General features: G+C 67.2%; 52 protein-coding genes and 1 pseudogene (1 of these 53 running past the window's edge). 26 read left to right on the top strand and 27 right to left on the bottom strand.

The features are described 5' to 3' along the window. Together ACWKWX_RS29650 and ACWKWX_RS29645 are read left to right on the top strand one after the other, a co-directional pair. Positions 1-813, top strand: partial view of a DUF3182 family protein gene (locus tag ACWKWX_RS29650; RefSeq protein ID WP_473006204.1) — the 3' portion only. 300 nt of this gene lie to the left of the window's left edge; only the last 813 of its 1,113 coding nucleotides appear in the window; the start codon falls outside the window, past its left edge; it ends in the stop codon at positions 811-813. Then, the gene (locus tag ACWKWX_RS29645) at positions 800-1,570 is read left to right on the top strand and encodes an alpha/beta hydrolase family protein (protein ID WP_483829606.1); all 771 of its coding nucleotides are present in this window, start codon (positions 800-802) and stop codon (positions 1,568-1,570) included. The genes ACWKWX_RS29650 and ACWKWX_RS29645 overlap by 14 nt, the downstream gene beginning before the upstream one ends. Here ACWKWX_RS29645 and ACWKWX_RS29640 read toward each other — a convergent pair whose 3' ends face one another. Further along, complete coding sequence (locus tag ACWKWX_RS29640; RefSeq protein ID WP_416423647.1) at positions 1,571-1,816, bottom strand: hypothetical protein; 246 nt, start codon at positions 1,814-1,816, stop codon at positions 1,571-1,573. Positions 1,817-2,246: 430 nt separating this feature from the next. Between ACWKWX_RS29640 and msuE the strand changes: the two genes are divergently transcribed. Genes msuE through ACWKWX_RS29620 form a run of 4 tightly spaced genes read left to right on the top strand, consistent with a single transcriptional unit; the run spans position 2,247 to position 6,245 of the window. Further along, positions 2,247-2,810, top strand: coding sequence for an FMN reductase (msuE, locus tag ACWKWX_RS29635; RefSeq protein WP_483829605.1), 564 nt, complete (start codon positions 2,247-2,249; stop codon positions 2,808-2,810). A gap of 8 nt (positions 2,811-2,818) precedes the next feature. Next, positions 2,819-3,967 (top strand): FMNH2-dependent alkanesulfonate monooxygenase, encoded by a 1,149-nt coding sequence (ssuD, locus tag ACWKWX_RS29630; protein ID WP_483829604.1) that lies wholly within the window; start codon positions 2,819-2,821, stop codon positions 3,965-3,967. Further along, positions 3,964-5,136 carry an acyl-CoA dehydrogenase family protein gene (locus ACWKWX_RS29625; protein ID WP_483829603.1) on the top strand — a complete coding sequence of 391 codons (1,173 nt, stop codon included), beginning with the start codon at positions 3,964-3,966 and terminating at the stop codon, positions 5,134-5,136. Before ssuD ends, ACWKWX_RS29625 begins: the two co-directional genes overlap by 4 nt. An 8-nt stretch (positions 5,137-5,144) precedes the next feature. Further along, positions 5,145-6,245 (top strand): sigma-54 interaction domain-containing protein, encoded by a 1,101-nt coding sequence (locus ACWKWX_RS29620; RefSeq protein ID WP_416423643.1) that lies wholly within the window; start codon positions 5,145-5,147, stop codon positions 6,243-6,245. Positions 6,246-6,325: 80 nt separating this feature from the next. On the opposite strand, the gene sfnG is transcribed toward ACWKWX_RS29620, so the two are convergent. Continuing rightward, complete coding sequence (gene sfnG / locus ACWKWX_RS29615; protein ID WP_483829602.1) at positions 6,326-7,414, bottom strand: dimethylsulfone monooxygenase SfnG; 1,089 nt, start codon at positions 7,412-7,414, stop codon at positions 6,326-6,328. A gap of 154 nt (positions 7,415-7,568) precedes the next feature. Then, complete coding sequence (locus tag ACWKWX_RS29610) at positions 7,569-9,128, bottom strand: glucosyltransferase domain-containing protein (protein WP_483829601.1); 1,560 nt, start codon at positions 9,126-9,128, stop codon at positions 7,569-7,571. Positions 9,129-9,339: 211 nt separating this feature from the next. Between ACWKWX_RS29610 and ACWKWX_RS29605 the strand changes: the two genes are divergently transcribed. Beyond that, positions 9,340-10,578: an acyl-CoA dehydrogenase family protein gene (locus tag ACWKWX_RS29605; RefSeq protein ID WP_483829600.1), complete on the top strand. Its 1,239-nt coding sequence runs from the start codon at positions 9,340-9,342 to the stop codon at positions 10,576-10,578. A gap of 290 nt (positions 10,579-10,868) precedes the next feature. On the opposite strand, the gene ACWKWX_RS29600 is transcribed toward ACWKWX_RS29605, so the two are convergent. Together ACWKWX_RS29600 and ACWKWX_RS29595 are read right to left on the bottom strand one after the other, a co-directional pair. After that, positions 10,869-12,263, bottom strand: a complete 1,395-nt coding sequence (locus ACWKWX_RS29600) for an FAD/NAD(P)-binding protein (protein ID WP_483829599.1) — start codon at positions 12,261-12,263, stop codon at positions 10,869-10,871. A 49-nt stretch (positions 12,264-12,312) separates the two neighbouring features. Then, complete coding sequence (locus tag ACWKWX_RS29595; RefSeq protein WP_483829598.1) at positions 12,313-13,677, bottom strand: LLM class flavin-dependent oxidoreductase; 1,365 nt, start codon at positions 13,675-13,677, stop codon at positions 12,313-12,315. Positions 13,678-14,005: 328 nt separating this feature from the next. On the opposite strand from ACWKWX_RS29595, the gene hflK (ACWKWX_RS29590) reads away from it, so the two are divergent. From hflK (ACWKWX_RS29590) to ACWKWX_RS29575, 4 genes are all read left to right on the top strand, one after another. Further along, a complete protein-coding gene (gene hflK / locus ACWKWX_RS29590; protein WP_473006195.1) occupies positions 14,006-15,937 on the top strand; it encodes a protease modulator HflK in 1,932 nt (643 codons plus the stop codon). Between the two features lie 15 nt (positions 15,938-15,952). After that, on the top strand, positions 15,953-17,005 hold the full coding sequence (gene hflC, locus ACWKWX_RS29585; RefSeq protein ID WP_483829597.1) for a protease modulator HflC: 1,053 nt from the start codon (positions 15,953-15,955) through the stop codon (positions 17,003-17,005). Beyond that, positions 17,002-18,048: a protease modulator HflK gene (gene hflK / locus ACWKWX_RS29580; protein ID WP_416423632.1), complete on the top strand. Its 1,047-nt coding sequence runs from the start codon at positions 17,002-17,004 to the stop codon at positions 18,046-18,048. Before hflC ends, hflK (ACWKWX_RS29580) begins: the two co-directional genes overlap by 4 nt. A gap of 68 nt (positions 18,049-18,116) precedes the next feature. Next, entirely contained in the window at positions 18,117-19,988 is a 1,872-nt protein-coding gene (locus tag ACWKWX_RS29575) for a cation-translocating P-type ATPase (protein WP_476301684.1), read from the top strand. 378 nt (positions 19,989-20,366) lie between these two features. On the opposite strand, the gene ACWKWX_RS29570 is transcribed toward ACWKWX_RS29575, so the two are convergent. Beyond that, the gene (locus ACWKWX_RS29570; protein WP_483829596.1) at positions 20,367-21,344 is read right to left on the bottom strand and encodes a GlxA family transcriptional regulator; all 978 of its coding nucleotides are present in this window, start codon (positions 21,342-21,344) and stop codon (positions 20,367-20,369) included. 64 nt (positions 21,345-21,408) lie between these two features. Further along, the gene (locus ACWKWX_RS29565; RefSeq protein ID WP_483829595.1) at positions 21,409-21,972 is read right to left on the bottom strand and encodes a helix-turn-helix domain-containing protein; all 564 of its coding nucleotides are present in this window, start codon (positions 21,970-21,972) and stop codon (positions 21,409-21,411) included. A gap of 275 nt (positions 21,973-22,247) precedes the next feature. Here ACWKWX_RS29565 and ACWKWX_RS29560 point away from each other — a divergent pair, with 275 nt between their 5' ends. From ACWKWX_RS29560 to ACWKWX_RS29535, 6 genes are read left to right on the top strand one after another with little or no spacing between them, the layout of a single operon-like run. After that, positions 22,248-25,169: a monovalent cation/H+ antiporter subunit A gene (locus ACWKWX_RS29560; protein WP_473006189.1), complete on the top strand. Its 2,922-nt coding sequence runs from the start codon at positions 22,248-22,250 to the stop codon at positions 25,167-25,169. Continuing rightward, positions 25,169-25,513 carry a Na+/H+ antiporter subunit C gene (locus tag ACWKWX_RS29555; RefSeq protein ID WP_416423628.1) on the top strand — a complete coding sequence of 115 codons (345 nt, stop codon included), beginning with the start codon at positions 25,169-25,171 and terminating at the stop codon, positions 25,511-25,513. Before ACWKWX_RS29560 ends, ACWKWX_RS29555 begins: the two co-directional genes overlap by 1 nt. Then, a complete protein-coding gene (locus ACWKWX_RS29550) occupies positions 25,510-27,126 on the top strand; it encodes a monovalent cation/H+ antiporter subunit D (protein WP_416423627.1) in 1,617 nt (538 codons plus the stop codon). Before ACWKWX_RS29555 ends, ACWKWX_RS29550 begins: the two co-directional genes overlap by 4 nt. Next, a complete protein-coding gene (locus tag ACWKWX_RS29545; RefSeq protein ID WP_483829594.1) occupies positions 27,123-27,611 on the top strand; it encodes a Na+/H+ antiporter subunit E in 489 nt (162 codons plus the stop codon). The genes ACWKWX_RS29550 and ACWKWX_RS29545 overlap by 4 nt, the downstream gene beginning before the upstream one ends. Beyond that, a complete protein-coding gene (locus ACWKWX_RS29540; protein WP_483829593.1) occupies positions 27,608-27,886 on the top strand; it encodes a K+/H+ antiporter subunit F in 279 nt (92 codons plus the stop codon). The genes ACWKWX_RS29545 and ACWKWX_RS29540 overlap by 4 nt, the downstream gene beginning before the upstream one ends. Then, positions 27,883-28,227 (top strand): Na+/H+ antiporter subunit G, encoded by a 345-nt coding sequence (locus ACWKWX_RS29535; protein ID WP_416423624.1) that lies wholly within the window; start codon positions 27,883-27,885, stop codon positions 28,225-28,227. Before ACWKWX_RS29540 ends, ACWKWX_RS29535 begins: the two co-directional genes overlap by 4 nt. Before the next feature lie 425 nt (positions 28,228-28,652). Here the strand turns inward: ACWKWX_RS29535 and ACWKWX_RS29530 are convergent, their stop codons facing one another. After that, the gene (locus ACWKWX_RS29530; RefSeq protein WP_483829592.1) at positions 28,653-29,651 is read right to left on the bottom strand and encodes an ABC transporter substrate-binding protein; all 999 of its coding nucleotides are present in this window, start codon (positions 29,649-29,651) and stop codon (positions 28,653-28,655) included. Positions 29,652-29,704: 53 nt separating this feature from the next. Beyond that, entirely contained in the window at positions 29,705-30,172 is a 468-nt protein-coding gene (locus ACWKWX_RS29525; protein WP_473006184.1) for a hypothetical protein, read from the bottom strand. A gap of 354 nt (positions 30,173-30,526) precedes the next feature. Between ACWKWX_RS29525 and ACWKWX_RS29520 the strand changes: the two genes are divergently transcribed. From ACWKWX_RS29520 to ACWKWX_RS29510, 3 genes are all read left to right on the top strand, one after another. Further along, positions 30,527-30,790, top strand: a complete 264-nt coding sequence (locus ACWKWX_RS29520; RefSeq protein WP_483829591.1) for a hypothetical protein — start codon at positions 30,527-30,529, stop codon at positions 30,788-30,790. 43 nt (positions 30,791-30,833) lie between these two features. Next, positions 30,834-31,253, top strand: a complete 420-nt coding sequence (locus tag ACWKWX_RS29515) for a hypothetical protein (protein WP_483829590.1) — start codon at positions 30,834-30,836, stop codon at positions 31,251-31,253. Between the two features lie 76 nt (positions 31,254-31,329). After that, positions 31,330-31,569, top strand: a complete 240-nt coding sequence (locus ACWKWX_RS29510) for a DUF2789 domain-containing protein (RefSeq protein ID WP_483829589.1) — start codon at positions 31,330-31,332, stop codon at positions 31,567-31,569. Here the strand turns inward: ACWKWX_RS29510 and ACWKWX_RS29505 are convergent. The 12 genes from ACWKWX_RS29505 to ACWKWX_RS29450 form a co-directional block, all read right to left on the bottom strand. Beyond that, positions 31,557-31,772 carry a hypothetical protein gene (locus ACWKWX_RS29505; RefSeq protein WP_416423618.1) on the bottom strand — a complete coding sequence of 72 codons (216 nt, stop codon included), beginning with the start codon at positions 31,770-31,772 and terminating at the stop codon, positions 31,557-31,559. The two genes, ACWKWX_RS29510 and ACWKWX_RS29505, sit on opposite strands and share 13 nt — an antisense overlap. A gap of 118 nt (positions 31,773-31,890) precedes the next feature. Beyond that, on the bottom strand, positions 31,891-33,117 hold the full coding sequence (locus ACWKWX_RS29500; protein ID WP_416427580.1) for a methyl-accepting chemotaxis protein: 1,227 nt from the start codon (positions 33,115-33,117) through the stop codon (positions 31,891-31,893). 438 nt (positions 33,118-33,555) lie between these two features. Further along, positions 33,556-33,960 carry a TraR/DksA family transcriptional regulator gene (locus tag ACWKWX_RS29495; RefSeq protein WP_027979546.1) on the bottom strand — a complete coding sequence of 135 codons (405 nt, stop codon included), beginning with the start codon at positions 33,958-33,960 and terminating at the stop codon, positions 33,556-33,558. Between the two features lie 349 nt (positions 33,961-34,309). Beyond that, a complete protein-coding gene (locus ACWKWX_RS29490; protein ID WP_483829588.1) occupies positions 34,310-35,335 on the bottom strand; it encodes an ABC transporter permease in 1,026 nt (341 codons plus the stop codon). Positions 35,336-35,345: 10 nt separating this feature from the next. Then, positions 35,346-36,902, bottom strand: coding sequence for a sugar ABC transporter ATP-binding protein (locus ACWKWX_RS29485; RefSeq protein WP_483829587.1), 1,557 nt, complete (start codon positions 36,900-36,902; stop codon positions 35,346-35,348). A gap of 30 nt (positions 36,903-36,932) precedes the next feature. Then, positions 36,933-37,817: a sugar ABC transporter substrate-binding protein gene (locus ACWKWX_RS29480; RefSeq protein WP_416427578.1), complete on the bottom strand. Its 885-nt coding sequence runs from the start codon at positions 37,815-37,817 to the stop codon at positions 36,933-36,935. A 227-nt stretch (positions 37,818-38,044) separates the two neighbouring features. Next, positions 38,045-39,061 (bottom strand): Gfo/Idh/MocA family protein, encoded by a 1,017-nt coding sequence (locus tag ACWKWX_RS29475; protein ID WP_483829586.1) that lies wholly within the window; start codon positions 39,059-39,061, stop codon positions 38,045-38,047. 146 nt (positions 39,062-39,207) lie between these two features. Further along, positions 39,208-41,145: a 3D-(3,5/4)-trihydroxycyclohexane-1,2-dione acylhydrolase (decyclizing) gene (iolD, locus tag ACWKWX_RS29470; RefSeq protein WP_483829585.1), complete on the bottom strand. Its 1,938-nt coding sequence runs from the start codon at positions 41,143-41,145 to the stop codon at positions 39,208-39,210. A gap of 109 nt (positions 41,146-41,254) precedes the next feature. Further along, on the bottom strand, positions 41,255-42,100 hold the full coding sequence (locus ACWKWX_RS29465; RefSeq protein ID WP_483829584.1) for a TIM barrel protein: 846 nt from the start codon (positions 42,098-42,100) through the stop codon (positions 41,255-41,257). 51 nt (positions 42,101-42,151) lie between these two features. Then, positions 42,152-42,961: a 5-deoxy-glucuronate isomerase gene (gene iolB, locus ACWKWX_RS29460; RefSeq protein ID WP_473006173.1), complete on the bottom strand. Its 810-nt coding sequence runs from the start codon at positions 42,959-42,961 to the stop codon at positions 42,152-42,154. Next, a complete protein-coding gene (gene iolE, locus ACWKWX_RS29455; protein WP_483829583.1) occupies positions 42,958-43,866 on the bottom strand; it encodes a myo-inosose-2 dehydratase in 909 nt (302 codons plus the stop codon). The genes iolB and iolE overlap by 4 nt, the downstream gene beginning before the upstream one ends. Before the next feature lie 35 nt (positions 43,867-43,901). After that, positions 43,902-45,845: a bifunctional 5-dehydro-2-deoxygluconokinase/5-dehydro-2-deoxyphosphogluconate aldolase gene (locus ACWKWX_RS29450; protein WP_483829582.1), complete on the bottom strand. Its 1,944-nt coding sequence runs from the start codon at positions 45,843-45,845 to the stop codon at positions 43,902-43,904. A 274-nt stretch (positions 45,846-46,119) separates the two neighbouring features. Here ACWKWX_RS29450 and ACWKWX_RS29445 point away from each other — a divergent pair, with 274 nt between their 5' ends. The 3 genes from ACWKWX_RS29445 (at position 46,120) to ACWKWX_RS29435 (ending at position 47,946) form a co-directional block, all read left to right on the top strand. Further along, complete coding sequence (locus ACWKWX_RS29445; RefSeq protein ID WP_416423610.1) at positions 46,120-47,028, top strand: MurR/RpiR family transcriptional regulator; 909 nt, start codon at positions 46,120-46,122, stop codon at positions 47,026-47,028. Positions 47,029-47,191: 163 nt separating this feature from the next. Beyond that, the gene (locus ACWKWX_RS29440) at positions 47,192-47,611 is read left to right on the top strand and encodes a hypothetical protein (RefSeq protein ID WP_473006171.1); all 420 of its coding nucleotides are present in this window, start codon (positions 47,192-47,194) and stop codon (positions 47,609-47,611) included. Beyond that, a complete protein-coding gene (locus ACWKWX_RS29435) occupies positions 47,608-47,946 on the top strand; it encodes a hypothetical protein (RefSeq protein WP_483829581.1) in 339 nt (112 codons plus the stop codon). The genes ACWKWX_RS29440 and ACWKWX_RS29435 overlap by 4 nt, the downstream gene beginning before the upstream one ends. On the opposite strand, the gene ACWKWX_RS29430 is transcribed toward ACWKWX_RS29435, so the two are convergent. Both ACWKWX_RS29430 and ercA read right to left on the bottom strand, forming a co-directional pair. Further along, on the bottom strand, positions 47,931-49,253 hold the full coding sequence (locus ACWKWX_RS29430) for a hybrid sensor histidine kinase/response regulator (RefSeq protein WP_473006168.1): 1,323 nt from the start codon (positions 49,251-49,253) through the stop codon (positions 47,931-47,933). The genes ACWKWX_RS29435 and ACWKWX_RS29430 overlap by 16 nt on opposite strands. Continuing rightward, the gene (ercA, locus tag ACWKWX_RS29425) at positions 49,237-50,400 is read right to left on the bottom strand and encodes an alcohol dehydrogenase-like regulatory protein ErcA (protein ID WP_416423607.1); all 1,164 of its coding nucleotides are present in this window, start codon (positions 50,398-50,400) and stop codon (positions 49,237-49,239) included. Before ercA ends, ACWKWX_RS29430 begins: the two co-directional genes overlap by 17 nt. Before the next feature lie 178 nt (positions 50,401-50,578). Here ercA and ACWKWX_RS29420 point away from each other — a divergent pair, with 178 nt between their 5' ends. Continuing rightward, entirely contained in the window at positions 50,579-50,710 is a 132-nt protein-coding gene (locus ACWKWX_RS29420) for a hypothetical protein (RefSeq protein ID WP_483829580.1), read from the top strand. Positions 50,711-50,756: 46 nt separating this feature from the next. Next, positions 50,757-51,422 (top strand): response regulator, encoded by a 666-nt coding sequence (locus tag ACWKWX_RS29415; RefSeq protein WP_416423605.1) that lies wholly within the window; start codon positions 50,757-50,759, stop codon positions 51,420-51,422. 107 nt (positions 51,423-51,529) lie between these two features. On the opposite strand, the gene ACWKWX_RS29410 is transcribed toward ACWKWX_RS29415, so the two are convergent. Continuing rightward, the gene (locus ACWKWX_RS29410) at positions 51,530-52,852 is read right to left on the bottom strand and encodes a putative bifunctional diguanylate cyclase/phosphodiesterase (protein ID WP_483829579.1); all 1,323 of its coding nucleotides are present in this window, start codon (positions 52,850-52,852) and stop codon (positions 51,530-51,532) included. A gap of 176 nt (positions 52,853-53,028) precedes the next feature. On the opposite strand from ACWKWX_RS29410, the gene ACWKWX_RS29405 reads away from it, so the two are divergent. Beyond that, complete coding sequence (locus ACWKWX_RS29405; RefSeq protein WP_473006163.1) at positions 53,029-53,691, top strand: HAD family hydrolase; 663 nt, start codon at positions 53,029-53,031, stop codon at positions 53,689-53,691. 3 nt (positions 53,692-53,694) lie between these two features. Here the strand turns inward: ACWKWX_RS29405 and ACWKWX_RS29400 are convergent, their stop codons facing one another. The 3 genes and pseudogenes from ACWKWX_RS29400 to ACWKWX_RS29390 all read right to left on the bottom strand — a co-directional run. Then, on the bottom strand, positions 53,695-54,399 hold the full coding sequence (locus ACWKWX_RS29400) for a methyl-accepting chemotaxis protein (protein WP_473006843.1): 705 nt from the start codon (positions 54,397-54,399) through the stop codon (positions 53,695-53,697). 228 nt (positions 54,400-54,627) lie between these two features. Next, positions 54,628-54,837, bottom strand: a pseudogene (locus ACWKWX_RS29395) (methyl-accepting chemotaxis protein); the annotation flags it as partial. 493 nt (positions 54,838-55,330) lie between these two features. Then, positions 55,331-55,709: hypothetical protein (locus ACWKWX_RS29390; RefSeq protein ID WP_483829578.1), on the bottom strand; the 379-nt coding region annotated here is incomplete at its 5' end.

Below are 55,709 nucleotides of genomic sequence, written 5' to 3'. Positions count from 1 at the left end.
CGCGTCGAGGGCGGTGCAGCGCCCACCGGCTGGGCCGATGCCTTTGCCGCGCACGCTGGCGACGCCCTGCTGGACGGCCACACCGTGTTCGACCTGGAGGACGCCCGCAAAGCCGCGGCGCACCTGCTCAAGGAGGCGCCGCTGCGGCTCAAGCCGGTGCGCGCCACCGCCGGGCGCGGGCAGACCATTATCCGCGACAGCCAGGAGCTGGACTCGGTGCTCAACCACCTCGACGACGAAGAAATTCGCCTGTGGGGCCTGGTGCTGGAGCAGAACCTCACCGAGGTGCGCACCTACAGCGTCGGCCAGGTGCAGGTGGCCGGAATCACCGCCTCGTACCACGGCACCCAGCAGTTGACCGAAGACCACCGCGGCGAGCTGGTGTACGGCGGCTCGGACCTGGTGGTAGTGCGCGGTGGCTACGAGCAGCTGCTGGCCCTGCCGCTGGACGATGACACCCGCCTGGCCGTGGACCAGGCGCGGCGCTACGAACAGGCCGCGCGCAACGCCTTCCCCGGCTTCGTCGCCTCGCGGCGCAACTACGACGTCGCCCGCGGCCTCGACCATCGCGGCCGGCCGCGCAGCGGCGTGCTGGAGCAATCCTGGCGGGTGGGTGGCGCCAGCAGCGCCGAAATCCTCGCGCTGCAGGCCTTCGCCGCCGACCCGGCGCTGGCCTGCGTGCAGGCCTCCACCCATGAAGTGTTCGACAACAGCCCCATCCCGGCCGACGCCACCCTGTTCTACCAGGGCGACGACACCGAACTCGGCCGCCTGAGCAAATATGCAAGGATCCGCGACTATGAGCGTCCATAGCGAACCCATCGACATCCAGGTAGGCGGCGAGACCATCGCCGGCACGCTACTAAGCCCCGGCAGCAAGGTCCCCGGGATTCTGTTCGTGCACGGCTGGGGCGGCAGCCAGCAGCGCGACCTGGCGCGGGCCAAGAACATCACCGGGCTTGGCTGCGTGTGCCTGACCTTCGACCTGCGCGGCCACGAGAAAACCGCCAGCCAGCGCGAAAGCGTGACCCGCGAGCAGAACCTGGAAGACCTGTTGGCCGCCTACGACATGCTGGTCAGCCACCCGGCCGTGGACAGCCGCGCCATCACCGTGATCGGCAGCAGCTACGGCGGCTACCTGGCCGCCATCCTCACCCGCCTGCGCCCGGTACGCTGGCTGGCACTACGGGTGCCGGCGCTGTACTGGGACAACGAATGGAACGTACCCAAGTACGCCCTGGACCGCAGTGGCCTGCAGATCTACCGGCGTGAAAACCTGGGGCCCGCGGACAATCGTGCCCTGGCGGCGTGCGCGGAATTCGAAGGGGACGTGTTGCTGGTGGAATCGGAGCAGGACGACTATGTGCCGCACACTACCCTGATGAGTTACCGCTCGGCGTTCGTGGGGGCGCATTCCATGACCCATCGCATCGTCGATGGCGCCGATCACGCGCTGTCCACCGATGCCAACCAGAAAGCCTACAGCGCGATCCTGACCCAGTGGGTCAGCGAGATGGTGATAGGCGCGCGGCTGGAGAAATATCCGCACCACTCACCGCGGTATTCCTGATCAGCCTTCGCTCAGGCCTTTGCCGGCAACGGCGTGCTGGCCGATGACTTCGCGGGTCTGCGAGCGTTCGATGCGGGCGCGTTCACGCTGGTATTCGTCGAACGACAGGCCGCGGCGGCTGAGGTTTTCCAGCGCCAGTTCATGCTGTTCCTCGACGCTGTAGCCGCGAGTTTCAGGGTGGTTGTCGGCGCAACCGGCGAGGGCGGCGGTGAGGACTGCAAGGCTGAACGCGAGGGCGGTTTTCATGGGGGGCCTCCTGCACCCTGGGGTGCTTCATGTGGCTGATTCGATGTGGAAAGGTTACTGCCGGGGGCCCTTGGAGGAACAATCACTGCTCTCAATAGTGGCTATTGGATTTTTTGCCCTCGATGGTGGGGGGGGGGACGCGGCCTGCGGCCGCTGCTACGGGGGTATATTCTTTGGTGATCTATTTGGATTACTTCTTGGTCTTTTACGGCATAAGCCTGCTTCCTCTATAACAGTGGCTGCCGCACCTGCCGCTGTTGCGCCAGCCACTGTTGCCCCAGCAACAGCCATTCCACAGCACGTCGCACCAGCGACACCGGCGGGGGTCGGCCATTTCGCGCCAGCCCAGGCGGGGCGCGGCTTCCAGGGATTGGTACGGTGCTTGCTCTGGAGCCTTCACTGTCCATTGAGCCACTGTTGAGGAATACACATGTCACGCCCATTGAACGTTGTTGCCGTTTCCGGGGGCACCTGGCGCCCGTCGCGCACCCTGGTGCTGACCCAGGCCATCGTCGCCCAGCTGGGTGAGCTGCTGCCCATCCAGGCCCAGGTCATCGAACTCACCGACATCGCCCGCCCCCTGGGCGCCGCGCTGTCGCGCCAGGAAGCCGCTGCCGAGGTGGAAGCCAGCCTGGCCGCCATTGAAAACGCCGACCTGTTGATCGTCGCCTCGCCGGTGTACCGCGGCTCCTACCCCGGCCTGCTCAAGCACCTGTTCGACCTGGTCGACCTCAATGCCCTGATCGACACCCCGGTGCTGCTGGCCGCCACCGGTGGCAGCGACCGCCACGCGCTGGTGCTCGACCACCAGCTGCGCCCGCTGTTCAGCTTCTTCCAGGCGCTGACCCTGCCCATTGGCGTGTACGCCACCGAGGCCGACTTCAGCAATTACCAGATCATCAGCGAGCTGCTGCAGGCGCGCATTCGCCTGGCAGCCGAACGTGCCGCGCCGCTGTTCGGCGGCCTGTCCAACCACCTGCTGAAAATTGCCTGAGGCCTGACATGGATGTTTTCTGGTTCCTGCCCACCCACGGTGACGGCCATTACCTGGGCACCACCCAGGGCGCCCGCCCGGTGACCCTCAATTACCTCAAGCAGGTGGCCCAGGCCGCCGACGACCTGGGCTACCACGGCGTGCTGATTCCCACCGGCCGCTCGTGCGAAGACTCCTGGGTGATCGCCTCGGCGCTGGTGCCGCTCACCGAGCGCCTGCGCTACCTGGTAGCGATCCGCCCGGGCATCATCTCGCCCACGGTGTCGGCGCGCATGGCCGCCACCCTCGACCGGCTGTCCAACGGCCGCCTGCTGATCAACGTGGTCACCGGCGGTGACCCTGACGAAAACCGTGGCGACGGCAGCTTCCTGACCCACGCCGAACGCTACGAGGTCACCGACGAATTCCTGCACATCTGGCGCCGCGTACTGCAAGGCGAGGCCGTGGATTTCGAAGGCAAGCACCTGCACGTGCAGAACGCCAAGGCCCTCTACCCGCCGGTGCAGAAGCCCTACCCGCCGCTGTACTTCGGTGGTTCTTCCGAGGCCGCCCACGCGTTGGCCGCGGAGCAGGTGGACGTCTACCTGACCTGGGGCGAACCGCCGGCCGCGGTGGCCGCCAAGCTCGCCGACATTCGCGAACGCGCCGCCCGCCATGGCCGCCAGGTGCGCTTCGGCATCCGCCTGCACGTGATCGTGCGCCCCACCAGCGAAGAGGCCTGGGACGCCGCCAACCGCCTGATCGAACACATCAGCGACGACACCATCGCCGCCGCCCAGCAGTCGTTCGCGCGCTTCGACTCCGAAGGCCAGCGGCGCATGGCGGCGCTGCACGGTGGCCGCCGCGACGGCCTGGAAATCGCCCCCAACCTGTGGGCCGGCGTCGGCCTGGTGCGTGGCGGCGCCGGTACTGCGCTGGTAGGCAACCCGCAGGAAGTGGCCGCACGCATCAAGGAATACGCGGACCTGGGCATCGAGAGCTTCATCTTCTCCGGCTACCCGCACCTGGAAGAGGCCTACCGCTTCGCCGAGCTGGTGTTCCCGCTGCTGCCCGAGCCGTACGCCAGCCTGGCCGGCCGCGGCATCACCAACCTCACCGGGCCGTTCGGCGAGATGATCGCCAACGACGTGCTGCCCGCCGCCAAGGCCACGCCATGAGCGAGTTGAATACGCCCCTGGAGATCGCCCGCGCCCTGGCCGCCGACTTCGCCGAAACCGCCGTGGAGCGTGACCTGCGCGGCGGCACGCCGAAGGCCGAGCGCGACGCCCTGCGCCGCAGCGGCCTGCTGGCCATGAGCATTCCCCAGGCGTTCGGTGGCCAGGGCGCCAGCTGGACCGACACCCTGGGGGTGGTGCGCGAGCTGGCGCGGGTCGACAGTTCCATCGCCCACGTGTTCGGCTTTCATCACCTGATGCTGGCCACCGTGCGCCTGTTCGCCCGCCCCGAGCAGTGGCAACCGTGGTTCGAGCAGACCGCCCGCCAGCAGTGGTTCTGGGGCAACGCCCTGAACCCGCTGGACACCCGCACCGTGGTGCGCCACTTCAACGGCTGGTGCGAGTTTTCCGGCAAGAAGAGCTTCTGCTCCGGCGCCAGCGACTCGCAGATGCTGATTGCCTCGGCGGTGGATGAGACGGCGGGCGGCAAGCTGCTGATCGCCGCCATCCCCAGCAGCCGCAGCGGCATCACCCTGCACGACGACTGGGACAACTTCGGCCAGCGCCAGACCGATAGCGGCAGCGCCAGCTTCGAGCGGGTGCGGGTGGAGCAGTCCGAGCTGCTGCTGGACCCCGGCCCCCTGAGCACGCCATTCGCCTGCCTGCGGCCGCTGATCGCGCAGCTGACCTTCACCCACATGTTCCTCGGCCTCACCGAGGGCGCGGTGGAAGAAGCGCGGCACTACACGCTGCACGAGACCCGGCCATGGTTCAAGTCCGGCAGCCAGGAGGCGCGCCACGACCCTTACGTGCTGGCCCACTACGGCGAGTTCTGGGTGGCCCTGGAGTCGGTGCGCCTGCTGGTGGAACGCGCCACCCACCTGCTGGACCAGGCCTGGGCCCGTGGCCCGGCGCTGACCGCAGATGAACGCGGGCACCTGGCCGTGGCCATCGCCACCGCCAAGGTGGCCGCCAGCCGCCACGGCCTGGAGATCTGCAGCCGCCTGTTCGAAGCCACCGGTGCCCGCGCCACCCACGCCTCGCTGCGCCTGGACCGCTACTGGCGCAACCTGCGCACCCAGAGCCTGCACGACCCTATCGACTACAAGCTTCACGAACTCGGCGACTGGGCCCTGAACCGGACGCTGCCGATTCCCACTTTTTATTCCTAGAGAAGCCCATGCAGCTATTGACCTTGCCGCCCTCGCCCGCCCTCGCGACTTCCATCCGCGCCACCGCCCAAGTGTTCGAAGACCCCAAGTCGCGAGCCCTGCTGGCGCACCTGCAACAGATCGCCCCCAGTGAGGCCAGCGTGCTGATCATCGGCGAGACCGGCACGGGCAAGGAGCTGGTGGCCCGCCACATTCACAACCTCAGCGGCCGTTGCAACCGGCCGTTCGTGGCGGTCAACTGCGGGGCGTTCTCGGAGTCGCTGGTGGAGGCCGAGCTGTTCGGCCACGAGAAAGGCGCCTTCACCGGCGCCCTGGCGGCCAAGGCCGGCTGGTTCGAGGAAGCCAACGGCGGCACGCTGTTCCTCGACGAGATCGGCGACCTGCCCATGGCCATCCAGGTGAAACTGCTGCGGGTGCTGCAGGAACGCGAGGTGGTGCGCCTGGGCTCGCGCAAGTCCATTCCCATCGACGTGCGCGTGCTGGCAGCCACCAACGTGCAGCTGGAGCGGGCGATCAACGCCGGGCACTTCCGTGAAGACCTGTACTACCGCCTCGACGTGGTGAGCATGGACCTGAGCCCGTTGCGCGACCGCCCCGGCGACATCCTGCCGCTGACCCGGCACTTCATCAACGCCTACAGCCAGCGCCTGGGCTACGGCACCGTGACCCTGAGCCCGGAAGCCGAATTCAAGCTGCGCACCTACCAGTGGCCGGGCAACATCCGCGAGCTGGAGAACGTGATTCACCACACCCTGCTGATTTGCCGCAACGGCGTGATCCAGCCTGAGGACCTGCGCCTGTCGCACATGCGCATCGAGCGCCAGGACGACAGCCAGCCCTGCGACGACTCGGCCGAGGCGCTGCTGGAGCGGGCCTTCCAGAAGCTGTTCGCCGAGCAGGCCGGGGCGCTGCACGAGAAGGTCGAGGATGCGCTGCTGCGCGCGGCCTACAAGTTCAGCCACTACAACCAGGTGCACACCGCCAACCTACTGGGCCTGACCCGCAACGTCACGCGCACGCGGCTGATCAAGATCGGCGAACTGGCGGTGAACAAGCGCCGGCCGGGCGAGACCATCCAGCAGGACCGGGTGTTGCAGCTTTCAATCTGACAGTGGCAGGACGCAGCCTTCGGCAGCTGCTACGGCCCCCCGTAGCAGCTGCCGAAGGCTGCGTCCCTGGCCCTCAATGCTCAGGCCGGCTCAGCCAGCCGCGCGGCTTCCAGCTCACGCACCAGCGGCAACACTTGCTTGCCGAAATACTCTACCTCTTCCTGGAAGTGCAGGAACCCCGCCAGCACCAGGTCCACGCCCACCGCCTTCAGCGCGACGATACGCTCGGCGATCTGCCGCGGCGTGCCGATGAGGTTGGTCTTGAAGCCGTCGTTGTACTGCACCAGGTCCTCGTAGCTGGACTTGGCCCAGTTGCCCTCGCCTTCGGGCGAGGCGCTGCCGGCCTGCTTGGCCGCCGCACCGAAGGCGCTGACCGCCTCGAAGTCGGCCTTGTCGATGATCTCGGCCAGCACCGCGCGGGCCTCGGCCTCGGTGTCGCGGGCAATGACGAAGGCGTTGACGCCCACCTTCACCGAGTGGCCGTTGGCCGCCGCCTTGGCGCGAATGTCGTCGACCTGGGCCTTGATGCCTTCCACCGTATTGCCATTGGTGAAGTACCAGTCCGACACCCGCGCCGCCATGTCCCGCGCCGCCCGGCTGCTGCCGCCCTGGAAGATCTCCGGGTGCGGCTGCTGCAGGGGCTTGGGCTTGAGGGTGTAGTCGTTGAAGCGGTAGAAGTCGCCGCGGTAGGTGAAATGGTCCTGGGTCCAGATGCCCTTCAGCGCGGTGATGAACTCTTCCGAGCGGCGGTAGCGCTCGTCGTGCTCCAGCCACGGCTCGCCGATGGCGGTGAACTCGCCCTTGAACCAGCCGCTGACGATGTTCACGGCGATGCGCCCACCGGTGAGCTGATCGATGGTGGCCAGCTGCTTGGCGGCCAGCGCCGGCTGCCACGGGCCAGGCAAAATCGCCGCGATCACTTTCAGCTTCTGCGTGGCCGCCAGCAGCGCGTGGCTGAACGCCACCGACTCGTGCTGGTTGTCGGCGCCGTAGCCGGCGGTGAAGCGGATCTGGGTGAGGCCGTATTCGAAACCGGCGGCTTCGGCCAGCTGCGCCAGCTTGCGGTTGTAGTCGATGTCCCAGCTGGTGCGCTGGGCGATCTTGCTGACCACCAGGCCGCCGCTGACGTTGGGCACCCAATAGGCAAATTTCACGGGGGTATGGCTCATGTCGGTTCGCTCTTCGGGACAAAGGTGAAGTACCCGGAGCAGCAACCGTGCCAAACATTAAAACCTATGAAATTCAATCAGTTGGATGCAAAGGCAATCCGAGCAGCTGTCTGCCCGGATGCAATTGCTGAATCACTGTTGGCCCACCAACAGTTCACTCCAGCGCCGGGCACTCGGGCTGCGACACCCGCGCGGCGAAGCGGATGTAGGCCTTGTCCCCCACCACGTACAGGCCATAGAACGGCCGGCTGACCACCGGCGCGCCCAGGGTGGCGAGGTCCACCGACTCATCGGCCAGGGTGGTCACCCCCCATTTGCGCAGCTGCTCGGGCAGGAACTGGTAGTCGTTGGCGGCGATAAAGCGCAGTGCCGGCAGCATGCGTTGCACGCACACGCGGGCGAAGACGTTGTTGATGTCGTTGTTGTTGTCCTCCAGCACGCTGATGCTGCTGGCCTGGCTGACCTGCGGGTGGTTGAATATGTCCGTCACCACCAGCGTGCGCACAAACTGCTGCAGCTCGTTCTGCTCGCGCAGGTACTGCCCGTAGACGTAGGCGAAAGACAGGAACACCGCCAGCGGCAACGCCAGCACCAGGGTCCAGCGCACTGCCAGGCGTGCGATGAAGCCATGGGCCAGGAGCAGCAGCGCCACCAGCAACGGCGCCACGCCCACCAGGGTACGGGCGTCGGAGTTGTTGCCGAAGTCGTACAGCACCAGCAGCAACCCGCCCACCGCCAGCACGGCCCCCACGGCCGCCAATGCGGTGATGGCCAGGTACGCGGCTTTCAGCCCCGCGCGCACCGGCGTTCGCAGCGCCGTCGCCAGCGTCAGCCCCAGCCCGGCCAGGGCGCACAGCGCCAGCAGGGCGAACACCCAGCCGTTGGCGGGGGTGATGAACAGCCCGACCTTGCCGGCCAGCGCGCCCAGGCGCACGCCCCACTCGTGCAGCGTCGGCCACACCACGCCGCCGCGGTCGTTCATCAGCAGCTGGTAAGCCGTGAGGTAATAGAACACGCCGCCGGCCAGCAACACCGCCAAGTGCTGCAGCGGCTGCCACAGCAGCGCCCTGAACGTGGTGGGGATGGCGGTGTGACGAAGCAGGTCCACGCAGGCCAGGCCGACGAAGACGTTCAGCGGCAGCTGGTCCAGGCTCATGGCCGCCGTCAGCATGGCGCCGCGAACCAGCACCTGCCACCCCGCCGCGCGCAGGCTAAAGCTGATGGCCAGCACCACCAGGGCCACGCCCAGGCTCAGGGTCAGGCATTCGTACTGGTACGACAGTTCCTGCAAGTAGAACGGGTTGTACCACAGCGGCAGCAACACCAGGCAGTGGCTCAGGGTGGGCCGCCGGAACCAGTGGAACGCCAGGTGGGCCAGGGCCACGGCCATCACCAAAATCGCCAGCAGCATCGACAGCGGGAAGAAATCCGGGGTGCCGGGGGTGAAGCTTACGGCGTTGAACAGGTAGTCACCCAGCGGCCGGCCCTCGGGCTTCCACCAGGTAGCCGCCTGCATTTCCCGCAGGTTGTCGTCGATGAACAACACGTTGTCGAGGATCAGCGGCAGCACGTACAGGCCCAGCGCGGCGAGGTAGAACAGTAGCACCTGCAGCGCCGTCAGCGGCTGGCTGGCCAGGGTCTGCAACAGGCGGCCCAGGCGCGCGCCACTGACAATGGGCATTTCAGCAAGGTCGGTATCGTGCGATTGCGGCATCGAAGGCTCCACTTCAGAAAACGGTTCCTGCGACCAGTTCAGTGCAGGGCGGCGCATCCGTCCAGTGTCGGCAGGCCCACGCTTTGCTGATCCGCTGCTGCCACGCCAACAGCGCCAGGCCACCTGGCACGCGCATCGCCCCCGGAAAACGGGGCGGTGCGACGCGGCACGATGCCTGCAACGCGGTGGTATCGAACCAGAGAACCTTGCCATGACCGACCATCAGATCATCAACCCGCTGGCCACCGGCACCGACTACCAGGGCCTGGCCGCCCGCTTCCGGCCGATCTTCGCGCGCATCGCCGAAGGCGCCGTAGCCCGCGAGCAGCAGCGCACCCTGCCCCACGAACCGATTCGCTGGCTCAAGGAAGCCGGTTTCGGCGCCGTGCGCGTGCCGGTGGAGTACGGCGGTGGCGGCGCCTCGTTGCCGCAACTGTTCGAGCTGCTGATTGAACTGGCCGAGGCCGACGCCAACGTACCCCAGGCCCTGCGCGGGCATTTCGCCTTCGCCGAAGACCGCCTCAACGCCCCGCCCTCGCCGGCCCGCGACCGCTGGTTCGCGCGCTTCGTGGCCGGCGATATCGTCGGCTGTGCCTGGACCGAGATCGGCGCGGTAAACATCGGCGACGTGATCACCCAGGTCAGCCCCGACGGCGAACAATGGCGCCTCAACGGCGAGAAGTTCTACAGCACCGGCAGCCTGTTTTCCGACTGGATCGACGTGTTCGCCCGTCGCAGCGACACCGGCGCCGATGTCATCGCCGCCGTGCGCACGAACCAGCCGGGCATCGTCCAGACCGACGACTGGGATGGCTTCGGCCAGCGCACCACCGGCAGTGGCAGCTCGCGCTTCGTGGACGCGGTGGTGGAGGCCGAGCACGTGATCGACTTCGCCAGCCGCTTCAAGTACCAGACCGCGTTCTACCAACTGGTGCTGCTGGCCACCCTGTCAGGCATCGGCCGCGCCGCCCTGCGCGACGTGAGCCAGGGCGTCAGCCAGCGCCGGCGCATCTACAGCCACGGCAACGCGCCGCAGGTCAGCCAGGATGCGCAAGTGCAGCAGGTGGTGGGCGAAATCGCCGCCTGGGTGTACGCCGCCGAAGCCGCTACCTTGCGCGCCACGCAGCCGGCACAGCGCGCCTACCTGGCGCGCTTCGGCCACGACGCGGCTGCCGAACACCAGGCCAACGTCGACGCCGAGCTGGAATCGGCGCGCGCCCAGGTCGCGGTCACCGAACTGATCCAGCGCGCCACCACCACGCTGTTCAACGCCCTGGGCGCCTCGGACGTGCGCACCGGCAAGTCCCTGGACCGCCATTGGCGCAACGCGCGCACGGTGTCCTCCCACAACCCCACCATCTACAAGGCGCGCATCGTCGGTGACTGGGCCATCAACGGCACCGAACCGCCGTTCGTGTGGCAGATCGGCAACGGCCCCTCCGCCACGTAGCAGCAACTGTCTGGAAAATGGCGTCGTCTGCATCGCGACCAAGGTCGGCTCCTACGCCGTTCGTGGTAGGAGCCGGCCTTGGCCGCGATGCAGGCGACGCGGTCCATGCGGTATCCGCATTCGCGTAGCAGCTGCCGAAGGCTGCGTCCGGCGGCGGTCCTGCATTGCTCCAGGACGCGGCCTGCGGCCGCTGCTACAGGCCCCGTAGGATGCGGCGCGCCCCTGTAGCAGCTGCCGAAGGCGGCGTCACAGGCACCACGGTGGCTCCGGACGCAGCCTGGCGGCAGCGGCTACGGGGATTGTGTGACCAGGGTATTGGCCAGGGCCTTGGCTTGCAGCGCCACGTCGGTGACGGCGGTGCTTTCCCACCACAGGCCGCGCAGCGGTGGGCCCATGGCGAACAGCCGGGGCGAGGCCTGGCCGGCGGCGTCGTGCACGGCGCCGTTGGCTTGGGCAGCGATGCCCAGCGCCAGCGGGCCGGGGCGGATCAGGCCGCGCGCCAGCAGCTGCCGGGGCAGCGGCCGGTCCACGCGGCGCCAGTCGTATTCGATGCCGGTGGAGTTGATCAGCGCCACACCGGTATCGATGCGCTCGGCGGCCTGGCCGCGGTCACGCACGCGGATGCCCACCAGGCCGTCTTCGGTGGGGGCCAGGCCCAGCAGTTGCGCGGCGTCGATGCGCACCCGCCCCTCTTCCAGCAAGCGCTGCAGCAATGCATCGCTGGGCGGCGGCGAGCGGTGGTGATGGCTTTCCCACCACGGCCGCGCATGGCGCACGAACTGGCGCTTGTGCCAAGCGCTGGCACCGCTCCACAGCCGGCCGATGTGGGCGCGCACGGTGTCCAGCGGCGCCTGCCAGTCGATGCCGGCGGCCTGGGCCTCGCGGCATTGCCGGCGCAGCGCGCGCCACACCTGCAACGGCGTGCGGAGGGTGGGGTCGGCGGCCAGGAAGTCCGGCCACGTCGGCGGCTGCCGGCGCACCTGGGGCAGCAGGCCATGGCGCGAATAGATCTGGATCGGCCCGCGGTGCCCGGCCTGTTCCAGGGACACCACGGCGTCGACCATGGTCAGCCCGGAGCCGATGATCAGCACCCGGCCGTCTGGGTCGAGGCCAGCCATGGCCTGCACGTCCCATGGGTCCACCGCCGCGGCGTTGAGGCCGCTGGACTGGCGCTGGCGGGTGCGCGCCGCCGGGAACATGCCGGTGGCCAGCACCGCCTGGCTGCCGTGCACCTGGCTGCCGTCGGCGAGGGTCAGGCGCACGCCATCGGCGTCCACCTGCAGGTCGACGATTTCGCTGCGCACATGCTCCAGGGTCGATCCCCAGGTGGCGCCCGCTGCTCGCGCCGCCGCCAGGTGCTGCTGGGCGTAGACGCCAAACAACCCGCGCGGCGGGAACAACTCGGCCACCGGCACGTGCTGGCGGTCGGACTCGGGCCAGCCGCCGGCGGCGATGTGCGCAGCCAGCCACTGGGTCAGGTCCTCGGCGTTGTCGGGGTCCACGCTCATGCGCGCGGCGTTGCCGTTGAGGGTGTGGCCCAGCTCGGTGGCGCTATAGGCTTCGCCGCGGCCCAGCTCGGGGCGCGGTTCGAACACCCGCAGCCGACGCTGGCCGGGCTGGCGCAGCAGTTGCGCGGCCAGCAGGGTGCCGGACAGGCCGCCGCCGATGATCAGGATGTCTTGCATGGGGTGCTCACTGTTAGCAGTGGGGTTGCCGGGAACATCATAAACAGCTTCACGGTTTTCGGTAGCCCGCCGCCGGGTGATTGCCGGGCAGCCGCGCACCTTCGCCGAACAACTTCTCGCGCAGGGTGCCGCTGCGGTACTGGGTCTTGTAAACGCCGCGCTTCTGCAGTTCGGGCACCAGGTGGTCGACCACGTCGCTGAAGGTCTCGTGGGTCACCGCGTAGGCCAGGTTGAAGCCATCGACATCGGTGTCGGCCACCCACTCCTCCAGCAGGTCGGCGACGGTCTCGGGGCCGCCGACGAACAGCGGGCCGAAGCCGCCGATGCCCACCCAGTCCGCCAGCTCGTTGGGGGTCCAGACCGTGTCCGGGTCGGCGGTGCTGAAGGCTTCCACCGCCGACTGGATGGCGTTGGTCTTGACGTGGCGCAGGGCCTCTCCGGGCTGGAACTGGCTGAAGTCGATGCCGGTCCAGCCGCTGATCAGCGCCATGGCGCCCTCGTAGCTGACCCAGGACTTGTACTCCTCGAACTTGACCCGGGCCTTGGCGTCGGTCTCGTCGACGATCACCGTCTGCAGGTTGAAGATCAGCACGCTGCGCGGATCGCGCCCGGCCTCGGCGGCGCGGCGGCGGATGTCGGCCACGGTCTTCTTCAGCAGCACCTTGGACGGCGCGGCAACGAACACGCACTCGGCATGCTCGGCGGCGAATTGCTTGCCCCGGCTGGACGCGCCCGCCTGGTACAGCAGCGGCGTGCGCTGCGGCGACGGTTCGCACAGGTGAATGCCGGGCACCTGGAAGTGCTTGCCGTGGTGGTTGATGGGGTGGATCTTGCTCGGGTCGCTGAAGAGGCGCCGCTCGCGGTCGCGTAGCACCGCGTCCTCCTCCCAACTGCCTTCCCACAGCTTGTAGCAGACCTCCAGGTACTCCTCGGCGTAGTCATAGCGCGCGTCGTGCTCGGTCTGTGCGGCCTGGCCGATGTTCTTGGCGCCGCTCTCCAGGTACGAGGTGACGATGTTCCAGCCGGCGCGGCCCTGGGTCAGGTGGTCCAGGGTCGACAGGCGCCGGGCGAACGGGTACGGGTGCTCGAACGACAGCGACGCGGTGAGGCCGAACCCCAGGTGCTCGGTGACCATCGCCATGGGTGGAATCAGCTGCAACGGGTCGTTGACCGGCACCTGGGTGGCCTGGCGAATGGCGGCGTCGCCATTGCCCTGGTACACGTCGTAGATACCCAGCACGTCGGCGATGAACAGGCCGTCGAACTTGCCGCGCTCGAGGATTTTAGCCAGGTCGGTCCAATAGGCCAGGTCCTTGTATTCCCACGAGCGGTCCCGCGGGTGCGCCCACAGGCCTGGGGACTGATGCCCCACGCAATTCATGTCAAAGGCGTTGAGGCGGATTTCACGCGACATGCAGCTCTCCAAACTGAACAAAGATTCATACACTTGATGAGCAGGTCATTGCACAGTGCGTGCCGCTTCGCCGCGCCCCATGTTTGCGGGGCCATGGCCATAAGCCGGGGCGGCACGGGCTTGCTGTTGGCCAGCAAACTGTTGCGCGGCTGTTGGCTGGGCAACAGTGGCGGCGCGGGCGTGGGACGAAAATTTCACGGCCAGCGTTATACAGTTACTTTTTATGGGTAGACTGCCCGGTCGCCTGAGCGTCTGTTTTTATTCAACGGTAAACCGCAACGACCCTGGCCGGGTCGCGCACCTGCCTGTGCGAGCGTATGGAGATGTGATGAGAGTTGACCTGGATGCCCCGGCTGGGGATCTGCACGCCCTGCCGCGGTTCGTGCGCGCGGCCTGGCAGGCGCGCCGCCTGTTCGGCCTGATGCTGGGGCTGGGGGCGCTGCTGATGCTGGCCCTGGTGGCCGGTATTTTCGTTGAGCTGTTTACCCGTGATTCGCTGTGGGTGCCGCTGCTGTGCGGCATCAGCGCCAGCTGCCTGACCCTGCTGGGCAGCAGCCAGTGGGCCTGGCGCATCGCCCGGTGGCGCGCCGCCGCGCTCAACGGCGAACCGCTGGAACCGGTCACCGAGTGGGTGCAGGACGAGCCTCGCGGCGCCTACGACCGCCTGCTGGACCGCGTCGGCGACACCCTGGCGGTGTGGCTGCAACGCCTGGGCGTGGCGGCACTGTGGCTGATGGCCGGCTGCGTGCTGGCGCTGCTGCTGGTGAACTACGGCTGGAACCTCAACCTGGCGCCCCAGGCCCTGGGCCAGACCGCTTACGCCGTCGCCGGGCTGTTGCTGGTGGTGGCCTTCGCCCTGCTGGTGCTGGAGCGCCACCTGAACGCCTGCGACCCGGTGGAGTGGCCCGAGGCCTCGGGCCTGGCCCTGCAACTGCGCATCACCCTGGCCAGCCTGCTGCTGGCCGCGGTGTGCCTGTTCTTCGCCAACGGCGAGGCGGTGTGGCCGCTGCGCCTGGCGGTGCTGGCCGGCCTGCTGCCGGCCCTGGGCGCCCTGGAGCTGCTGGTGCGCGCGCTGCTGTCAGTGTTCAGCCCGCAGCGCCTGACCCTGGAACCGCAAATCGTCGCCGACAGCCTGTTCGCCGGCCTGCTGAACTGGCCGCCGCGCCCGCTGCGGCGCCTGCAGGATGAAATGCAGCAGCGCTTCGGCATCGACCTGCGGCAGATCTGGGCGCTGGGCTTCATGCGCCGCGCCAGCCTGCCGGTGCTGGCTTTGATCGCCCTGATCGGCTGGCTGCTGAGCGGCGTCACCCAGGTGCCCATGAACGGCCGCGCCGTGTACGAGCAGTTCGGCAAGCCGCTGACCGTCTACGCCCCGGGCCTGCATGTGGGCCTGCCGTGGCCGTTCGGCCAGGCGCGCACCGTGGAGAACGGAGTGATCCATGAGCTGGCCACCAGCGCCGAAGGCGGCGCCGGCGATGAAACCAGCAGCGCCGACGGCCCGGCGCCCGTCACCGCCAACCGCCTGTGGGACGCCTCGCACCGCGCCGAGAAATCCCAGGTCATCGCCAGCAGCGCCGGCGACAAGCAGAGCTTCCAGGTGGTGAACATGGACGTGCGCTTCGTCTACCGCATCGGCCTGACCGACAAGGCCGCCCTGGCCGCCACCTACAACAGCGCCGACGTCCCGGCGTTGATCCGCAGCACCGCCAGCCGCGTGCTGGTGCACCAGTTGGCCGGCCGCGAGCTGGACGACATGCTCGGCGAGGCCCGCGCGCAGCTGGGCGAGGACATCGGCAAGCAGGTGCAGGCCGACCTCGACCGCCTCGACAGCGGCGTCGAGCTGCTGGCCACCGTGGTGGAAGCCATCCACCCACCGGCCGGCGCCGCCGACGCCTACCACGGCGTGCAGGCCGCGCAGATCGGCGCCCAGGCGCTGATCTCCCGCGAGCGCGGCAACGCCAGCGTCACCAGCAACCAGGCGCGTACCGACGCCAGCATGGCCACCGACAACGCCCAGGCCACCAGCGCCGAGAACCTGGGCGCCGCCAAGGCCGCCGACCTGCGCTTCAGCGCTGAACTGCAAGCCTGGCATAGCGCCGGCCAGGCGTTCATCAACGAGCAGTATTTCAGCCAGCTGGCCCAGGGCATGGCCAATGCCAAGGCGTTGATCCTTGACCATCGCATTGCCCGGGACGAGCCGCCGACCCTGGACCTGAGAACCTTCGCCGCGCCGGTCGACCCCGGCCAGCCACGCCGCTAACGGCCTGCAGGAGTTTTGATTTTGAGTACATCGCACAACCACGCGGGCCACGACCACGGCCACGATCATCATGACCATGATCATGCGCACCACGACCACGACCACGGCCATGACCACGACGATGGCGCGCCGTCGCGCCCCTGGAAGCGCATCGGCATCGCCGCCCTGCTGGTGCTGTTCGCCATCGCCACCGCCTGCCTGGTGCAGGTGCGCAGCGGCGAAGCCACGGTCATCACCCGCTTCGGCAACCCCTCGCGCGTGCTGCTGGAGCCGGGCCTGAACTGGCGCCTGCCGATCCCGTTCGAATCGGCGGTGCCGGTGGACCTGCGCCTGCGCACCACCTCCAGCGGCCTGCAGGACGTGGGCACCCGCGACGGCCTGCGGATCATCGTCCAGGCCTACGTGGCGTGGCAGGTACAGGCCGACAACGCCGACGTGCAGCGCTTCATGCGCGCGGTGCAGAACCAGCCTGACGAAGCCGCACGGCAGATCCGCACGTTCCTTGGCTCGGCGCTGGAAACCTCGGCCAGCGGCTTCGACCTGTCGAGCCTGGTGAACACCGACGCCAACAAGGTGCAGATCGCCGACTTCGAAGACCACGTGCGCCAGCAGATCGCCAAGCAGCTGCTCGACACCTACGGCGTGCGCGTGCTGCAGGTGGGTATCGAACGCCTGACCCTGCCCGCCGTGACCCTCAATGCCACCGTCGAGCGCATGCGCGCCGAGCGCGAGACCATCGCCACCGAACGCACCGCCGAAGGCAAGCGCCAGGCGGCGGAGATTCGCTCCGGCGCCGAGCGTGACGCGCGCATCCTGCAGGCCGACGCCACGGTGAAGGCGGCCGATGTGGAAGCGCAGTCGCGGGTGGAAGCTGCGCAGATCTACGGCAAGGCGTACGCCGGCTCGCCCGAGCTGTACAACCTGCTGCGCTCGCTGGACACCCTGGGCACCATCGTCAACTCGGGCACGCGCCTGGTGCTGCGTACCGATGCGGCGCCGTTCCGCGCCCTGGTCGACGGCCCGCCACAGCTGGCCGCCCCCGCCGCCGCCAGCGGTGCCAAGCCATGAGTGGTGCCGCCCCCGACCCACGGCTGCCCAGCCCCTGGCTGCAGGCCGGCCGCCTGACGTTCCTGGCGCTGTACGGCGTCACCCTGCTGGCGGCCTTCGGCTGGGCCGTGTCGAACATTCGCCAGGTGGGCCCGGAAAGCCGCGCCGTGGTGCTGCGCATGGGCGCCTTGGAGCGCATCCACAGCGCCGGCCTGCTGATGGCCTGGCCGCGGCCGTTCGAGCAGGTGGTGATGCTGCCCTCGGCTGACCGCGTCATCGAACAGCGGGTGGAAACCCTGCTGCGCGAGAACCAGACCCGCGGCATCGACCCCAACACCTCGCCCAACAGCGACGCGGTGGCCGGCGCCGGCTACCTGCTGACCGGCGACGCCGGGGTGGTGCAGCTGGACGTGCGCATTTTCTACAAGGTGGTGGACCCGTACCAGTACGTGCTGCAGAGCGCCAACATGACCGCCGCACTGGACCGCCTGGTCGCCCGCAGCGCCGTGGCCGTGTCCGCCTCCCGCGACCTGGACACCATCCTGGTGGCCCGGCCGGAACTGGTGGGCAGCGACAGCCAGGCCGCCGAGCGCCGCGAGCGCCTGCGTGGCGACCTGATGCAGGGCATCAACCGCAGCCTTGACGCCTTGCAGGCCCAGGGCGCCGGCCTGGGCGTGCACATCGAGCGCGTCGACCTGCAGTCGAGCCTGCCCGATGGCGCGGTCAACGCCTTCAACGCCGTGCTCACTGCCAGCCAGAAGGCCGAGCAGAACATCGCCTCGGCCCGCAACGACGCCGCCAAGGTGACCCAGGCCGCCACCCAGGAGGCCGACCGCACCCTGCAGGTGGCCCACGCCCAGGCCAGCGAGCGCCTGGCCAAGGCCCAGGCCGACACCGCCACCATCGCCAGCCTGGCCCAGACCCAGCGCGACCACAGCGACCCGGGCCTGCTGATGCGCCTGTACCGCGAGCGCGTCCCGGCCATCCTGCAGAAGGCAGGTTCGGTCACCACCGTCGATCCCCACGACGACGCCCGTCTGATTCTGCAAGGCAGCCAACCATGAGTGCGCATTCCCACCATCACCACGGCCACGCCCACCACGGGCACTCCCATGGCCACCTCACCGGCGGCATGCTCAGCGTCGACGAGCGCCGCAGCGCCGCCCGCCAGCTGACCCTGGCCATGGTCGCCCTCGGCCTACTGGCGCTGGGGCTGGGCTGGCACTGGTTCGACCCGGCCCAGGACGGCGTGGCGCAGATCCTGTTCGGCGTGGCCTCGCTGCTGGTGGCCATTCCGGTGCTGCGCTCGGCCTGGTTCAGCATCCGCCACCCCAGCCTGCACGGCCTCACCGACCAGCTGGTGGCCATCGCTCTGCTGGGCGCCTGGGCCACCGGCGACCTGCTGACCGCGGCGTTGTTGCCGATCCTGATGATCTTCGGCCACGTGCTGGAGGAACGCAGCGTGATCGGCTCCCAGGAGGCCATCGAGTCCCTGGGCAAGCTGACCCGTAGCCATGCGCGGCTCATAGCCGCCGACGGCAGCATCCGCGAAGTAGACAACGCCAGCCTCAAGGCCGGCGACCAGGTGGAAGTGCGCGCCGGCGACCGCGTGCCGGCCGACGGCCGCGTGCTGGAAGGCCAGGCCAGCCTGGACACCGCGCCCATCACCGGCGAATCGGTGCCGGTGCAGGCCGCGCCGGGCATGGACGTGTTCGGCGGCGCCATCAACCTCGATGGCCTGCTGCGCATCGAGGTGTCGCGTACCGGCGAAGACTCGACCCTGGGCAAGGTCATCGCGCTGATGCAGAAGGCCGAGCAGTCGAAGCCGCCGATCACCCGTCTGCTGGAGCGCTACGCCGGCCAGTACATGGTGCTGGTGCTGCTGATTGCCGCCGTCACCTGGTTCATCACCAACGACCCGCAGGCGATGCTCGCCGTGCTGGTGGCCGCCTGCCCGTGCGCGCTGGTGCTGTCGGCACCGGCCACGGCCATCGCCGGCATCGCCGTGGCCGCACGCCATGGCATCCTGATCCGCAGCTCGGCGTTCCTGGAAGAGTTCGCCGACCTCAGCTCGCTGGTGATCGACAAGACCGGCACCCTCACCTACGGCGCCCTGCACCTGCAGCGCCTGCAGGTGGTGCCCGAGTGCAGCGCCGACGAGCCGACCCTGCTGCACCTGGCCGCCAGCCTCGGCGCGGCCAGTAGCCACCCGGTGAGCCGCGCCCTGGCCACCCTGGTGCCCCAGGACGCCTACCACCCGCTGGAGCAGTTGCGCGAGCGCCAGGGCCTGGGCGTGATCGCCCAGACCCCGCAGGGCGAAGCGGCCCTGGGCCGCGCCGAGTTGTTCCAGCAGCTGGGCGTGGACCTGCCGCCGGTGCCCGAGCACGACGGGCCGATCGCCGGCCTGGCGTTGAACGGGCGCTTCCTGGCCTGGCTGCTGCTGGCCGACCAGGTGCGCCCGGAGGCCGCCGCGGCGCTGGCCGACCTGCGTGAACTGGGCCTGGGCCGCCAGCTGCTGCTGACCGGCGACCGCCTGCCGGTGGCCAACGCCCTGGCCGCCGAGGTGGGCATCACCAACGTGGTGGCCCAGGCGCTGCCGGAAGACAAGCTGCACCGGGTCACCGACGAAATCGGCAACGGCTTCCGGCCGCTGGTGGTGGGTGACGGCATCAACGACTCGCTGGCGCTGAAAGCTGGCGTGGTGGGCGTGGCCATGGGCGCCGGCGGTGCCGACATCGCCCTGGCCTCGGCCGACATCGTGCTGATCGGCAGCGACCTGCGCCGCCTGGGCACCTGCGTGCGCCTGAGCCGCCAGTGCCGCCGCACCTTGCAGGTGAACGTCGCCATCGGCCTGGGCTGGACCCTGGCCATCGTCGCGGCGGCGGCCTTCGGCATGCTGGGTGTGGCGGGCGCGGTGGTGGCGGCGTTGCTGCATAACCTCAGCACGCTGCTGGTGCTGGGCAATGCCGGGCGCTTGCTGCGGATCGAGGAGCCTCTCAAATAGGGGCTCGACTCCGATTCATTGCCAGGCACGCAAGGTGGACCGGGTGATGTCACAGACATAATTGGCCCGAAACAAATGTAGGAGCCGACCTTGGTCGCGATGCGCCGCGCGGGCGGCGCTCGATCTCATGGGCCCAGCAGGCCGAACGGCAAGCGCCCAGTCGCCATTATGCCATCCAGCAGCCTGACCCCAGCAGCTACCCCGGACCGCTGGGTTGCTGATAGGTGCTTGTCGGTAGTCCTTCGGTGTTCCAGCAATCGAGCGCCGCCCGCGCGGCGCATCGCGACCAAGGTCGGCTCCTACTGTCTATTTCGGGCCAGTTATGCCTGTGACATCACCTCGTTAGCCTTGTTTGCAGGGCCTTTGATCTTTGCAGGGCTACCCCCGGCCGCGCAACGCGATCGGGCGGTACAGGGTGCGCAAGCCATACTTCTCGCGATACTCACTCAACGCATGCCCCGTCACCCGCAGGAAAATCTTGCGTAGCGCGCCGACGTCCTGGTAGCCCACGCTGGCGGCGATCTGGTCGACGTTGCGCTGGCTGGTTTCCAGCAGATGGCAGGCGCGGGCAATGCGCAGGTGCTGGCAGTATTCGGTGGGCTTGAGGCCGGTGCTGGCGTGGAAACGACGCAGGAAGGTGCGCGGCTCCAGCCCGGCGCAGGCGGCCATGTCATCCAGGGTCACGCCCATGGCGCGGTTGTCCTGCAGCCACAGTTGCACCTTGAGCACCGCCGCGTGGCCGTGGTCCAGGCGCGGCTGGAACGGGCTGGGGGGCAGCGGCTGGTCGCGTGGCGGCACGTTGAGCATGGCGTGGGTCTCCACCGCCAGCGATGCGCCGAAGTACAGCGCCAGCACCGCCAGGCCCAGCTCTTGCCAGGCCTGGCTGCCCGCCGCGGTGACCACGTCGCCTTCGTCCACCATCGGCTCTTGGGGCAACACCCGCACCTGCGGGTAATGCGCGGCCAGGGCCATGGCCGCGTCCCAGTGAAGCGTGGCCCGGCGGCCCTGCAACAGCCCGGCCATGGCCAGCAGCCAGGCGCCACTGTCGACGGCCATCAGCATCGCCCCGCCGGCATGCCAGCGGCGCAACGCCTGCAGCACCGGCGCCAGGGCCTCGGCATCAGGCACGCCGGCCTGGGCCAGCGGCGGCACGAACACCACTGCTGGCACAGCGCCTGCGTCCGAGTCCGCCAGGCTGTCTGCCCGCACGGTTGGCGTTTTCGACATGCCCAGCTCTGCCCTCACCTGCTGTGCACAGGCAAACAGGTCGAGCAGCCCTGCCGTGCTGGAGGGCTGGGCACCGGGGTATTGCAGCAGGCCCAGGCGCAGCGTCGAAGGTTCGGGGATGTCTGTCATTTTTCACTGCCCTTTGCGCGAATTGGCACATGCTACCGAAACTGGGTGGGGGCAGAGAAGTGCTTTAGAACACCACGTTGCGCACAAAGCGCACGGCCACCTCGCCCTCGTTACGATAGCCATGGGGACGCTGGCTGGCGAACATGCAGAACTCGCCGGCGGCGACCTGTCGGGTAGCACCGTCGAGTTCCAGGGTCAGGCAGCCTTCGTAGACGAACACCTGCTCGCTGAAACCCTCGCCATCACAGCTGCTGTCATAGCGTTCGCCCGGCGCCAGGCACCACTCCCACAGCTCCACCTCGCGCCGCGCCGGGGCGCTGGCCAGCAGCACGGCCTTGCTGCCGGGCTGGCTACCGGCCCAGGCCAGTTCGTTGATGCGGTTGGGGTCGCGGTTGTCGGGGGCGCGGATCAGGTCGCTGAACACCACGTCCAGGGCCTCGGCCACGCGGTCCAGGGTGCCGAGGCTGACGTTCTTCTCACCGGCCTCGATGGCCACCAGCATGCGCCGGCTGACCCCGGAGCGTTCGGCCAGGGCGCTCTGGCTCAGGCCGGCGGCATGGCGCAGGCGGCGCACGTTGTGGCTGACGTGTTGCAGCACCGAGGCACGGGAGGGGGAGTCTGGGGGCACGGGGTTCGGCTCTGGGGCGAAATATGCGCAGTATATTGCATTACCCCCCTTGTGGGAGCTGGCTTGCCAGCGAGCTGTCGAGGCCCTGAAAGCTCGCTGGCAAGCCAGCTCCCACAAATACCGTCAACGCCAACGAAAACCGAAGGCTTGTAAAATTTTGTCATGAAAAAGCTGGCAAATAGACCACTATTGTAAGGTTCTGGCACAGCTTCGCGGTTGGTGATGCCCGCCCGGCACCGTATGATCCTTTATCCCCTCCAGCAGATCAGATCGCTATGTCATTGATAGTCCTACTGCTTCTGCCTTTCATTGGTAGCTGCCTGGCAGCGGTGCTGCCCCACGACGCGCGCAACCGCGAGTCGATCCTGGCCGGCGTGGTGGCCCTGACGGGCACCGTCGCGGTGGCATCGATGTACCCGCAGATCGCCCACGGCGGTGTCATCCGCGAGACCTACGCGTGGCTGCCCAGCCTGGGCCTGGACTTCACCCTGCGCATGGACGGCTTCGCCTGGCTGTTCTCGCTGCTGGTGCTGGGGATCGGCACGCTGGTGTCGCTGTACGCGCGCTACTACATGTCGCCGGACGACCCGGTGCCGCGCTTCTTCGCGTTTTTCCTGGCGTTCATGGGCGCCATGCTCGGCCTGGTGATTTCCGGCAACCTGGTGCAGATGGTGTTTTTCTGGGAGCTGACCAGCCTGTTCTCGTTCCTGTTGATCGGCTATTGGCACCACCGCGCCGACGCCCGCCGCGGCGCCTACATGGCCCTGGCGGTGACCGGTGCCGGCGGCCTGTGCCTGCTGGCCGGGGTGCTGTTGCTGGGCCAGGTGGTGGGCAGTTACGACCTGGACACGGTGCTGGCGGCCGGCGCGCAGATCCGCGCCAGCCACCTGTACCCGGTGCTGCTGGCGCTGATCCTGATTGGCGCCCTGAGCAAGAGCGCGCAATTCCCCTTCCATTTCTGGCTGCCCCACGCCATGGCCGCGCCCACGCCGGTGTCGGCGTACCTGCACTCGGCAACCATGGTCAAGGCGGGGGTGTTCCTGCTGGCGCGGCTGTGGCCGTCGCTGTCGGGCAGCGAGCAGTGGTTCTGGATGGTCAGCGGCGCTGGCGCCTGCACCCTGTTGCTGGGCGCCTACTGCGCCATGTTCCAGAATGACTTGAAGGGCCTGCTCGCCTACTCCACCATCAGCCACCTGGGCCTGATCACCCTGCTGCTGGGGCTCAACAGCCCGCTGGCAGCGGTGGCGGCGGTGTTCCACATTCTCAACCACGCCACCTTCAAGGCCTCGTTGTTCATGGCCGCCGGCATCATCGACCATGAAAGCGGCACCCGCGACATCCGCCGCCTGAGCGGGCTGTTCCGGCTGATCCCCTTTACCGCCACCCTGGCCATGGTGGCCAGCGCCGCCATGGCCGGGGTGCCGCTAATGAACGGCTTCCTCAGCAAGGAAATGTTCTTCGCCGAAACGGTGTTCATCACCTCCACCGCCTGGGTCGAGGCGGCGCTGCCGGCCATCGCCACCGTCGCCGGCACCTTCAGCGTGGTCTACGCCCTGCGTTTCACCGTCGACGTGTTCTTCGGCCCGCCCGCCACCGACCTGCCCCACCAGCCCCACGAGCCGCCACGCTGGATGCGCGCACCGGTGGAGCTGCTGGTGCTGCTGTGCCTGGTGGTGGGCATTTTCCCGGCGCAGTCGGTGGGGCCGCTGCTGGCCGCCGCCGCGCTGCCGGTGGTGGGCGGCGAGCTGCCCGCGTACAGCCTGGCGATCTGGCACGGCTTCAACGCACCGCTGATCATGAGCCTGATCGCCATGGGCGCCGGCGTGCTGCTATACCTGCTGTTGCGCGGGCAACTGCAGCGCGGGCGCTTCCAGCGGCCGCCACTGGTGGGCCGGTTCAACGGCAAGCGCCTGTTCGAGCGCAGCCTGGTGCTGCTGATGCGCCTGGCGCGGCGCAGCGAACGCTGGCTGACCACCCGGCGCCTGCAACCGCAGTTGTTCATGCTGGTGCTGGTGGCCGTGGTGGCCGGGCTCATCCCGCTGCTGCACAGCGGCCTGGGCTGGGGCCTGCGGCCGAAAATCGCCGGCTCGGGGGTGTTCGTCGCCCTGTGGCTGATCGCCATTGCCTGCGCCTTGGGCGCTGCCTGGCAGGCCAAGTACCACCGGCTGGCGGCCCTGACCATGGTCAGCGTCTGCGGGCTGATGACCTGCATCACGTTCATCTGGTTCTCGGCGCCGGACCTGGCCCTGACGCAGTTGGTGGTCGAGGTGGTGACCACGGTGCTGATCCTGCTGGGCCTGCGCTGGCTGCCACGGCGTATCGAGGACGCCCTGCCGCTGCCCGGCAGCGAAGGCCGCGCCCGCCTGCGCCGGCTGCGCGACCTGGTGCTGGCCGTCGCCGTGGGCGGCGGCATGGCGGCGCTGTCGTACGCCATGCTGACCCGCGCCACGCCCAACCATATCTCCGAGTTCTACCTGCGCAAGGCGCTGCCCGAGGGCGGCGGCAGCAACGTGGTCAACGTCATGCTGGTGGACTTCCGCGGCTTCGACACGTTGGGCGAGATCACCGTGCTGGCGGCCACGGCCCTGGCCATCTTTGCCCTGCTGCGGCGCTTCCGGCCACCGCGCGAGAGCATCCAGCTGCCGGCCCAGCAGCGCCTGCTGGCGCCTGACGTGGTCACCGACCTGGTCAACCCGCGCCAGGCCAGCGACACCGCCCTGGGCTTCATGATGGTGCCGGCGGTGTTGGTGCGGCTGCTGCTGCCGATCGCCCTGGTGGTGGCCATGTACCTGTTCATGCGCGGCCACAACCAGCCCGGCGGCGGCTTCGTCGCCGGCCTGGTGATGGCAGTGGCGTTCATCCTCCAGTACATGGTGGCCGGCACCCAGTGGGTGGAGGCGCAGATGCGCCTGCGGCCGCTGCGCTGGATGGGCGTGGGCCTGCTGTTCGCAACGCTGACCGGGGTGGGCGCGATGCTTCTGGGCTATCCGTTCCTCACCACCCACACCGCGCACCTGCACCTGCCACTGCTGGGCGAGGTGCACGTGGCCAGTGCGCTGTTCTTCGACATCGGCGTGTTCAGCGTGGTGGTCGGTTCCACGCTGCTGATCCTCACCGCTTTGGCGCACCAGTCGGTACGCAGCCACAAACCCACCGGGCTGCCCAAGCCCATTGCCGTACCGCAAGGGAGTGCCTGATGGAAGAAGTCATCGCAATTGCCATCGGCGTGCTGGCCGCCTCGGGGGTGTGGCTGATCCTGCGGCCGCGGACCTTCCAGGTGGTGATGGGCCTGTGCCTGCTGTCCTACGGGGTGAACCTGTTCATCTTCAGCATGGGCAGCCTGTTCATCGGCAAGGAGCCGATCATCAAGGACGGCGTGCCCCAGGACCTGCTGCACTACACCGACCCGCTGCCCCAGGCGCTGGTGCTCACGGCCATCGTCATCAGCTTCGCCATGACGGCGCTGTTCCTGGTGGTGCTGCTGGCGTCGCGCGGGCTGACCGGCACCGACCATGTGGACGGCCGGGAGCGTCAGGAATGAGCCTGATGCCGTCCCTGCTGATCGCGCCCATACTGCTGCCGCTGCTGACCGCCGCGGTGATGCTGTTGCTGGGCGAGAAACACCGCCCGCTGAAAGCCCGTATCAACCTGCTGTCCACCCTCGCCGGCCTGGGCATCGCCGCGCTGCTGCTGCACGGCGCCCAACAGCAGGGCCCAGCCAGCGCCATTGGCGTGTACCTGCCGGGCAACTGGCCGGCGCCGTTCGGCATCGTGCTGGTGCTGGACCGCCTGTCGGCGCTGATGCTGGTGCTCACCGGCATCGTCGCCAGCGCCGCCCTGCTGTTCGCCATGGCGCGCTGGGACCGCGCCGGGGCCAGCTTCCATGCGCTGTTCCAGATCCAGCTGATGGGCCTGTACGGCGCCTTCCTGACCGCCGACCTGTTCAACCTGTTCGTGTTCTTCGAGGTGCTGCTGGCCGCGTCCTACGGCATGCTGCTGCATGGCTCGGGGCGCGCGCGGGTGTCCTCGGGGCTGCATTACATCGCCATCAACCTGCTGGCGTCGTCGTTGTTCCTGATCGGCGCGGCGATGATCTACGGCGTCACCGGCACCCTCAGCCTCGCCGACCTGGCGCTGAAGATCCCGCTGGTGCCGGAAGCCGACCGCGGCCTGCTGCACGCTGGCGTGGCGATCCTGGCCACGGCGTTCCTGGCCAAGGCCGGCATGTGGCCGCTGAACTTCTGGCTGGTGCCCGCCTACGCCGCGGCCAGCGCACCGGTGGCGGCGCTGTTCGCGATCATGACCAAGGTGGGGGTCTATACCCTGCTGCGGCTGTGGACCCTGCTGTTCTCCAACCAGGCCGGGGCCTCGGCGCATTTCGGCGGCGCCTGGCTGCTGTACGGCGGGCTGGTGACCATCGCCGTGGCAGCGGTGGGCGTGCTGGCGGCCCAGCGCCTGGAGCGCATGGCCAGCCTGAGCATCCTGGTGTCGGCCGGCACGCTGCTGGCCGCCATTGGCTTCGGCGTGCCGGCGATCACCGGCGGCGCGCTGTTCTACCTGGTCAGTTCCACCCTGGCGCTGGCGGCGCTGTTCCTGCTGGCCGAGCTGATCGAGCGCTCGCGTTCGGCCAACGACATTCCCCTGGACGACGACGGCGACCTGCTGCCGCGCCCGGTGGAGTCGCTGCACCCGCCCAAGGGCATCAACCTGGACGATGAGCAGAAGGCGGTGGTCGGCCAGGTGATTCCCTGGACCATGGCGTTCCTGGGCCTGAGTTTCATCGCCTGTGCGCTGCTGGTGATCGGCATGCCGCCGCTGTCGGGGTTCATCGCCAAGCTGAACCTGATCCGCCTGCTGTTCGGCGACGCCAGCCCAGCCGCGTGGGCGTTCGTCACGCTGCTGATCCTCTCGGGGCTGGCGACCTTGCTGGCCATGACCCGCGTCGGCGTGCAGCGCTTCTGGACGCCCCAGGAGCGGCCATCGCCGCTGCTGCGTCGCTTCGAGTGCGTGCCCATCGTGGTGCTGCTGGGCCTGTGCCTGCTGCTGACCGTGCAGGGCGAGGCGCTGCTGCGCTTCACCCAGGACACCGCTGCCCGGCTGGACGACCCCGCCCAGTACATCGAGGCCGTGATGGCCGCCGAGGTGCGCCCATGAAGCGCCTGCTCCCCGCGCCGCTGCTGAGCCTGGCCTGCGCCCTGCTCTGGCTGTTGCTGAACCTGTCACTGAGCCCGGGCAACCTGCTGCTGGCGGCGCTGCTGGGCGTGCTGGCGCCGCTGCTGATGACCTCGCTGCGGCCGCTGCCGGTGCGCATTCGCAAGCCAGGCACCATCCTGCGCCTGCTGGGCCGGGTGGGCATCGATGTGGTGGCGTCCAACCTGCAGGTGGCCTGGGGCGTGCTCAACCTGGGCCGCCGGCCGCCGCGCTCGGCGTTCGTCAAGGTGCCGCTGGAGCTGCGTGACGCCAACGGCCTGGCCGCCTTGTCGGCCATCACCACGGTAGTGCCGGGCACGGTGTGGTCCGAACTGGCGCTGGACCGCAGCATCCTGCTGCTGCACGTGTTCGACCTGGACGACGAGGCGCGCTTCATCACGCACTTCAAGACCACCTACGAACGCCCGCTGATGGAGATCTTCGAATGAGCGCCCTGCTTGACCCTGTCATCGTGCTGAGCCTGGCGATCTTCGCCGTGGCCATGCTGCTGACCCTGTACCGGCTGTTCAAGGGCCCCTCGGCCCAGGACCGGGTGCTGGCGCTGGATTACCTGAGCATCCTGGGCATGTTGACCATCCTCACCTTGGGCATTCGCAATGGCAGCGAAACCTACTTCGAGGCGGCGTTGCTGATTGCCCTGTTCGGCTTCGTCGGCTCGTTCGCCCTGGCCAAGTTCCTGCTGCGTGGCGAGGTGATCGAATGAACGAGTTACCCATCTGGGTGCAGGCAGCTATCGGCGCGTTGCTGCTGCTGGGCAGCCTGTTCGCGCTGCTGGGGGCCATCGGCATGGTGCGCCTGAAAGACTTCTTCCAGCGCATGCACCCGCCGGCCCTGGCCTCGACCCTTGGCGCCTGGTGCGTGGCGCTGGCGTCGATCCTGTACTTTTCCTTCAGGGAACAAAGCCCGGTGCTGCATGCGTGGCTGATCCCCATCCTGCTGGCCATCACCGTGCCGGTGACCACGCTGCTGCTGGCGCGCACGGCGCTGTTCCGCAAGCGCATGGCCGGCGAGGCGGTGCCTGGCGAGGTTAGCAGCCGGCGTTGATCACAAGCCCTGCGGTGTGCCGGACGCAACCTTCGGCAGCTGCTACGGGGACGCGCGCAACCCGCCGATCGCGTCGTCTGCACCTATCGCAGGCAACGCGGTTTCCGTAGCAGCGGCCGCAGGCCGCGTCCAGGGCGCCGCGCTGTTCAGGGACACTGTGGTGAACCCGGACGCAGCCTTCGGCAGCTGCTACGGGCGCGCGCAACCCGATGATCGCGTCGTCTGCATCGCGGCCAAGGTTGGGAAGCAGGCAACGCGGTTTCTGTAGCAGCGGCCACAGGCCGCGTCCAGGGCGCCGCGCTATTCCGGAACACCGCGGTGAACCCGGACGCAGCCTTCGGCAGCTGCTACGGGCGCGCGCGCCCCTTTGCATCGCGGCCAAGGCCGGCTCCAACCACACGCGGCGTTGGGATACAGGCACCGCGTCAGAGGGCTGCGGCGACTTTCTCGGCCACCGGTGCCGGCACCCAGCTACGCCACAGTTGCGGTTGGGCCTTGAGGAACTCGGTCGCCACCTGGCGTGGCGGCAAATGGCCCTCGCTCATGGTCGCCAGCGCCTTGTTGAGGTCGTCGATGGGCAGCTGCACCTGCTGGAAGAACGTTACCAGCTGCGGGTACTGCTGGGCGAACGCCGACGACACCCCTACCGACAGAATCGAGGGCGGTGACCGCGTTGGCTTTGGCGCCGGGTTGTCGGCCTGGGTCAGGGTCTTCCAGGCCTCGGGGTCGAACGGCGGTTCCTGCAGCTGCACCAGCTTGTAGCGGCCCAGCAGCGGCGTCGGCGACCAGTAGTAGAACAGCACCGGCTGGCCGCGCTTGATCTGCGAAGTGATCTCGGCGTCCAGCGCCGCACCACTGCCGGAGCGGAAATTGCTGTAAGTGTCGGTCAGGCCATAAGCCTTGAGCTTCTGGCCGTTGACTACTTCGGAGGTCCAGCCAATGGGGCTGTTGAGGAAACGGCCCTTGTCGGGGTTCTCCGGGTCGCGGAACACCGCCTTGTAGCGTGGCAGGTCGCTGACGCTGCGCAGGTCCGGCGCCAGCGGCTTGAGGCCGCGCGCGGGGTCGCCCTTGATCACGTATTCAGGCACCCACCAGCCTTCGGTGGCGCCGGCCACCAGGTTGCCCAGGCCCTTGACCTGGCCCGCCGCCTCGGCCTTGACCCACACGGGGCTGCGCCCCGCCCACTCCTCGGCGATCACCTGGATGTCGTTTTTCGCCAGCGCGGTTTCCAGGGTGATGGTGGTGCCTGGCAGGGTGTCGGTGGGAATGTCGTAGCCTTTTTCCACCACGATGCGCAGCAGCTCGGTGATCAGGCTACCGCTTTCCCAGTTCAGGTCGGCAAAGTGCACAGGCGCCGGGGCCGCGCGCAGGGGCGCCACCACCAGTGCCAGGCACCAGAATACAACGGGAACGATCAGTTTCATTGGGCACGGTCTCTACAGTCAGGACTCACTGACTGTAGACCAGTGCCAACGGCTTATTCGCTGGGCTTGAAGGTCAACTCGCCCTTGCGCCACTTGGCGGCCTTGGACGAGGCGGCCTTGAGGGTCTTGGCCAGGCCTACCTGCAGCTGTTCCTTGGCGGCGAAGACCATGACCACGGTCTGGCTTTCCTTGAACACGATGCCTTCGCCGTCAGCGGTGCTGACAAACGCATATTCACCCAGGCCATACACCGCCAACTTGATCTCGCGGAACTTGATTTCAAACTTGCCGCCTTCACGGCTGGGCAATACTGCGGCGCGGAAGTGGTCGCCAACCTTGAGTTCCAGGCGCTGCTTGTCATCGACCACCAATGCACTTTCAGTGTCGATCTCGGCCATGTAGATACCTTCGGCCGTTTGCTCGGTGACATACACGAAACGCGATTGAAAGAGTTTCACCAGTTTGGCGCGAAGATCGCCCAGCACGAACAAGGCGTGCATTTCCAGATTACTTACTGCCAATTAAAAAATCCTCAAAATGAAAAACCGCCCGTGACAACGTGGGCAGCTGAACTGAACCTGTCCACACCCGATAACCAAGGTGCGGAACAACATGAAAACAAGTCCATGGGCAGGCGCGCGGCACAAGCCTACAAGAAAGCCCCCCGGCTGGGACGCTCACGGATAGAGACTGCCCTTGAAGGAGAAGGCACAGGAACGCGTCGGCCATTGCCCAACTGCTGGAATCAGCAATACGCCGCAGGTTAAAGCGCCATTTCCTACATCGTGACGAAGTAAAAAGTGCGATAGCTATGCAACTCGCTCGACCATGAGGGTCAACGCGACAGCAGACAGTCCCCACAGGAAGGAACGAATATGCACGAATCAATGGAAAGCCGTCGAGGGAATATCGACACGGCTGACGCGGCTATCGACTTCGGCGCTGCATTGTACCGGCTGGAGGTCCCGCAGGGCTACCGTAACACGCTGCGTTGTCACGTGATTCCCGCCGGTCGCGACTTTTTTCATATACGTGAACTGGGTTCGGGGCGCACCCTGGGGTTTCGCTGCGGGCACCTGGCCGCGTGCGCCCTGGCCAGGCAGCTGGAAAGTACGATCCTGGCCTCAAGGAGTTTGTAGCCAAGCCGATACAAATGGCGTACCCCTACGGAGGTGGACGTCCATGATGGAATTCAACCCGCTTGTCGCGCTGCTCGGCACCCCGGCAGAAGACCCGGACAGGCAACGCGCCGAGGCCGCCGACGAAGCCAGGGCCGCGCGGGCGGCCAAGGCGGCTGCCGACGACGCTGCGTCGGCCAGGCGCCAGGCGCAGCAAGCCGCCGCCAGCCGGCGCACGCGCAAGCAGAACCAGAAAATTGCCGAACTGAAAAGCCAGGCCCGCCGCGAACAGCACAAGTTCATGGCTGCGCAACACGCCGAGTACCGCAGCGTGGCAGAGCGCAACATTGCCGTAAACCGTGCGCGCGCCAGTATGATGGCCGCCTCGATCGCCAGCGACCTGGCCACCTCGGCCCAGGCAGCGCCCCACCAGGACGGCGGGGTACAAGCCGTGGAGTCCAGCAACATCGATACCTTTGCCTGATGCCCTGGCGGGGTGAACTCCTGGCCGGCAAACCTCTCAGAGAATAGGTACACCGCCACGCAGCCAAGGAGATGACATGGAAACCGAACACACCAACTTGGGTACGCTATTCGAGCAACTGGGCCTGGACGGGGACCCCGCCAGCATCGACCGTTTCATCGCCGCCCACCCCTTGCAGGCCGACGTCAAGCTGATCGACGCGCCCTTCTGGAACGCACGCCAGGCCAACTTCCTGAAAGAGGAGCTACGCGCCGACGGCGGCGACTGGGCCATTCCCATTGACGAATTGAACGTGCGCCTGCATCAGCAGGCCTGACGCGCCGGCATCAGGCTGGGGTCCACCGCCAACTGCGCCAGCCAGGCCTCGCGGCACTCCACGGCTTCGGCGCGGCTGGCGAAGGCGGTGCCGCGTCGCTCGCCGTTGACCAACACCACCCAGCACACGCGCTTGCCGATGGCCTGGAGGCTGGCCGGTACACCACTGCCGATCATCACGGCCACATCAACTTGGGTTTGCATGATTTCCCTCCCGAGATTTCATTAGCAACCTAACAATATGGCCATCTTAATGCCTCCATTGCTCAAGAAACAGCCAAACCTGGTACAGCTTCGTTACAGCAACGGTAACAAACGGCCGTTATCCTCGAGCCTTTTGCGGTGTATATCCCAGCCGCAGCCCGCCCCAGTGCCGCCCCTTTACGGTTATCGGCACGGACAAGTCGTGCATGAGCTCACCTGTGTCACGGGTGTAGGTTTGCAGTAGCAACGGCTGCTGATGGCTGCCACAGCGCGCCCCGGTGCGGTCGTCGAAACGGCGCTTGGTGCGATTGTGCAGCGCGTCGTGGGCGGCGTCGCCGGTCAACGGCTGGCTGAACGCCCGGTTGTGCGTGGGCACGTAGCCCTGGGGCGTACAGGCGATGGCGAACACCAGCCCTTCATGACGCGCCAGCAACGGCTCCTGGATCGCCGGTAGCACCTGGTCGGCGTAGCGGTCGAAACGGGTGTGGAATTTCGTCGGGTGAGTGTTGGCGATGGGCTGGTACTGACGGTCGAACAGCTCGTCGAGGCTGATACGCCCCTGCTCCACATCCTGCTCGAAGCGCTCGCCAATCTGCCGCGCGCCTTCGCGGGCCAGGTCATAGATGCGCTGGTGGTAGTCATCCATGCCCACCTCGGCCAGGCGCTCGCTGATGCGCTCGGCCTGGGCTTCCATTTGCACGGCGGCGTCGGCCAGGCTGCGGGTCTGGCCGTCGCTCACTGCCAGGTCGCCGCGCACCTGCTCTACCGCTTGGAACAGGCTGGCCAGTTGCACGCGGTTGGTCTCGGCGCCGCGGGCAATCTCGCCGACCTGGGTTTCCACCCCGGCGGCCAGCGCCGCGATGGTTTCCAGCTGCTCGCCCGTGCGCTCGACCTGCACCACGCCGGCACCCAGGTCGCTGGCCAGTTCCCGGATCTGCTCCACCACCTGGGCGGTGCGCAATTGGATGTCGGCGACCATCTGCCCCACTTCTTCGGTGGCAGTGGCGGTGCGCCCGGCCAGGCCGCGCACCTCGTCGGCGACCACGGCGAAGCCACGGCCGTACTCGCCGGCGCGGGCCGCCTCGATGGCGGCGTTGAGGGCCAGCAGGTTGGTCTGGCTGGCGATGGACTGGATCACAGCAGTCACCCGCTGAATGTCTTCGCTGCGCTGGCTCAGGGCCTCGATCAGCTCGCGGCTGGCAGTCGCCCGTGCGCTGAGCTGGTGCATGCGGCTGATGGACTCGGCCAGCACCTCGCGCCCGGCCACGCTGTGGCGGTGAGCTTCGCTGGCGGCGCCCAGGGCTTGCTGGCTGAGTTGCGAGGTAATCTGTTCGGTGCCGATCATCACCTCGGCGCTGCTGACGATCTGCGCTGCGGCGCCCAGCTGGGATTGCACGCGCGCGGCCAGCTGGCGCACGGCAAAGGCCACCCCGGCGGCGGACAGGGCGTTGTGGCTGGTGCTGTGGGACAGGTCGCGGGTCAGCGCGGCCAGCGGGTCGGGCCCGGCGGCTGACGGTGCGCTGGCGGGCCTGCGCAGGCGCGACAACCAGGCGAAAACGCCCCCTGGGGCCGAAGGCCGGGCAACGTCGAGCAGAGATCCGTCTCTCGTCATGGCAAGTACTCCATAGCTATTGTCGTTGTTTTGACGTCATTAAACGTCAAGTGATGGCAATTGGCTATGACCACTTGGGAGCAACGGGTGGGCGTGCTATGCCCTTTTGACGCGGCCGGCGGCCGCTGCTACAAGGGCCCGTAGCAGCGGCCGCAGGCCGCGTCCGAGGCATCAAGCCTGACGCTGGTGCTTGTCGATCTGCTCGTGACGTTCCTGCGCTTCAATGCAGTACTTGGTGGTCGGGCTGATCAGCAGGCGTTTCAGGCCGATTGGCTCGCCGCTGTCGTCGCACCAGCCGAAGCTTTCGTCGGCGATACGGCCCAGGGCTTGCTCCAGCTGCGGCAGCGAACGCTGGTCGCGGTCGATGACGTTCACCAGCCAGTGGCGCTCTTCTTCCACGGAAGCGGCGTCGGCCGGGTCAGCCGGGGTGTCCAGGCTCTCGATGGCGATGCGGCTCTGCTCGATGCGCTCGTGGGTTTCCACCTTCAGCGCCTGCAGCAGCTCGGTGAAGAATGCCAGTTGCTCAGCATTCATGTAGTCATCGGCCGGCATGGCCAGCAACTTTTCCTTTGTCATTGATTTCTCTATAAAAAATACGTGCATTAAGGCGAATCAAAAGGTGTGACCGGGCCTTGCCCGACCTCACGGAATTCTTCAAGCGCCAACTGGCACTCAATTTATGAGGGGCGGCAGTCTAAGGCCGGTTTTCGCGCGCAGCAACTGAATTGACGGTAGATTTGACCAATAACCGCTATATAAACGCAATCGGGTGGATGGCGGAGGCCAAAAATACACCCCATAGGCGAATTGTGCTTGGGAAATTTGCGGGAATTGACGGCGATCAGGCCGGTAACAAGTGGCCAAATGTAAAAAAGCCCGCGAGGCACCGGGAGCGATGCGACGCGGGCGAAAAGCTGCAGCGAAGTCAGCGTTTGAGTATGCGTTTGTTGCGATACTGGTCGATGACCACCGCCACCACGATGATCACGCCCTTGATGATGTCCTGCACGTAGGCATCCACCCCCACGAAGGTGAAGCCCGACGCCATCACCCCGAGGATCAGCGCGCCGATCACCGTGCCGCTGATGCGCCCTACCCCGCCCACCAGGCTGGTGCCGCCGATCACGGCCGCGGCAATGGCGTCCAGCTCGTAGGACATGCCCATGCCGGCCTGGCCGGTGGCCGCCCGCGCCGAGGCCACCACGCCTGCCAGCCCGGCCAGCAGGCCGGCGATGCTGTAGACGATGATCAGGTGGCGCTTGACGTTGATGCCGCTGGTGCGCGCCGCCTGCATGTTGCCGCCGATGGCGTAGGTGTACTTGCCGTAGCGGGTGTAGCGCAGGGCGATGTGGAAGATCACCGCCACCACCAGGAAGATGATCACCGGCATGGCCCCGCGGCCGATCGCCGTGTAGCTGTCCGAGAGCATGCTGATGGGCTGGCCTTCGGTGTACAGCCGCGCCAGGCCGCGGGCCGAGACCATCATGCCGAGGGTGGCGATGAAGGGCGGGATGCCGGTCATGGCGATGATGCTGCCGTTGATGGCCCCCGCCAGCAGCCCCACCGCCAGGCCGGCGATCACCGGCGCCCACACGGGCAGGTCGGTGAGGTGCGGGAACACTGCCCGGGCGTAGTCGGAACTCTGCGCCAGGCTGGCGGCGACCATGGCCGACAGCGCCAGCACCGAGCCCGACGACAGGTCGATTCCGGTGGTGATGATCACCTGGGTCACGCCGATGGCGATCAGGCCGATGATGGAGACCTGCAGAATCATCAGCACCAGGCGCTGTGAGTTCATCAGGAAGCTCTGGTCGCGCACAATCCAGCCGAACACCTCGAACACCAGGCCAATGCCGATCAGCACCAGCAGGATGCTCAGCTCGGTGGGCAGGCGACGCCGCGAGCGGCTGGGCGGTGCGGCTACAGGTTTGTTTTCAGTCAGGGTAGTCATGGCAGGGTTCCTATTGGGCGTGCGCAGGCGCGACAGGGTTGGGCGCCGCTGCGGTCACGCCGGAGGCCAGGTGCATGATGCGCTCCTGGGTCGCGTCGGCGCGGTCGAGGATGCCGGTCATGTGGCCTTCGTGCATCACCAGCACGCGGTCGCTCATGCCCAGCACTTCCGGCAGTTCCGAAGAGATCATGATCACCGCCAGGCCTTCGTCGGCCAGCTGCGCGATCAAGCGGTAGATTTCAGCCTTGGCGCCGACGTCGACGCCACGGGTGGGCTCGTCGAGAATCAGCACCCGCGGGTTGGTCATCAGCCAGCGCGCCAGCAGGGCCTTCTGCTGGTTGCCACCCGAGAGGCTGTCGATGCACTGGTCCAGCGACGGGGTCTTGACCCGCAAACGCTTGCACATGTCCTCGCACAGCAGCCGCAGGGTCTTCTCGTGGACGAAACCGTGGCCCACATGGTGTGGCAGCACCGCCACCTGCATGTTCTCCAGCACCGACAGGCACGGGAACAGCCCGGTCAGCTTGCGGTCCTCGGTCAGCAGCGCCAGGCCCAGGTGAATGGCCTGGCCCGGGTCGCTCATGCGCACCGCCTTGCCGTCGACGAAAATCTCGCCCTGGGTGGCGGGGGTAATGCCGAACAGGGTTTCGGCGATGTTGGTGCGCCCTGCCCCCATCAGCCCGGCGATGCCCAGCACCTCGCCGGCGTGCAGTTCGAAGGACACGCCCTCGAACACCCCGGCCAAACCCAGGTTCTGCGCGGCCAGGCGCACCGGCCCCAGCGGCTGGGTGCGCTGGGGGAACAGCTGGGTCAGCTCGCGGCCGACCATCAACGTGATCAACTGGTCGCCATCGAGGCTGTGCGCCGGGTACTGGCCGATGAAGCAGCCGTCGCGGAACACCGCCACCTGGTCGGCGATGGCGAACACCTCGTCCATTTTATGGGTGATGTAGACGATGGCCTTACCCTGGGCCTTGAGGTCCTGGATGATGGAGAACAGGTGCGCCACTTCCTTCTCGGTAATGGCCGAGGTGGGCTCGTCCATGATCAGGATGTCGGAGTCGTAGCTCACCGCCTTGGCGATCTCGACCATCTGCCGGGCGGCGATGCTCAGCTCGCCCACCAGGTCGTCGGGCGACAGCGAGATGCGCAGGCGCTCCAGCAGTTGCGCGGTGGCGCGGTGCATGGCGCCGTGGTCCACCAGGTGCCAGGGGGTCAGCGGTTCGCGGCCGATCCAGATGTTCTCGGCGATGCTCATGTGCGGCATCAGGTTGAGTTCCTGGTGGATCATGGCGATGCCGGCCAGCTGCGCCGCCAGCGGGTTGTCCATCACCAGCGGCTCGCCGCGCAGGCGCAGCTCGCCGCTGTCGGGCTGGTGGATGCCGGCGATGATCTTCATCAGCGTCGACTTGCCGGCGCCGTTCTCGCCCATCAGCGCCAGCACCTCACCGCGGTGCACGCTCAGGCGGACGTTGTCCAGGGCGGTGACGCCGGGGAAGCGCTTGGTCACGCCGGTGACTTCCAGCAGGCATTCGTGTTCGATTGGATCGTTGGCAAAGGCAAGCATCGAGGTGCACTCCACAGGCTGGGCGGGCGATCAGTGTTTGAACTGGTCGGCGTTGTCCGCGGTAATCAGCTGGTACGGAACCATGAGCCGGGGCGCCACGGTTTCCTTGTGGGCCATTTTCACTGCGGCTTCCACCGAGGCGTCGGCCTGCCCTTTCGCGTCCTGGTACACGGACACGGCCAGGTCACCCTTCTTCACCGCGTTGAGGCCGTCGGGCGTACCGTCGACGCCACCGATCAGCACCTTGCCTTTCTCCACGCCCGCCTGCTTGAGCGCCATGGCGGCGCCGATAGCCATCTCGTCGTTGTTGGAGAGCACGGCGTTGAATTCGCGGCCCTGGGTGATCCAGTCATTGACCAGGTCCATGCCTTTCTGGCGCAGCCAGATGCCGGTCTGTTCCTGGTCGATCTTGATGCCGGGGTACTTGGCCAGCACTTCCTTCACGCCCTTGGTGCGGTTCTGGGTGGAGTTGTTGGCCAGGTCGCCCAGCAGGATCACCACGCTGCCCTTGCCGCCCATTTTGTCGGCCAGGTACTGGGCCTGCATTTCGCCGGCCTTGATGTCATCGGAGGCCACCACGACCACGCCCTTGGGCTGGTTGGGGTCGTCGGGGCTGCGGTTGACGTACACCAGCGGGATGCCGGCCTGGGTGGCTTCGTCGGTGATGCGCTTGGTGGCGGCGGTGTCCACCGGGTTGACGATGATGGCGTCGACCTTCTGGCTGATGAAACTTTCCACCTGGCTGAGCTGCTTGACCACGTCGCCACGGGCGTCCTCGAACTGCAGCGAGACGCCGTCGGGCATGGCCTTGGCCTTGGCGCCCATGGCTTCGCGCAGGTAGGTCAGCCAGGTGTCATCGAACTGCGACATGGCCACGCCGACCTTGATGTCGGCCAGGGCCACGCCACTGGCCATGGTCAGGGCAATTGCCAGGCAGAGGCGGCGAACGGGGGACGTGCGGGTGGAACGCAGCCGGGAGGCTTGCGGGGTGAAGGTTTTCATCGACGGCACCTTTTTATTGTTGTGCTTGGTTTTTTTCATCCGCCGCGCCGGTTGGGCGGCGGATGTGAAAGTCGGAACCTGCAATTGACTCTAGTAGAAAATAAATTCCATATCAAATGAATTTAGAATTTTATTGCATCCTATAATTTCACCACCTCACCCAGGGTTGCGCTGCGGCGCGCGGCGTCCAGCACCACCAGCGCCTGCACCGCGTCGCGGGCGTCCACCGGCAGCGCCGCGCCCTGGTCCACGGCGGCCTGCAACTGCTGGTAGAACTGCAGCCAGTTGCCGCGTTCCGAGGGCACCTTCTCGCGTTCCGCGCCCTGCTCGAACCAGCCCCAGCGCCGGTGCTCTTCCACGCCCCAGTTGTCGCCGGCACTGGCCGGGGTGAGCCCGGCCTCGGCCTGTTCGCTTTGCACGTCCAGGCCTTCGACGCTGTAGCTGCCATGTTCGCCGCACACGCGGAAGCGTGGGCGTGGCGCGCTTTGCAGGCCGTTGCCGTGCAGGTGGCTGATGGTGCCGTTGGCGTGGGTAAGGGACACGAAGAAACCGTGGTCGACGGTCTGCCCGGGCGCCAGCGCCAGCTCGGCGTACACCTGGGTCACCGGGCCGAACAGCTGCAGCGCCTGGTCCACCAGGTGGCTGCCCAGGTCACGCAGCCAACCGCCGCCACTGTCGTTGCCCAGGTTCTGCGGCTCGTAGCGTTCCACCGCCGACTCGAAGCGCTGCACCCGCCCCAGCACGCCGCTGTCCAGCAGCTTGCGCACGGTGAGGAAGTCCGAGTCCCAGCGGCGGTTCTGGTAGACGCTGATGGGCACGCCCTGGCGTTCGGCCGACTCCACCAGCACCTGCGCCTGCTGGGCATCGGCGGCGAAGGGCTTGTCGCTGACCACCGCCACGCCGTGCTCGATGGCCTCCAGCACCAGCGCCGGCCGGCCCTTGAGCGAGGTGGAGATCACCACCGCGTCAACGCCCGCCTCCACCAGTTGCGCCAGGCTGTCAAAGGCCGGCACCCCGGGGTAATCCGCCGCCAGCTGCGCGCGGCGCTCGGCCGAGCGCGTCACCACGCCCACCCACCGGGCGCCGCCCAGGCTGGCCAGCAGCGGTGCATGGAACACGCGGCCGCCGCGGCCGTAACCTACCAATCCGATACGCATGATCATTCTCCCGTGTGGCGAGTCGGCCCAGTACGAAATCGATAAATGTGGGAGCTGGCTTGCCAGCGAGCTGTTGTGGCGCTGCGAAGCTCGCTGGCAAGCCAGCTCCCACACCACGTACCCACCCTCAAGTGTTCGTGCAGGCCCTAGTACTGGCGCGCCTTGGCCAGCTGTTCGTCGAGCGCGCGCCTGGCCTGGGCCGTGCGCGCGCTGGTGGATACTTCGGCCACGCCCACCCGCCACCAGGACAGGTAACCGTGGATCATGGTCTTGGGCAGTACCTTGATATCGATCAGCGTCGACACCGTCTGCTGGCGGGCGTCACGCAGCGCCGCGTGCAACTGCTCCAGGGTGCTGACCTTGTAGGTCTTGCAGCCGTAGGCCGCCGCGCTCATGGCGAAGTCCACCGGCACGAAGCCGCCGTCCAGGTTGCCGGTCTCGGCGTTGCGGTAGCGGAACTCAGTGGCGAAGCTGCCCATGCCATGGCCCATCTGCAGGTTGTTGATGCAGCCAAAGGTCATGTTGTCGAGCAGCAGCACGTTGATCTTGCGGCGCTCCTGGATCGAGGTGGCCAGCTCCGAGTGCAGCATCAGGTACGAGCCATCGCCCACCAGCGCGTAGACCTCGCGCGCCGGCTCGGCGAGCTTGACCCCCAGCGCCGCGTTGACCTCATAGCCCATGCACGAGTAGCCGTACTCCAGGTGGTAGCTGTTGACGCTGCGGCTTTGCCACACGCGCTGCAGGTCGCCGGGCAGGCTGCCGGCGGCGGCGACGATCACCGCATCGGCATCCAGTTCGCGGTTGATCACCCCCAGTACCTGGCTCTGGGTCAGCGCCGAGCCGGTCAGCTCGATGAATTCGCGCAGCACCGCCGGGTCCAGGTGGTCGGTGATCTCCGGGCTGAAGTCCTCGCTGCTGTAGTGCGCCGCGTACACCCGCTCGACCTCGGCGTGGTACTGGCCGCGCGCCTCGATCACCTGGTTGCCCCAGCCGGCCCGGTAGCCCTGGCGCGCCAGCGGTTCGGCCAGCTGCTGCAGGCCCAGCTTGGCGTCGGCCAGCAGCTGCACGGCGTCGAGCTTGAGCACGTCGCCGCCGTTGACGTTGAGGTTGATGAACTGCACCTCGGGGTGCTGGTACAGCCACTTCGACGAAGTGGTGAAGTCGGTGTAGCGGGTGCCGATGCCGATGATCAGGTCGGCCTCCCTGGCCAGCAGGTTCGCCGCCAGGCAGCCGGTCTCGCCAATGCCGCCGACGTTCAGCGGGTGGCTGGAGACGATGGCGCTCTTGCCGGCCTGGGTTTCGGCGAAGGGAATGTCGAAACGTTCGGCGAAGGCCTGCAGGGTGTCGGCGGCGCCAGAGTACTTCACCCCGCCACCGCAGATGATCAATGGCTTGCGCTTGCTGGCCAGCAGCGCCACAGCATCGGCCAACGAGGCCTCGCCCGGCTGGCGCCGCTCCACGCGGTGCACGCGCCGGGCCAGGAAGCTGTCGGGGTAGTCGTGGGCTTCGGCCTGCACGTCCTGGGGCAGCGCCAGGGTCACCGCGCCGGTCTCGGCAGGGTCGGTGAGCACGCGCATGGCCTGCAGGGCGGCGCTGATCAGCTGTTCGGGGCGGTTGATGCGGTCCCAGTATTTGCTCACGGCCTTGAACGCATCGTTGGTGCTGATGCTCAGGTCGTGGAACTGCTCGATCTGCTGCAGCACCGGGTCGGGCTGGCGGCTGGCGTAGACGTCGCCGGGCAACAGCAGCAAGGGAATGCGGTTGGCCGTGGCGGTGGCCGCGGCGGTGAGCATGTTCGCCGCCCCAGGCCCTACCGACGAGCTGCAGGCGTAGATCCTGCGGCGCAGGTGCTGCTTGGCAAAGCCGATGGCGGCGTGGGCCATGCCCTGCTCGTTGCGGCCCTGGTGCACCACCAGCTGGCCGCGGTCCTGCTCCAGGGCCTGGCCCAAGCCCAGCACGTTGCCGTGGCCGAAAATGGTGAACACGCCTTCGACGAATTTGCTCTGCACCCCGTCGACTTCAATGTACTGGTTGTCCAGAAAGCGCACCAGGGCCTGGGCCATGGTCAATCGTGTCGTGCTCATGCTTGCACCTTTTATTGTTCAAGAGGAGTGCCCTGGTAGGAGCCGAGCTTGCTCGCGATGAGCCTCCCCGCTCGATACGCGTAACGGCCATCGCGAGCAAGCTCGGCTCCTACGGGGCGACGTGCGAGGGCGCCAGAGTATCCATCTGGCCATTGAGGTACGCCATGCTCTGCCCCAGCGCCGTGCGGATGTCGGCAAGGTCGTGGACGCTGTCGGCGAACGGCTCCCACGACACGTAGCCGTCGTAGCCGCTGCTGAGCAGGCTGTCGAGCTGTTCGGCGTTGCCGAGGATATCGCCGTCGCCGATCAGCACCCGGTGGCCGTCGAGAATGCTGGCCAGCGGCGCCTGGCTGTCTTCCACGCCGCTGATGTGCACCAGGCCCGTCAGCGCCGGGAAGAATTCCTGCTCGCCGGCCAGGTGGTGGTGGAAGGTGTCATGCACCAGGCGGAACACGTCCAGGCCGCCGATGGCCTTGATCGCCTCCACGGCGGTGCGCTTGCGGCGCAGGGCCGATTGTTCGAAGCCCAGCGGTTCGACAAAGCCCAGCAGGCCATGCTCGCGCAGGATCGGCGCCAGCTCGGTGAGCGCCGTGCGCAGGCCGGCGGCGCGCTCGGCGCTGCTGCGGCTGTCGGCCTCGTTGAACGGGCACAGCACCAGGCCACGGGCACCGCAGCCACGGGCATAGGCCGCCAGCTTCAGGGCCTGGGCGCGGCGCTGGTCGTTCCAGACATCGAAGGGGTACAGGGCGTTGATCGACAGCACGCTGATGCCCTCGGCCGCGCACAGCTGGCGCACGGTCTCGGCGGGCGTGCCGTCTTCGATCTCGACACCCTTGAGGTCGTTGCGGATCTCGATGGCATCGGCCTTCAGCGCCACCGCCAGCTGGATGAACTCAGCCAGGGGCAGGCGCGGGGCAACCATGCGGTTGAGGGCGAAACGCAGGGGCTGGCGCATTCTTGTTGTTCTCCTGAGTTGGCAAACCGTGTGTGGGGCAAGCGGGCGCAGTCAGAGGTCCAGCAGCCATTCGTGCTGCGGGTCGTTGTTGAATTGCCATACCCGGCGCGGGCCGGCCATGACGTTCAGGTAGTAGCTCTCGTAGCCATACGGCACGCTGACCGGGTGGTAGCCCTCGGGCACCACCACCAGGTCGTTGTTCTCCACGGCCATGGCCTGGTCGATGCTGCGGTCGTCGGTGTACACGCGCTGGAACACGAAGCCCTGGGGCGGGTTGACCTGGTGGTAGTAGGTCTCCTCCAGGAAGCTCTCGGCGGGTAGTGCGTCGCGGTCGTGCTTGTGCGGCGGGTAGCTGGAGCTGTGCCCGGATGGCGTGCGCACCTCCACCACCAGCAGCGAATGGGCCACTTCGGTGTCCGGCAGGATGTCGCAGACGTAGCGGGTGTTGGCGCCCTTGCCGCGGGTGCTGCGCTTCATGCTCTGGGCGCTGATGACCCGCGCCTGCAACTCGCCGGCCGGCGCACCGGGGGCGGCGCACACCGCCACCTGCACATCGCTCAGCGCCTGCAGGCGCGCCTGGCTGCCGCTGGGCAGGTACACCGCCCACGGCGACTTGTCCTCGAATACCGATTGCCGTTCACCCAGGTTGTCCCAGCTGAACGCGCCCTGCACCGGCGCCTCGCCGGCCACGCTGGCGCGGCCGCTGAGCAGCACCACGCACAGTTCCTGGCTGCCGGCGTGCAGCGGCAGGCTTTCGCCCAGGCTCAAGCGGTGGGCGCTGAAGCCCACGTATTCCAGAGCGCCCTCGGCCAGGCGTACCACTTCCTGGCCCTGCTTATTACTCTTGACCAGCAGGCTCATGCTGCAGTCCTCCGTTGCCGGGCCTGGGCAAGCAAGGTGCTCAGGGTGTCGTAGCCTTTCTTGGCGTAGAAATAGCTAGGGGCCACGGCCGGATCCTGCTCGGCCTCCACCACCAGCCAGCCGTTGTAGTCCACCGCCAGCAGCTCGTCGAGCAGCGGCGCGAAATCGATGTCGCCATCGCCCGGCACGGTGAAGGTGCCGTTGACGATGCAGTCGGGGAAACTCCAGAGGTTGTTGCGCGCCAGCTGCACCACCGGCTGGCGCACGTCCTTGAAGTGCACGTGGCAGACGCGCTTGATGTGCTTGCGCAACACCGCCAGCGGGTCGCCGCCACCCATGAAGCAGTGCCCGGCGTCGAACAGCAGGCCCACCTGCTCGCCAGTCAGGGCCATCAGCGTGTCGATGTCCTCGGGCGCCTCCACGTAGGCACCCATGTGGTGATGGTAGGCCAGGCGCACGCCCTGGCTCAGGGTATAGCTGGCCAGCTCGTCGAGCTTGGCGGCGTAGGTTTGCCAGGCCGCTTCGCTATGAAAGCGCGGGCGCTCCACCAGGCGGATGCGGCTGCCCTGGATGGAGTCGGCCACCTCGCCGTACACCAGCACATTGGCGCCGTTGGCGGCCAGCAGCTGCACGTGGCTGGCGATGGCGTCGATCTCCTCGGCGGCCGAACGCTGGGCCAGGCGCCCGGAATACCAGCCCGACACCAGCGCCAGGTCATAGGGCTTGAGCACCTGGGCCACGCCCTGGGCGTCCTTGGGGAATTTGCCGTTGAGTTCAAAGCCTGCGTAGCCGATGGCCTTGCCTTCGCTGAGGGCCGTGCTCAGCGGGGTTTCGCCGCCCAGGGACGGCAGGTCGTCGTTGCTCCAGGAAATCGGGTTGATGCCGATACGAATCGCGGATGGCATGGCTGCACCTGTTGTTGTTATCGGTGGGGTGACGCTCAGCGGCCGTGACGGGCCGAGCGCCAGGCTTCGATCAATTGGCTGAACCGCTGGCGCACCGCGGCTATCAGGCCGGCGTCGTCCAGTTCGCCCTGGAACCAGGCGCGGCTGGGCTCATGGAAAATCGTGCGGCCCACGGCAAAGCCGCGGCAGGTGGTGCTGGCGGCCGCCTGGGCGAAGCCCTCGGCAAGGTCGCTGGCCGGCGCGTTCAAGCCCAGCAGCACCACGCCGCGGCAATAGGGGTCGCGCTCGTTGATCAGCGCGTCGAGGGCCTGCCACTGCGCGGCGTCCTGGGCCTCGATTTTCCACCAGGCCGGGTAGATGCCCAGGTTGTACAAGCGCTTGATGGCGCGGTAGAGCACGTCGGGGTGGGCGCCGGGCAGGTCCTTGGGCGGGATGACTTCCAGCAGCAGCTCGTGGCCGCTGGCGATGGACGCCTCGTACAGGCCGCGGATCTGCGCTTCCTGTTCCAGGCGCAGCAAAGGCTCATCGTCGGGGTGGAATTGCACCAGGCACTTGATGATCTGCTCGCTGGGCCAGGCAATCAGGTTGCTGGCCACCGAACGGCCATGCTCGAAGGCCAGCGGCCGCGAGCCCTGCACCTCCACCGGGCGGGCCACCCACCAGCCACGGCCGGTGGCGGCGTTGAGGCTGTCCTGGCCGAAGCGCTGGTCGGCCAGCAGGCCGACGTCGGCGGCGATGCCGCGCTTGGCCAGGTCGGCTTGCACTTCTTCAATGGCGCGCAGGAACAGCTGCTTCAGCGCGGGAATGGTCGCCAGGTCGCGGCCGGCCTGCTGCGCCAGTTCCACCAACTGCCCGCGGTGGTCGAAGGCGAAGATGAACAGCTGTTGCCACTGCTTGCGCGGCACCGTGACCCGGTGCAGGCGTTGCAGGGTTTCATCCTTGTCCGGGCGGGTGATGGGCTCCGGGCTGTTGAACAGGTAGTCCAGCTCGGCAGGCGTGGGCATGGCCGGGGCACAGGCGTGGCGCGACACCACCAGGCCGCCGCAGGCATTGGCCAGCTGGCAGCAGCGGGCGTCGTCGGCATCGTTCAGCCAGCCGCTGAGGAAGCCGGACATGAAGGCGTCGCCGGCACCCAGCACGTTGAGCACTTCGACGCGGGTGCCGGGGTGAATCTCGCCGTCCTCGAGGCGCGCCGGAATGGCGCCGTGGATCACCGTGCAGCCCTGGGCGCCGAGCTTCACCACCAGGGTGGCGGCGCTCAGTTCACGCACGGTGCGCAGGGCGGTGAGCAAATCGGTGCTGCCGCCGGCGATGAGGAATTCCTCCTCGGTGCCGACGATCAGGTCAAAGCGCGGCAGGATGCGCTGCACGTGGGCGCTGACCTTGTGGTCGGCGACGAAGCGCGTCTCGCCATCGGCCTTGCCCGCCAGCCCCCACAGCACCGGGCGGTAGTCGATGTCGAGGATGCGCTTGACGTTGTGCCGTTCGGCGTAGTCCAGCGCCTGGCTGCTGGCCTTGAACACGCCGTCGGTGGAGAAATGCGTGCCGGTGATCAGCAGCGCCTTGCTGGCGGCGATGAAGTCCTCGCGCACGTCTTCGGCGCGCAGGGCCATGTCGGCGCAGTTTTCGCGGTAGAACACCAGGGGGAAGGTTTCGCGGTCCTTGAGGCCCAGCAGCACCATGGCGGTGAGGCGCTCGGGGTCGACCTTGATGGCCGAGGTGTCGCAGCCTTCACGTTGCAGCGACTCCACCAGGAACCGGCCCATGTGGTCGTCCCCTACCCGGCTCAGCATGGCGGACTTGAGCCCCAGCCGCGCCGTGCCGAAGGCGATGTTGGCGGACGAGCCGCCCAGGTACTTGGCGAAACTGGCGACGTCTTCCAGCCTGGCGCCCACCTGCTGGGCGTAGAGGTCGACGCCCAGGCGCCCCAGACAAATCAGATCCAATTGACGCCCAGTGGCAAAACGAGTCTGGCCCATGCTGGCTCCTGTTATTTTTATCAGCCTGCGCACCGGCCAATGGCGGCCGATGTCGTTGTCTTGGGTCCAGATTAGGACGGCTTTTCCATCGGATCAACTTTTTTTCCATAAAAATTTTATGCGGAATTTATTTTCTATTTTCTATCGCGCATACTGGGCTTGAGCGTTTCTGGCGGGTTTGCCACGGGAACTGGACCTTTTGCTCAGGTTTTTTTTCTTGCCTACCCTGTAGACTGCGCGAGCCAACAGCTCCAACCCCAAGAAGGATAAGCACATGTCCCGCCCCGATCAGCCGGCCCTCAGCGAGCCAACCGCCGCCAGCGCCCCGGCCACCGCCGAGCAGCTGCTGCAACTGATCACCCGTGAGTACGAAGGGCTGCCGCGCCAGCTCAAGCGCATCGCCAGCTACATGAGCCAGCAGAGCGACCGCATCATGGTCGACCGCATCAGCGACATCGCCGGCGAATGCGAGGTGCACCCCTCGGCCATCGTGCGCTTTTCCCAGCGCTTCGGCTTCAGCGGCTTCAGCGAAATGCAGGCGCTGTTCCGCGAGGCCTACACCCACAAGGCCACGCCGGTACAGAATTACCAGCAGCGCATTCGCAACCTGATCGCCAACAAGTCGCAGAAGGCCAGCGGCGCGGACCTGGCGCGCGAGTGCATCGACGCCACCCTGTCGGGCATCGAGCGCCTGGGCGGGGAACTGGACGACGTGGCCTTCGAGAAGGCCGTGGACCTGGTGGTCAACGCCGAGAACATCTACGTGGTGGGCGTGCGCCGCTCGTTCGCGGTGGCCGACTACCTGGTCTATAACCTGCAGCACACCAACAAGCGCATCCACCTGGTGTCCGGCCTGGGCGGCAGCTACCGCGAGCAGATGCGCAGCGTGCGCCAGGGCGACCTGGTCATCGCCATCAGCTTCACTCCCTACGGCAAGGAAACCCAGCACTGCCTGCGCATTGCCCAGCACCACCTGGCCAAGACCCTGATCATCACCGACTCCAACCTCTCGCCCCTGGCCAAGCGCGCCAACAGCGTGCTGCTGGTGAACGAAGGCAGCTCCTTCGCCTTCCGCTCCCTGAGCGCCACCCTGTGCCTGTGCCAGGCGCTGTTCATCGCCGTGGCCTACCGGCTGGAGTTGAAGGTGGACGAGATGCATGAGCAGGTTGGGTTCGAGGATTAAGGCGGGGCCGGCGTGAACACCTTCACGTAGCAGCTGCCGCCAGGCTGCGTCCGCGCCCTATGCCCCAGCAAAAGTGTAGTGTTTTGTATCTGTCGGATTGACCCACAGCCTAATCACCAACACGCTATCGCACCTGAACAGCACGGGTATCAGGGATGCGGTAATGGTGATGGACAACGCGACAAAATGGCTGCTGCTCGAGGGCATTCTGCCACTGCTGGGTGCCGCCATTCTTTACCTGCTGATGGGGCTCTCCAGTTATGTGGTCAGCAGCCAGGGCAGGTTCACGTTTCATTGGGTCCAGGCCTTCGATCCATTGGGCTGGCTTTACGGCGGCACTATCATCGCCGTACAGGCAGGCATCAAAACGTTGTCACTCAAGGAGCCTGGGGTACTACCTGCTGCCTGCTTCACCGTCTCCGCTGTCTGCCTGCTGATCTTGATGGCTGCAATGACCGAACGCGGGAAAAATCAGGGCTGGTTGCCACCCGCCCGGCTAAAAACCTTCTCGGTCTTGCTGGTCATCGTCATTTTGTGCGCCGGATACCAGGCGCAAACCATGATCACTGGAGAATTGCAATGAAAGGCACGCCCGCCCCGTCGCTGACCCCCGCAGAAGTCGACACCATCCTCAACTACTACCGCATCACCCACCCCAGCGCACAGGCCCCGGATATCGATGCCTTGAAAAGTACTCTGGAGCGCTTCGAGCCACCTGCAGATGCCCCGGAAGTCGACCCTCACATCGCAACCCGCCTGGCGACTGCGCTGAGCGGTGGCGCAGCGGCAGGGCTGGCGGCCGCGTTGATTGCACCGATGATGCCGCTGGTCATGCTTGCCGGCGCGCTGGCCGGCGGGTGGTTGGGTTGGCGAATGGGCAAGCCGCCGGCGGCCGGCCCCGCTCACCCCAACAACTGACTCAACACCGCCCGCAACTTCCCCGCTTTCACCGGCTTGTTCAACAACGGCGCGCCCAGCCGCTGCAACTGCCGGCGGCACTGGTCGCTGCGCTCGGCGGTGATCACCACCACCGGGATGGCCTGGGCGAAGTGTTCGCGCAGGTGGCGGGCCACTTCGCAGCCGGTGACGCCATGGTCCAGGTGGTAGTCGGCGATGATCAGCTCCGGGGCCTGGCCGTGCAGGGCCGCCAGGGCGGCGGTCTCGTCGGTGGCGGTGATCACCTGGCAACCCCACTGGCCGAGCAGGTCGGCCATGCTGCGCAGAATGTCCGGTTCGTTGTCCAGCACCAGCAGGCGCCGCCCCGGCAGCGGGTTGCCCAGGCGCGGCTGCGGCACCGGGCTGGGCGCCGGCGGTTGGGCCGCCAGGGGCACCAGCAGGCTGAAGCATGAGCCGCGCCCTGGGGTGGAGCGCACCTGCACGCCAGTGTCGAGGATGCGGGCGATACGCTCGACGATGGCCAGGCCCAGGCCGACGCCCTTGCGCTCGGCGGCGCGGCCCACTTCCAGCTGGTTGAACTCGAGGAAGATCGCTTGCAACTGGTCGGCGGCAATGCCGCGCCCGGTGTCCCACACCTCGATGCGCAACTGGTCGCCGCGCCGCCGCGCGCCCAGCAAGATGCGCCCCCGTTCGGTGTAGCGGCAGGCGTTGCTGAGCAGGTTGCGCAGGATGCGCGCCAGCAGGCGCAGGTCGGTGCGCACGGCGAAGCGCCCGCAGCGCAGGCTCAGGCTTAGCCCGGCGGCTTCGGCCACCGGCTGGAATTCCGAGGCCAGCGGCGCGAGGACTTCCTCCAGGCGGTACACATCGACATCCGGCTTGATCGCGGCCTGGTCAAGGCGCGAGATATCCAGCAGGTCGGTGAGCAGGTCCTCGGCGCCTTCCAGCGCCTGGTGCGTGCGTTCCACCAGGCCCTTCTCGGCGCTGGGCAACGGTCGTTCACGCAAGGTGGAAATCAGCAGCCGCGCCGCGTTCAGCGGTTGCAGCAGGTCGTGGCTGGCGGCGGCCAGGTACTTGTCCTTGCTGAGGTTGGCGGCCTGGGCGGCGTCGCGGGCCTCGCGCAGTTCCTCGGTGCGTTCGCTGACGCGCCGCTCCAGTTCGTCGTTAAGCTCTTGCAGGCGCAGGGACAGCGCCTGGTAGCGGTTGCGCTCGGTTTCCAGTTCCTGCAGGCGTGCGGCCAGCTCGGGGTAATGGCTTTTGCGCACCGAATGGTTGGTCAGCCCCAGCAGCCCGGCCAGGGCTTGTTGCCGCGGGTCAGAGGGCTTCGCCAAAGACCACCTCGACATCGCGCTGGCTGGACTGGCGCGGGTTGGTGAGGATGCACGGGTCGTGCATGGCGTGGTGCGACAGGAACGGAATGTCCGCCACCCGCACGCCATGCAGGCCGAGGGTCTCGTGGAAGCCGATGGCGTGCTTCAAGGCAATCAGGTGCTCCACCAGGCGCTGGCGAATCTGCGCGTGGTTGAGGCCGCGGCAGTCGATGCCGCAGGTCTGGGCAATGACCTGGAAGCGCTCGGGCGCGGCGCTGTAGTTGAAGGCCACCACGTGCTCCACCAGCACCGCGTTGCACAACCCGTGGGGCAGGTCGAGAAAGCCGCCCAGGCTGTGGGACATGGCGTGCACCGCGCCAAGGATGGCGTTGGAGAACGCCAGCCCGGCCTGCATGCTGCCCAGCATGACCTTTTCGCGCAGGGCCAGATCGTGGGGGTTGGCGATCATCTGCACCAGGTGGCCGTTGATCAGGCGGATGGCTTCCAGGGCATGGGGATCGGTGAGCGGCCCGTGGCCGGTGGACACGAAGGCTTCGATGGCGTGCACCAGCGCGTCAATGCCGGTGCAGGCGGACAGGAAGGGGTCCATGCTCAGGGTAGTCTCGGGGTCGATCAGCGCCACGTCGGGCACCGCGCCCTTGCTGACGATGGAGATCTTCATGCGCCGCTCCTGGTTGGAGAGGATGACGAACTGCGAGACGTCCGCCGAGGTGCCGGCGGTGGTGGGGATCAGGATCAGCGGCGGGCTGGGCACGCGCAGGGTATCCACGCCCTCGAACTCGAGGATGTGGCGGTCATGGGCGACGACGATGCCGATGGCCTTGGCGCAGTCCATGGGGCTGCCGCCGCCCACCGCGACAATCACGTCGCAGTGCTCGGCGCGGTAGCGTTCGGCGCCCAGCATCACCTCTTCCACCCGTGGGTTGGGCGACACCGTGCTGTACAGGCAGTAGTCGATGCCCTCGCCGGCCAGGCTGGCCTCGACGTCGGCGACCCAGCCGGCCGCCACCACCCCCGGGTCGCTGACCAGCAGCACCTTGCGGGCACCGAAGTTCTTCGCGTAGTTGGCAACGTGATGGCGGCAACCGGCGCCGAAGATGATTTCCGGGGAGACGAATTTGCGCAGCTGGCTGATGGCAGGGCTCATGTCTGTTCTTCTGGCAGGGACAGTTGGCGTCAGGGTAATGCATTGCCGGGCCAATGCGCAGCCTGGCCAGCCCTGCCCGCCTACTACTTTGGTACTGGTTCGGCAGGCCCAAAGGAGCATTTGCAAAGCCTGCGATGCGCCCTGTAATGCCCCCATAACTAGAAAGAGCATCGCCGCCATGATTCGCTTCCTTGCCCCCCTGCTCTGCCAAGCCGCGCTCGCCCTGGCGTTCGGTTGCCTCCTCGCCAACGTCGCCCACGCCGACACCCCGCCGCCCGGCCACCGCGGCAAGCTTCTGCACGCCCTGTGATACCCTGTTCCAGGCCCTTTGCCCACAACAAGAACAGCCGACGCCCATGTACCGATTCCTGATTGCCGACGACCACCCGTTGTTCCGCGAAGCCATGGCCCGCGTGCTGCTCGACGCCTTCGAGGGCTGCGAAGTGCTGGAAACCGCCGACCTGGACAGCACCCTGCAGCTGACCCAGCGGCACGATGACCTGGACCTGATCCTGCTGGACCTGAACATGCCGGGCATGCACGGCCTGGGCGGCCTGCTCAACCTGCGCAACGAGGCGCCGACCATCCCGGTGGTGGTGGTGTCGGCCGAACAGGACAAGCAGGTGGTGCTGCAGGCCATCACCTATGGCGCTGCCGGTTTCATCACCAAATCCTCGCCGCGGGCGCAGATGACCAGCGCCCTGACCCAGGTGCTGGAGGGTGACGTGTACCTGCCGGCGGACATTATCCGCAGCGGCGCCGGCCGACCGGTGCAGGCCGGCACGCCGACGCCGGGGTTGTCGGTGGCATTATTGGAGGCGCTGACCCGCAAGCAGTTGCAGGTGCTGGAGCGCATGACCAAGGGCGAGTCGAACAAGCAGATCGCCTGGCACCTGGAAATCGCCGAGACCACGGTGAAGGCCCATGTGTCGGCGATCCTGCGCAAGCTCAACGTGCACAATCGGGTGCAGGCGATTCTCAGTGCTGGCGAGATCGACTTCGCGGCCTACCTGCGGCGTTGACTACATCCTGTGGGAGCTGGCTTGCCAGCGAGCTGTTGGGGCCATAAAAGCTCGCTGGCAAGCCAGCTCCCACAAGACGGCCGCTGCTACGGGGGCCGTGCCTGCCCTCAGTACGCCAGCGGAAACTCGCCGCACTCGCTCCACGCCAGGAACTGCGCCTCGTCCATCGGCCGGGCGAAGAAATACCCCTGGGCCTCGTCGCAACCGTATTCACGCACCAGTTGCAGGCAGCGGAACGTTTCCACGCCCTCGGCCACCGTGCGGTAGCCCAGTTCGCTGGCCAGCTTGAGAATCGAACGGGCGATCTTCTGGTAGCGCGGGTTGTCCTCGATGCCGGTCACCATGGAACGGTCGAGCTTGACCACGTTGGCGGGAATCTCGTGCAGGTACGAAAAGTTGCTGTAGCCCGAGCCGAAATCGTCGATGGCCACGTCCATGCCCAGCCCGCGAATCTGCGCCAGCTCGCCCAGCACCTTGGGGTTGGAGCGCAGCCATTCGCCCTCGGTGATCTCCACTTCCACCCGCTGCGGGTCGATGCCGTGCTGCTGGCACAGGCGCCGCAGGGTGCCGCTGACATCGTGGCCGTCGAAGTCCATCGGCGACAGGTTGATGGACAGCTGGCTCAGCGTCTGGCCGCGCCACTGGGCAAGCTTGCCCAGGGCCGTGTCGATGACCCAGCGGGTGACCTCGTGGATCATGCCGTTGCGTTCCAGCACCGGAATGAACTCGGCCGGCGACACCCGTCCCAGGCGCGGGTGCTGCCAGCGCAGCAGCACCTCGGCGCTGACCTGGGCGCCGTCGCCAATGGCGAAGCGCGGCTGGAAGTGCAGGCTCAACTGCCCGTCGGCCATGGCCTCGGTGATGTCGGCGGCCAGGTAGAAGCTGCGCCGGTACTCGGCGTCGCGCACCGGGTCATACGCCGCCCAGCGCTGGCCTGCCAGCACCGCCAGCTCAGTGGCGTACATGGCCTTGCGCAGCACGTCGCGCAGGGCCTCGGCCTCCAGCGCGAAGTCGACGCTGCCGGCGCGCACCGTGGGGTGGATCGGCACGGTGTCGAGCAGGGCCGGCTGGCGCAGGGTGTCCACCAGGCCTTCGATGAACGCCGGGAAGTCATCCAGGCCGGCGCTGATCACGAAGGTGAAGCGCTTGACGCCGATATGGTACAAACGTGCCACACCGTCCAGTTGCTGGTTCAACCGCGCGGAAATGCAGCGGATGATGCCCTCGAACGGCGCCAGGCCCATGGCCAGGGTCATGTCATGGGCCCAGTGCATGTCCAGCGCATCGATCAACACCAGGGTGCGTGCCTCGCCCGGGTGCTGGCTGGCCAATACGCCCAGATCGATGGCGAACTGTTCGCGATTGGGCAGGCCACTGATGGGGTCCAGCCGCGAAGCCGCCGATGGCTGGGCGTAAGCGTGTTGAAGCATGTGTAACTCCTGCAGGGCCGGTCAGGCAACGAACGGTCGTCACATAATAGCGAATTAACATCACCACAAACTGATCGGTGACAAGGTTTTATCGGCCGCCTTCGCCCTGACGTTAGGGTAATCACCTGATAGGATTACGCGCTTAAAGCTTTCAGCCACCCTGAATGGATATCGCGATGCTCACCGCCTTGCTGTTTGACCTTGATGGCACCCTGACTGACACCGACAAGCTGCACCTGCTGGCCATCCAGCAACTGCTGGCCGAAGAAGGCCGCGACTTTACCGAGGAAGACTTCGTCAAGCACTGCAGCGGCCAGGCCAACCCGAACATGTGCCGCAACCTGTTCCCGGAGCGCTCGGTGGCCGAGCACCAGCTGTTCGCCGACCGCAAGGAAGCGCGCTTCCGCGAGCTGTCGCCGCAACTGGCCCCGCTGGCCGGCCTGCCGCGCCTGCTGGACTTCGCCGAAGCCCAGGGCATCGGCAAGGTGGTGGTCACCAACGCCCCGCGCGCCAACGCCGACCACATGCTGGGCGCGCTGGGCATTGCGCCGCGCTTCCACAGCGTGGTGGTGGCCGAGGAATTGCCACGGGCCAAGCCCGACCCGCTGCCCTACCTCACCGGCCTGGAACGCCTGGGCGCCCGCGCCAGCGACGCCATCGCCTTCGAGGACTCGGTGCCGGGCCTGACCGCGGCGGTCAAGGCCGGTATTTTCACCGTGGCCCTGACCACCAGCCAGAGCCGCGAGACCCTGCTGGCGGCCGGCGCGCACCTGGTGATCGAGGACTTCAACGACGAGCGCCTGTGGCAGGCCATCGGCGAGTTGCAAGCCGCGAACTGAGGCTTATGCCCCCAGCCGCGCGGTCACCTCGTTGAGTTGACGCGACAGGTCGTGCAGCCGCCGGCTGGCCACTTCGGTGCGCTGCACGTTGCCCTGGTTGGTGCTGGCGATCTCGGTGATGTCGGTGAGGTTGCGCGAGATGTCCTCGGCCACCGAGGTCTGCTCCTCGGCCGCCGTGGCGATCTGCCGGTTCATGTCGCGGATCGCCTCCACCGCCGAAGTGATCTGGCGCAGCATGTCACCGGCCTGGGTCACCTGGGCCACGCCCTCCTCGCTGCGCGCCTGGCCGCTCTGGATCGCTTTCACCGCGTCGCTGGCACCGGCCTGCACGGCGTTGATGATCTGGTTGATCTCGATGATCGACGCCGCCGTGCGCTGGGCCAGGCTGCGGACCTCGTCGGCGACCACGGCAAAGCCACGCCCTGCCTCACCAGCGCGGGCCGCCTCGATGGCGGCGTTGAGGGCCAGCAGGTTGGTCTGCTCGGCGATGCCGCGAATCACTTCCAGCACCTTGCCGATGCGTGCGCTGTCGTTTTCCAGGTTGCCGATGACCTGGGCGGTGGTGGTGATCTCGCCGCGCATGTGAGTGATGGTCTCGATGGTGGCGCGCATCACCTGCTCGCCGCGGTGCGCGGAGGCATCGGCCTGGTCGGCGGCCTGGGCCGCGTCCACGGCGTGGCGCGCCACTTCCTGGGCGGTGGCGGACATTTCGGTCATGGCCGTGGCCACCTGGTCGGTGCGGTTGAACTGGTCGTGGGTGCCTTGCGACATCTGCCCGGCAATGCCGTGCAGGTCGGCGCTGGCGCCGTCCAGGTCACCGGCGTTGCGCTTGAGGCCGGTGAAGGTCTCGGCGAGGAAGTCGCGCAGGGTATTGGCTGCCACGGCCAGGCGGCCCAGTTCATCCTGGCGATGGCTGTCCACGCGCTGGTTGAACTGGCCGCGGCTGAGGTCGGCCACGTACTCGATCAGCTGCTGGATAGGCACCACCAGGTAGCGGCTGACCAGCACCAGGCTCAGCAGGCCGATCAACAGCCCGGACACCACCAGCACCAGCAGGCCGCCCCACACCGTGGTGTCGGCCGAGTCACGAATGGCCGCAGCCTGCTGCTCGCCGGCCTTGCGGATCTGGCTCACCAGCGCGCTCATCTGCTCGCTCACGGCGCGGTCCACGCCCTTCACCGCGGCATCGCCGGCGGCCGGGTCGGCGCCCGCAGCCACGAAGGCATCCCGGCCACGCTGGTAGTCCTGCTCCAGCGCCCGATGCTTGTCACGCAGGCCCTGGATATCGGCTTTCAGGTTGGCATCGATGCCCGGCTGGGCCACCAGGCGGCCAAGAATCTCCTGCACGTCACGCTGGCGGTCTTCGAACTGGCCCCAGTACTTTGCCAGGTCCGCAGGTTGCTTGCCGCGCAGCAGCACGTCTTTCCATTCCTGGACCTGGATCTTGAATTGCAGGTTGGCCTCATCGATCAGTTGCGAGGTGCGCAACGGGCCTTCGATCAGCTGGTGATAGTCCTTCACACCATTGGCCAACAAGTGAAAGCAGGACAACGCGATCAGCAGCATGGCCAGCAGGCTGCCGCCGATCAGGGTGAGCATTTGGGCTTTCAGGGATTTGCGCACGACCATCGAGAGGTACTCATGACAGGGATAAACCACCGCGCCAAGGGTGCGCGGTGTCGAAGACGTCCCTTTCTTCATGCAGTAAAAAACGATGCTTCATGCCACGCATCGGCGGCGTTGCCGAGGACTTGAATGCAGTTCGTCGGCAGGCCATTTGCCATCCCTGGCTGGGAAATTTATATGGCAAATCAATGACAAATTGATGACAGAACAAACATCTTCGCACACCACCCAGCAGGCTTGTGACCTGCTGTTGATCCGGCTTTTGATCTGCTGTTGATCTGCTGTTGATCTGCTGTTGATCTGGCTTTTGATTTTGCTTTTGATCTTGATTGTATGCCCCGTAAAGCGCCCGGGCCGACTGGAGGCGTCGCTCAACGGGCTGCCCGAAGGGC

It is taken from the genome of Pseudomonas imperatae, from assembly GCF_057128625.1.
This window is presented reverse-complemented; position numbering and strand designations above follow the sequence as displayed.

Coding starts and splice junctions, on each gene's coding strand:
- ACWKWX_RS29645 (WP_483829606.1), top strand. CDS start 800: ATGAGCGTCCATAGCGAACCCATCGACATCCAGGTAGGCGGCGAGACC.
- ACWKWX_RS29640 (WP_416423647.1), bottom strand. CDS start 1,816: ATGAAAACCGCCCTCGCGTTCAGCCTTGCAGTCCTCACCGCCGCCCTC.
- msuE (WP_483829605.1), top strand. CDS start 2,247: ATGTCACGCCCATTGAACGTTGTTGCCGTTTCCGGGGGCACCTGGCGC.
- ssuD (WP_483829604.1), top strand. CDS start 2,819: ATGGATGTTTTCTGGTTCCTGCCCACCCACGGTGACGGCCATTACCTG.
- ACWKWX_RS29625 (WP_483829603.1), top strand. CDS start 3,964: ATGAGCGAGTTGAATACGCCCCTGGAGATCGCCCGCGCCCTGGCCGCC.
- ACWKWX_RS29620 (WP_416423643.1), top strand. CDS start 5,145: ATGCAGCTATTGACCTTGCCGCCCTCGCCCGCCCTCGCGACTTCCATC.
- sfnG (WP_483829602.1), bottom strand. CDS start 7,414: ATGAGCCATACCCCCGTGAAATTTGCCTATTGGGTGCCCAACGTCAGC.
- ACWKWX_RS29610 (WP_483829601.1), bottom strand. CDS start 9,128: ATGCCGCAATCGCACGATACCGACCTTGCTGAAATGCCCATTGTCAGT.
- ACWKWX_RS29605 (WP_483829600.1), top strand. CDS start 9,340: ATGACCGACCATCAGATCATCAACCCGCTGGCCACCGGCACCGACTAC.
- ACWKWX_RS29600 (WP_483829599.1), bottom strand. CDS start 12,263: ATGCAAGACATCCTGATCATCGGCGGCGGCCTGTCCGGCACCCTGCTG.
- ACWKWX_RS29595 (WP_483829598.1), bottom strand. CDS start 13,677: ATGTCGCGTGAAATCCGCCTCAACGCCTTTGACATGAATTGCGTGGGG.
- hflK (WP_473006195.1), top strand. CDS start 14,006: ATGAGAGTTGACCTGGATGCCCCGGCTGGGGATCTGCACGCCCTGCCG.
- hflK (WP_416423632.1), top strand. CDS start 17,002: ATGAGTGGTGCCGCCCCCGACCCACGGCTGCCCAGCCCCTGGCTGCAG.
- ACWKWX_RS29575 (WP_476301684.1), top strand. CDS start 18,117: ATGCTCAGCGTCGACGAGCGCCGCAGCGCCGCCCGCCAGCTGACCCTG.
- ACWKWX_RS29570 (WP_483829596.1), bottom strand. CDS start 21,344: ATGACAGACATCCCCGAACCTTCGACGCTGCGCCTGGGCCTGCTGCAA.
- ACWKWX_RS29560 (WP_473006189.1), top strand. CDS start 22,248: ATGTCATTGATAGTCCTACTGCTTCTGCCTTTCATTGGTAGCTGCCTG.
- ACWKWX_RS29555 (WP_416423628.1), top strand. CDS start 25,169: ATGGAAGAAGTCATCGCAATTGCCATCGGCGTGCTGGCCGCCTCGGGG.
- ACWKWX_RS29550 (WP_416423627.1), top strand. CDS start 25,510: ATGAGCCTGATGCCGTCCCTGCTGATCGCGCCCATACTGCTGCCGCTG.
- ACWKWX_RS29545 (WP_483829594.1), top strand. CDS start 27,123: ATGAAGCGCCTGCTCCCCGCGCCGCTGCTGAGCCTGGCCTGCGCCCTG.
- ACWKWX_RS29540 (WP_483829593.1), top strand. CDS start 27,608: ATGAGCGCCCTGCTTGACCCTGTCATCGTGCTGAGCCTGGCGATCTTC.
- ACWKWX_RS29535 (WP_416423624.1), top strand. CDS start 27,883: ATGAACGAGTTACCCATCTGGGTGCAGGCAGCTATCGGCGCGTTGCTG.
- ACWKWX_RS29530 (WP_483829592.1), bottom strand. CDS start 29,651: ATGAAACTGATCGTTCCCGTTGTATTCTGGTGCCTGGCACTGGTGGTG.
- ACWKWX_RS29520 (WP_483829591.1), top strand. CDS start 30,527: ATGCACGAATCAATGGAAAGCCGTCGAGGGAATATCGACACGGCTGAC.
- ACWKWX_RS29515 (WP_483829590.1), top strand. CDS start 30,834: ATGATGGAATTCAACCCGCTTGTCGCGCTGCTCGGCACCCCGGCAGAA.
- ACWKWX_RS29510 (WP_483829589.1), top strand. CDS start 31,330: ATGGAAACCGAACACACCAACTTGGGTACGCTATTCGAGCAACTGGGC.
- ACWKWX_RS29505 (WP_416423618.1), bottom strand. CDS start 31,772: ATGCAAACCCAAGTTGATGTGGCCGTGATGATCGGCAGTGGTGTACCG.
- ACWKWX_RS29500 (WP_416427580.1), bottom strand. CDS start 33,117: ATGATCGGCACCGAACAGATTACCTCGCAACTCAGCCAGCAAGCCCTG.
- ACWKWX_RS29495 (WP_027979546.1), bottom strand. CDS start 33,960: ATGACAAAGGAAAAGTTGCTGGCCATGCCGGCCGATGACTACATGAAT.
- ACWKWX_RS29490 (WP_483829588.1), bottom strand. CDS start 35,335: ATGACTACCCTGACTGAAAACAAACCTGTAGCCGCACCGCCCAGCCGC.
- ACWKWX_RS29485 (WP_483829587.1), bottom strand. CDS start 36,902: ATGCTTGCCTTTGCCAACGATCCAATCGAACACGAATGCCTGCTGGAA.
- ACWKWX_RS29480 (WP_416427578.1), bottom strand. CDS start 37,817: ATGGCCAGTGGCGTGGCCCTGGCCGACATCAAGGTCGGCGTGGCCATG.
- ACWKWX_RS29475 (WP_483829586.1), bottom strand. CDS start 39,061: ATGCGTATCGGATTGGTAGGTTACGGCCGCGGCGGCCGCGTGTTCCAT.
- iolD (WP_483829585.1), bottom strand. CDS start 41,145: ATGAGCACGACACGATTGACCATGGCCCAGGCCCTGGTGCGCTTTCTG.
- ACWKWX_RS29465 (WP_483829584.1), bottom strand. CDS start 42,100: ATGCGCCAGCCCCTGCGTTTCGCCCTCAACCGCATGGTTGCCCCGCGC.
- iolB (WP_473006173.1), bottom strand. CDS start 42,961: ATGAGCCTGCTGGTCAAGAGTAATAAGCAGGGCCAGGAAGTGGTACGC.
- iolE (WP_483829583.1), bottom strand. CDS start 43,866: ATGCCATCCGCGATTCGTATCGGCATCAACCCGATTTCCTGGAGCAAC.
- ACWKWX_RS29450 (WP_483829582.1), bottom strand. CDS start 45,845: ATGGGCCAGACTCGTTTTGCCACTGGGCGTCAATTGGATCTGATTTGT.
- ACWKWX_RS29445 (WP_416423610.1), top strand. CDS start 46,120: ATGTCCCGCCCCGATCAGCCGGCCCTCAGCGAGCCAACCGCCGCCAGC.
- ACWKWX_RS29440 (WP_473006171.1), top strand. CDS start 47,192: ATGGTGATGGACAACGCGACAAAATGGCTGCTGCTCGAGGGCATTCTG.
- ACWKWX_RS29435 (WP_483829581.1), top strand. CDS start 47,608: ATGAAAGGCACGCCCGCCCCGTCGCTGACCCCCGCAGAAGTCGACACC.
- ercA (WP_416423607.1), bottom strand. CDS start 50,400: ATGAGCCCTGCCATCAGCCAGCTGCGCAAATTCGTCTCCCCGGAAATC.
- ACWKWX_RS29420 (WP_483829580.1), top strand. CDS start 50,579: ATGATTCGCTTCCTTGCCCCCCTGCTCTGCCAAGCCGCGCTCGCCCTG.
- ACWKWX_RS29415 (WP_416423605.1), top strand. CDS start 50,757: ATGTACCGATTCCTGATTGCCGACGACCACCCGTTGTTCCGCGAAGCC.
- ACWKWX_RS29410 (WP_483829579.1), bottom strand. CDS start 52,852: ATGCTTCAACACGCTTACGCCCAGCCATCGGCGGCTTCGCGGCTGGAC.
- ACWKWX_RS29405 (WP_473006163.1), top strand. CDS start 53,029: ATGCTCACCGCCTTGCTGTTTGACCTTGATGGCACCCTGACTGACACC.
- ACWKWX_RS29400 (WP_473006843.1), bottom strand. CDS start 54,399: ATGTCCGCCACCGCCCAGGAAGTGGCGCGCCACGCCGTGGACGCGGCC.